This window comes from Rhodanobacteraceae bacterium (genome assembly GCA_016713135.1).
Classification (GTDB): Bacteria; Pseudomonadota; Gammaproteobacteria; order Xanthomonadales; family SZUA-5; genus JADKFD01.
Map to the genome: position 1 here is coordinate 57,672 of JADJPR010000012.1, position 57,101 is coordinate 114,772.

Below are 57,101 nucleotides of genomic sequence, written 5' to 3' on the forward strand. Positions count from 1 at the left end.
ACCACCGGGACATCGCAGGCGAGGCCCTCGATCAAGCCGACGCACTCGACGTGCTCGAAGCACACCACATCCGGCCGCGCCGCCGCAATCAGGCGCTTCAGCTCCGCCCGCAGGCGCGGGTGCGCGTGCGCATCCCAGCGCGCGAGCACCTCATCGCCGACGTCGGGCCGTCCGCCGACCGGGTGGATCGCGCGGAAACACGGGTCGTCGGCGGTCGCCGCCTGCGGCTGCGCGCTGGCCTCGTCGTGCAGCAGGATCCAGTCGATGGCATCGGCGCTGGCGCGCGCCAGTTCGACGATCCGCCGCGCACCGCCATGGCTGGGCGGCAGCACCGCGAACGGCGACACCAGCAGCACGCGCGGGCGCCCGGTGCGCCAGCGCTGCGGGTGCGGATGGCGCTGGTGGTGCAGGTGATCGAGGCAGGCGGCCGCCGCGCTGGCGCGCAGCCGCTGGCGCGCGGCCCGATGTTCGCGATCCAGCGCCCGCCAGAGCGCGCCGAGGCGATCGAGCTTGCCACCGTGCCAGCGCGGCGCGCCAAACAGATCGCCATAGCGCCAGCGCAGGTGCGCCAGGTTGCGCTGCACCACCCGCTCGACGGTGCGCGGCGCCACATAGCGGCCGATGGTCGCCCGATGCGCATGCAGCGCACGCGAGGCCGGGCAGTACAGCACGCTCAGGCCCTCGGCCCAGGCCTGCAAGCCCCAGTCGGCGTCCTCGAAATAGAACGGCGCATAGGCGCGGCTGCGCGCCAGGTAGCGCTTGAGCGGCGCGGCCTGGAACAGCGAGGAGCCGCCGCCGGCGTAAAGGTGTCCGCGCGCCTGCAGGTCGATCGGTTCGCGGTCGTGCAGTTCCAGCTGGCCGTCGGGCGCGCGCGCCGGCACGGTCCAGCCGGTTTCCTCACGCCGCCGGCTGCGGTCGACAAACTCGATCTGGCTGGCGATCGCGAACACGTCCGCGGCGCGCCAGGGCAGCAATTCGGCCAGCGCATCGGGTGCCAGGCGCATGTCGCTGTTGAGCAGGTACAGCCAGGGCTCGGCGCTGGCAGCAACCAGCCGTTCGATCGCGCCGTGGTAGCCGAGCGCGCGCGGATGGAACTGCCACTCCACGTCGGCGTGCCCGGCCTGCAGCTCGCAGTAGTCGGCGGCCGACGCGCCGTTGACCAGCACGCGCACGCGGTGCGGAGTGTCGATGCGCTCGCGCGCGGCGCGCAGCGCGGCCAGTGTGAGCGCCAGCTCGTCGGGCCGCCCGCGCTCCGGGATCAGCACCGCGAAGGGCGCGTCCGCGCTCACCACACCAGCTCCGCGGCGATCAGCGCGAAGCCGAGCTCGCGCACATCGCTGCCGGCGCCGAGTGCCTGCGGACTGCGCGCGCCGGGACAATCGATCTCGACCACGATCTGGTCGCCGCGGGCGGCCGGCAGGGGCAGGCGCAAATCGATGCTCTCCGGCCCGGCGACGGCCTGCTGGTGCAGCGTGTGCCCATCCACGCGAACTCTGAAAGTGGCCGAAGGCGGCGCGTGCGCGAGCAGTCCGCGCAGGCGCAGGTGGCGGCGGAAACGCGGTCGCGGCAGCACCAGCGCGGCGCCGCTGCCGCACCAGCGCGCGCCGCTGCCGTCGTCCGCATGCCAGCCGCGCAGCAGTTGTGCCGCCGGCGGGCGCGCGCCCTCGATGCGGGGCTGCGGGCGGATCGGGCGGTAGGCGGTCTTGTAGACGCAATCGCGGCAGGCCGCGGCCAGTCCGGCCAGGTGCGCCGCGCGAAAGTCGCGATAGGCCTTGCCATGCCAGATCTCGCGCAGGCTGGCGTGCTTCAGATCGCCCAGCGCGGTCTTCTCGGTGACCTCGCAGGCGACCACCCGGCCGTCGGCGAGGACGTGCACGCTGTCGAAGGGACTCTGGTCGCAATCGCCGATGCGCGCGCCGGGCGGCAATGGCCACGGCCAGGGTTGCGGGTGTGCCGCCAGCGACACGTCCGGCTGCAGTTCGAAGGAGGACAGCTGGATCGCCAGCTCCGGCGCCGCCGCGCGCGCGGCGGCGACCGCGCGCGCCAGGCGTGCGCTGAAGCCGGGATCGAGCTGGCCATCGGCGGTGTGCTCGCTGGCCGGTCCCAGCGGCAGAGGATCGCGCCCGATCAAGGGGTGCACCGCCAGCACCGGGATCGCGTGCGCCGCGGCGAAGGTGGCGACCGCGGGCAGCTCGTCGAGGTTGCGATCCATCGCGACGAAGGCCAGGTCCAGTGCGAACGGCCACGGCGCACGCTGGCGCCAGTCCAGTAGCTGGCGGATGCGTGCGTGCATCGCTTCCAGCGAGCCGAAGCGGTAGATCGCCTCGAAGCGCGCGGCGTCCAGGGTGTGCAGCGACACCGTCAGGCGCCCGAGGCCCGCCTCCAGAGCCGCCTGCAGCCGGTCGGGTTTGAGCGAGGCCAGCGCGCTCACCAGTTCAACCTCGGCGCCGGTGCCGGCGGCGAGCGCAACGGCCTCGGCCAGCCGCGGATAGTGGCCGGACTCGCCGGCGTAGTTCAGGCGCCGCATGCGCGGCAGGTCGAGCTCGCCGATCACGCGCCGGTACAGCTCGAAATCCAGATGCTCGCCGGCACCGCGCAGGCTCGCGCGGGTGCAGAACACGCAGTCGAAGGGACAGCGCGAGGTCAGTTCGATCCACAGCACGCGTGGCATCGCGAGCGTGCGCGCGGCGAGCAGGGCGTCGCTCATACCAGGTCCTCCGCGGCCAGCGCCTCGCCGCACCACAGGCTGAGCGCCTGCTCGGCAAACAACGCCGCCCAGGTCGGGCGGGCATCGGCAAAGGGCACGAAGGGCAGGCGGCCGCGCACGTCCACCCGCGCCGCCAGCTCGGCGGCCAGATTCACCCAGTCGGCTTTACGCGGGAAACCCAGCAGCAGCGCGGCACGCAGTGCCTGCGCCAGCACATCGCTGCGGCGGGCGCCGCCGTCCACCGATTCGCAAAGCCGCGCGACGCCGCCGTGCGCCCTGAGCAGGGCGTCCAGCGCCTGCCGCGCGGGCTCGCGCTGGCCGAGCAGCAGCAGGCCCTCGATGGCATAGAGCTGCGGGTGCGCCTCGCGATGCGGCTGCGCCAGGGTCTGCGCGGCCAGCTGCGGCACTGCCGCGGCGGCCGCTTGCGCCACCCCACCGGTCCCGTGGCGCAAGTGCGCACAGGCCTTGAGCAGGAAGGGCCCGAGTTGCCCGGACCAGCGCGGCGGCAGCGCGCCGCGGCCGGCGATCAGGCGACCGTCCTCGAGGTAGCGCCCGAGCGCCTCCCAGACGGAATCGGCGAGTGCCAGCGCGCGCTGCGATTGGCGCGCCAGGCCGAAGCGGCGCAGCCCCAGCCACAGCATCGCGTGATCGTAGAGGTAGTCGGCGCTGGCGTAGGCTGGATCGCTCGCCGCGGCGCCGACGCGGGTGGGCCAGGCGCCGCCGCCCAGGCGCGCGCCAGCGAGCCAGTCCAGCACCGAATCGGCGTGTCCGGCAGCGACGTCCGCCCGCGCGCTCGCCCACTGCAGCCAGTAGCCGGCGATCTCGGGATAGGCGTACAGGGCGCTGCCATCGGCCGCGTGCGCGCCGACCACACCGCGCGGCCAGGCCGCTCCGCCGCGCGCGCCCAGCTCCGCGCGCAGCCGAGCCAGCGCGTCCTCGACAGCGCTGCCGCGCGCCGCGACCGCGTTCACGCGCGTGCCCCCAGCCGTGCTTGCTGCTGCAGCGCAAGCCAGCGCGCGATGGCCTCGGCCGCGCGCAGGCCGGCGTGGCCATCGCCGTAGGGGCTGTCGGCGGCCAGCGGCCACGCCGGCGGCCAATGCGCGACGCCGAGCGCGCGCTCGATCTGCGCATCGAGCTCGCCTGCGGCGAGCGGTTCGATCTGGCGCGCATGGCCGCTCTCGAGCGCTTCCATGCGTTCGCTGCGACGGCGGTAGACCAGCAGCGGCACGCCCAGGTAAGGCAGTTCCTCGGCGGCGCCGCCGGAATCGCTGAGTACCCCGCGTGCATTGCGCGCCAGCGCCAGCCAGCGGCTGCGCTCCAGCGCGGGCAGGCGCGCGATGCCGCTGTCCTCGCCCAGAGCCAGCGACCAGCGCCGCTGCCACCACGCGTTGGGATGCGCCGCCATGCCGATGCGCCAGCCGCCGCGCGCCAGCGCCCGCAGGCCCAACGCCAGGCGGTCGAGCGCGCGGCCGGCGTTCTCGCGCCGGTGCACGTCGACCAGCAGGTCGCAGCGCGGCAGGGTGCTCGCCAGCGCCGGCTGGCGCAGGCCATCCACCGCAGTGCTGCCGATCTGTTCGATGGATTGGGCCGGGACGCCCTCGGCGAGCAGCTGCGCCGCCGCGCGCGCGCTCGGCGCCAGGTGCAGGTCGGCGATGCGCGCGATCGCCCGGCGGTAGGGTTCCTCCGGAAACGGCGAGCGCAGGTCGCCGCTGCGCAGCCCGGCCTCCAGGTGCACCAGCGGCAGGCCGGCCGCGCGCGCTGCCTGGGCGCCGGCGTGCGCGCTGGCGGTGTCGCCCTGGACCACCACAGCGCGGGGCCGGCAGCGATGCAGGAACACGGCCAGCGCCATCTGCAGCGCGCGGTCGAGTTCGCCTCGACGCAGCGGATGCGCCGGCGGCGGCAGCCGCTGCCACGGCCAGTGCGCGGCGTCGGCGGGCACCTCGGGCTGCTGTCCGGTCCAGCACCAGCGCAAGCTGCCGCGCCAGGCCTGCGCCAACGGCGCCAGCTTCAGTGCTTCCGGCCGGGTGCCGGCGATCAACAGCAAGTCGCAGGGCGGAGCGATCGACACGGCGGGCGACGCACAGGGAGGAGGAATCGTCGACACTGCGTGAAAGCCCGAGTTCCGGCCCGTGTCCAAGGTCACGGGGCAGAAGGGCCGTTCAGGCGGTCGGATCGGGCAGCGGAACCCGTTCGGCCGGCGGGAACTGCACGTGGTAGCCGATGCCGGCGATGTTCTCCAGCACCCGCCGCGCGTCTTCCCGCGCGAGCCTGCGCTCAGGCGTCAACTCGAAACGCAGCGCTTCGCTCAAGGGACCGAGCGCCTGCTGCAGCGGCGGCGGCAGCTTCGCCAGCGCCGCGGCATCCGCCACGTAGACATAGGTGTCCGGGCGGCGCGAGCTGCGGTAAACGATGCAGTGCATGGGGTCGGGGCCTGGCAGCGGATCCCCGATTATCGCCCGGCCCCGCTGCTCGCGGGACCGGGCTATGTGGGGCTCAGAAGCGTACGACGCCGGAGACGGAGTAGGTATCCACCAGGTCCGAGAGATCGGCCGCGAGGTCCAGCTGGAACTTCTGGAAGGACCAGCCCAGGCCCACGCTGTAGTGCATCTCGTCGTCACCCTCCGGATACAGCACCGCCGCAAGGCAGGCGTTGAAGGTGTCCGGATTGCAGTTCGCCGGTGCCTGGCCATCGAAGGCCAGGCGGTGGTCCGGGTCGCGCCAGATGCCGCCACGCAGGAACATCGGCGTGGCCATTTCCAGGAAGGCGTACTCCACACCGAGGTGGATCTCGGTGCCGTCGTCGATGCTGAGCGGGGTGTCCGGGTTGGCGAAGATCGACTCGATGCCATCCGACAAGCGGCTGTATTCGATGCGGTTCACGTCGAGCGTGAACAGCAGCGCATCGCTCGGGCGATAGGTCAGCCCCAGGCTGAACACGTTCGGCACTGAGAATTCAGGTTCCAGATCCAGCCGCAAGGTGGTCCCCGTCACCACGTTCGAGGCGTCGTACTCGAAGTCACCGCCGGTGCGGTAGGCCAGGCCCAGGTTCCATTGCGGATTGATGTTCCACAACGCGCCCAGGGTGTAGACGATGTCGTTGTCGCTGCCATCCTGGCGCTGTTGGTTGAATGGCGTGTTCTCGTCGCCGAAGAAGCGCGCGGTGTAGGAGGAAATCGAGAAATCCGAATAGGCCACGCTCAGGCCCAGCGAAAAGGTGTCGCTGACCTTGTAGCCCACCGAGGCGCCGAGGTTCTCCACGCTGTAATCCAGCTGGGTGGATTTGCGCAGCGCCTGGTCGGTGCCATTGCCGTTGGCATCCACGAATTCGATCGCAGCGCCGTCGAAATCCGTTTCCAGGTCGCCCACGCGGTGATAGTAGAGCGCGAAAGTGGCGCGTTCGGTCGGGATCACCCACGAGGCGAACACCGGGCGCGTCACCGTGTCGGATGCGCGTCCGGTGCCCACATTGCTGGTGTCGAAGGGGTTGTTGCTGACCGTTCCCCCGGACGGGAACGGCGTGTCGAACCCGGTATGGCGCACTTCCAGTCCGAATTCCTGGGTGCGCAGGATGGTCAACCCGGCGGGATTGGCGTAGGTCGCCGTGGCATCGTCGGCCAGGCCCGTGAAGGCGCCGCCCAGCGCCAGCGAGCGCGCGCCAGGATTCGAGAAGTTGAACTGCACACCGGTGTTCACTTCGTCATCGGTGATCGCGAATGCCAGCGCGGGCGCCAGGGTCAGCGCAGCCAGCAGTGCACGGGCAAGATGGGTATGGCGCATGGGATTCCCTCGTTTGGTCCGGACTTGCCGGTGTGATCGTCGCGGCAGTCTGCGAGCGCTTGCCGGTGGCGTCAATCGTCACATTCATTGGCATTGGCCTCGATGGCCGACCTGCGGGGCGTGTCCCGCCATCCGCCGGAAACTCGCCCCGGCTGTCATTGCCGGCGCGTAAACTGGTATCCGCAGCACACGGCAATCCTCCACGGGAGGTTTCATGCGCGGCATGCGGCAGGTGTGGACTTGGGTGTGCGGACTGGCGATGGCAGTCGCGGCGCAGGCAGGGGATCTCCGGGAGGCGGTGCCGCCCGGGCACGCCGATGCGGCGATGGAGGGCTCCCGGGTAGCCCAACGCGCGCTGCGCCCCGCGCGAACCAAGCTCTTCGGAGCGCCTCGTGGCTGCAATGGTTTCGTCTACGCGATGGTCACCGCGCCCTCGGGCCTGGTCTATCTCGGCGGCGATTTCTCGGCCTGCGAGGATGTCCTGGCGTCGAATGTCGCCGCCTACGATCCGCGCACGCGGCAGTTCCTTGCGCTCGGTTCCGGCACCGCCAACGGGGTCAGCGCCGGGGCTTTCGGCGGGGTGTATGCGCTGGCGCTGCAGGGCAGCGATCTGATCGTCGGCGGCTCGTTCACGGCGGCTGGCGGCGCGCCAGCGGACAGTATCGCGCGCTGGAACGGCAGCGCCTGGTCGACCCTGGGCAACGGTGAGGTGCAGGGCGTCGCCGGCCTGGTCTACGACCTGGCGGTCAACGGGGCCGATCTCTACGCTGGCGGCCTGTTCAGCAGCGCCGGCGGGGTACCGGCGGCGAGCATCGCACGCTGGGATGGCAGCGCCTGGACCGCGCTCGGCGGCGGGGTCGGCGGGCGCGATGACGCCTCGGTCTATGCCTTGCAGTGGACGGACGGCGCGCTCTTCGTCGGCGGCCTTTTCACCCAGGCGGGCGGGGCGCCGGCGAGCAACATCGCGCGCTGGAGCGGGAGCGCCTGGAGCGCGCTCGGTGCGGGCACGGACGGCCCGGTGAACACGCTCGCGGCCTTCGGCAACGAGATCTATGCCGGTGGCCAGTTCGCCAACGCTGGCGGGCAGGCCGCGAATGCGCTTGCGCGCTGGAATGGCACGGCCTGGCGGGTGGTGGGCACGGCCGCAGCGCACGGCGTCAGCGGCGGCGTGCTCCAGTTGCTGGTCTCCGGCAGCGAACTTTACGTCGCCGGCTTCTTCGTCCAGGCCGGGGACCAGCCCGCAAACAACACGGCGCGCTGGAACGGCAGCGTCTGGGCGTCGTTGGGCAGCGGCGATGCGAATGGCACCAGCCGCACGGTGTGGGCGCTGGCGCAGGGATCGGACGGGCTCTACGTCGGCGGCGAGTTCGACGCCGCCGGCGGCCAGCCGGCGAGCTTCATCGCCAGCTTCGACGGCAGCGGCTGGCGTGCGCCGGGCAGCGGGGTCGGCAATGGCGTGAACAATACGGTCGATGCCCTGGCGATCTCCGGCAACGATCTGTACGTCGGCGGCGCCTTTACCCAGGCGGCCGGCGCACCGGCCAACCATGTCGCGCGCTGGAATGGCAGCGTCTGGAATTCACTCGGCAGCGGCACGGCCAACGGCACCGACGCGCGCGTGCTGGCGCTCGCGGTGCAGGGCAGCGAGCTGTATGCCGGCGGCTATTTCGGCAACGCCGGTGGCGAGCCGGCGGCGTTGATCGCGCGCTGGAACGGGAGCGCATGGTCCACCCTCGGCAGTGGCGTCGCCGGGCGCTTTCCGAGCGTGCTGGCGATCGAACCGGTCGGCAGCGATCTGTACGTCGGCGGCGAGTTCACCGTCGCTGGCGGCCAGCCCGCCAACAAGATCGCGCGCTGGAACGGCAGCAGCTGGTCGGCGCTCGGCAGCGGCGCCGCCAACGGCGTCAGCGACACCGATTTCATCCCGATCACCGCGATCAAGGCGCTCGGCAGCGACCTGATCGTGGCCGGCGATTTCACTACCGCAGGCGGCCAGCCGGCCAATCGCGTCGCGCGCTGGAACGGCAGCGCCTGGTCCGCGCTCGGCAGCGGCATGAACAACATCGTCTATGCGCTGGCGGTGATCGGCTCGGATGTCTACGCCGGCGGCGGCTTCAGCGAGGCCGGCGGCCAGCCGATCCAGGGCGTGGCGCGCTGGAATGGCAGCGCCTGGCAACCGCTGGGCACGCTGGAGCTGAACGGCGTCAACGGCACCGTGCGCGCGCTGGCCGTCAGCGGCAGCGAGCTCTACGTCGGCGGCAGTTTCACCACTGCCGGCGGGCAACCGGCCAACGGCCTGGCACGCTGGGACGGCAGCGCATGGCACGGGCTGGCGGTGGACGCCCCGCCACAGGTGGTGCGCGCGATGGTGGTCGATCGCGGCTCGCTGTACGCGGGCGGCGCCGGCCTGAGCCAGACGCCGCTGCCGGACCTGCAGAGCCGATCCCTGGCGGGCAGCGCGGCCGACGGCGCCAGCAGCGAGCCCGTGACCTCGCGCAGCGGCGGCAGCCTGGCCTTCGCCTCGCTCGCGTCGAACCTGGTCGCGGGAGATGGCAACGGGCGCAGCGACATCTTCCTGCGTGATCCGGCGAGTGGCGCCACGCTGCGCGCCAGCGCGCTGGCCGAAGCGATCAACGGCGGAGCGGCCGAGTCCTTCTCCGAGCCGGCGCTGTCGGCCGACGGTGCGCGACTGGCCTATCGCGGTTCGTCCGGCCAGCTGTACGCGAACATCGGCGGCAGTGCGCGGGTGCTCAGCCGCAGCGCCGCGGGCGTGCCCGGCAATGGCGCCTCGGGCAGGCCAATGCTGCCGGGCAACGGCGCGCTGGCCTTCTTCGAGTCGCAGGCGAGCAATCTGCTGGCAACCGCCGATGGCAATGGCGCGGTCGCCGACATCTTCGTGACCGACCTGGCGACCGGCGCGGTCACCCTGGTCTCGCGCGGGCCCGCGGGCGAGCCAGCCGACGGCCCCAGCAGCGCGCCGTGGGCCTCACAGGACGGCCAGACCATCGCCTTCTCCACCCTGGCCAGCAACATCGTGCCGGGCAGCGCGGCGCAGCCGGGGCTCAAGGCGGGCACGGTGCAGCAGGCCACGATCATGCGCGGCGGTGGCTTCGGCCAGAGCCGCTTTTACGTCAGCCGCAACCTGGCCACTGGCGAACTGGGCAACGGGCACTCGACCAACGTGCGGGTCACGCCGGACGGCAAGTACGGCGTGTTCGAATCGCTGGCGAGCAACCTGGTGCCCGGCGACAGCAATAACGCCGCCGATGTCTTCCGCTTCGAGATTTCCGGCAACCAGCTGGTGCGCCTGGAGCGGGTGTCGACCTCGCGCTACGGCGAGCAGGCCAACGCCGCCAGCCGCAATCCGACGATCTGCGACGACGGCCAGTTCGTCGGCTTCGAGACCGACGCCAGCAACCTGGTCGAACTGGACCGCAATGGCACCAGCGACATCCTGGTCAAGTGGCTGGTCACCGGCGAGGTGGTGCGCCTGTCGCGCACCGCGGACGGCAACCAGCCCAACGGTGCCAGCGGCGGCGCATCGATCAGCGGCGACTGTTCCAGCATTGCATTCGCTTCCGCTGCCAGCAACCTGGCGCCCGGCGACGGCAACGGCGCGCCCGACGTGTTCAGCGTGGCCCTGCGCGAACGTGCCCCGACGCTGGTCAGCGGCCCGCAGGACGAGCCCGCGCTGACCGGCTTCGCGCTGCCGGCGCCGGATCCCGCCAACGCCAGTTGCCCGGCCGGCTTCTTCATCGCCGCGGTGGACGACGGTCCGGGCCAGGGATTGACCCCGGGCATCTTCGGCGTGGAACTGTTGCTGGACGCTCCGGGCACCCGCGTGCTGGCCGGTGGTCTCAATTTCGGCGGCCTGATCGATGCCGGCCAGGTCGGTTTCGCCGGGTTCAACTTTCCCAACGCGGCGACCGAGCCGCAGCGCTTGAACCTGCGGGTTACCGGCAGCCCGGCGGATGACAGCGCGGGCAGCCTGCAGGTGCTCATCCGCATCGCGCGGCGCACGGCCAGCTCCAGCGAAACGGTACTCGAGCAGACCGCCCAGATCTCACTGGCGAGCGCATTCCAGCGCGAGATCGACCTGCCGCCAGGCTTTTACGAGGCGACCGTAGGCGCGACCAGCGGCAGCCCCGGCGGCGCACCAGAGGGGCAATTCTTCTTCGCGCTCAGCACCAGCTTCGTTGACCGTCCGGGCGGCGGCTTTCAGGGTGGCGCGGTGGTCGGCGGTTACCACGCAACGCATCCCTTCGGCGGGGTCAGCGGATTCGCCGCGTTCTGCATCGCCACCCCGCACGCGACCAGCATCCGCGTGCTGTCTCGCCCGAGCTACGGTCCGGCCGGCGCGCAGGACCTGCGTCTCAAGCTGCGCGACGCGCAACAACGCGAACTGGTGGTGGTGCCTGCCGGTTGATCCAGGCATGTGATCCCGGTCGCGAATCCGCCGTGTGCAGGCGGCGTGAAGGCCCCGCAAGGCCCCGAAACAGCGTTTGTGCAAATCAAACGCCGCTGGGTGCATGCTTGCGCCACAGGGGATCGTGGGGCTGCCCGCTGGGTGCGCGGCAGTGGTCACCAAGCTGGGTCGCGCCGGCCCGACGCGAAGCACCGAGGGAGAAGCAAGCCATGAACACTATCGCCACCACCGCCTTGTGTGCCTTGATGGCACTCGCGGCAGGCAGCGCCATTGCCGGCAACCACCCGGATCCGGCGCAACTCGCGGACAGGCCCAAGGCCACCAGCGTGTTCCTGACGAATGTCACCAGCGTCGAGGACAGTTGCGGCGGCGTGCGTTACAGCGCCATCCTGAACATGTTCGGCACCAACAACGATGGCGGCGGCAACGATCTCATCTGGTTCACGATCTTCGACGACAACCAGGAGAAGTTCGCACAGTCCTTCTCCGCGCCGGTGGGCCAGTCGCGCCAGTTCCAGGTAGTCGCCGAATACCCCGGTCGAGTCGGCCAGGTCGCGCCCGGCATCGGCATCTACGTCGGTGAGACCCGTGGCGACGGCGGCCTGATCCTGATCGACCCCTTCTTCCCGACGCTCACCTCCGGCTGCACCATCGGCGGCACGCCGCCGGCGCTGGGATTCAGCCCGAGCACCGGGTCAACCATCAGCTACAACGCTGCAGGCGCTGCCAGCGCGATCGGTGTCAGCAACGCCGGCGGCGGCAGCGGCGGCGGTCCAGCCGGCACCACCACGCTGACCACCTGCACCATCACCGGCGGCGCGGCTTTCCCGACGACATCGTTCAACCCGGCGATCAGCGCCGTGGGCAGCGGAGCGCCGTCGCCGGCGAGCATCACCCTGCCCGCCTGCGTGCCGCAGGCTGCTACCGCCACCGCAAGCCTGCGCTGCCTGGAGACCCGCGGTTCCGGCGGCACGCCGGCGCAGCGCACCTGGACCCTGAGCTGCCCGGCCAGCGTCGCAGCGACGCCGCCGCGCCTGAACGCGCCCCTGGTGGAAGCGTTCGCAATCGGTGGCGGCCTGCCCAATGGCAACAGCCAGGCGCCGGTGCTGTCGCGCAACGGCGCCAGGATCGCCTACACCTCGGACGCCAGCAACATCGTCTCCGGCGATCCGAACACGCGTCCCGACATCTTCCTGCGCGATCGCGTGTTCAACACCACCACGCGGGTCAGCCAGCTCGCCGAAGCGCTCAACCCCGGCATGCAGGAGGGCTACGACGATCCGGCGATCTCCGCCGATGGCAACACGGTGGCCTTCACCGGCACTTCCGGACAGGTCTATGCGACCGCGGGCAGCAGCGCGCGCAAGATCAGCGCCAACGCAAGCGGCAGCCTGGGCAACGCCCCCTCCGCGAATGCCTTCCCCATCAGCGATGGTTCGCTGGTGTTCTTCGACTCGCGTGCCACCAACCTGCTGAGCGGCAATGATGGCAATGGCGGCATGGACGACATCTTCGTCAAGAACCTCGGCAACGATTCGGTCACGCTGATTTCGCGCGATCCCAACGGCGGCCCGGCCGACGGCCCGAGCGCGGCCCCATCGGCCTCTGCGGATGGGCAGACCATCGTGTTCCACACGCTGGCCACCAACATCGTCCCCGGCGGCACCACACCAACCGGTTTCAGCCAGAACTTCGATGGCGTGACGGCACCCTCGCTGCCGGCAGGATGGACTGCGCTAAACGCCACCACCGGCAACAACTTCCGCTGGCAGACCACCACCGCCTCCGCCCCACCCGCGCCGAGCGCGCCCAACTCGGTTTACGTGGATGAGGAAGGCGTGGTCTCCGACAAGATGCTCGACAGCGCCCTGCTGACCGTCGTCGGCCAGCCTGCGACCCTGTCCTTCCAGCGCCTGCACAACCTGGAATCCAACTTCGATGGCCTGGTGCTGGAGATCTCGGTCAACGGCGGTGGCTACAGCGACGCCGTCACCGCGGGTGGCAGCTTCACCGCCGGCGGCTACAACGGCGTGATCAGCAACAGCTTCCTGAGTCCGATCGGCGGGCGCAATGCCTGGACTGGGAACACCGGTTCCTATGTGACCACCACTTACCGCCTGCCGGGCAACATCGCGAGCGGTGCCAGCGTGCGTTTCCGTTGGCGTGCCGCCACCGACACCTCGGTCGGCGGCGGTGAAGTGCATGTGGACAACATCACCTCGACCAATCTGTCGCTGCCGGGCTCGGTGGCGACCAAGCTGCCTTCCGGCGTCAAGGCCGGCACGATCCAGCAAGCGACGATGATGCGCGGCGGCGGCTTCGGCCAGAGTCGCTTCTACCTCAGCCGCAACCTCGCCAGCGGCGAGCTTGGCAACGGCGACAGCACCAACGTCAAGGTCACGCCGGACGGCCGCTGGGCCGTGTTCCAGTCGCTCGCCAGCAACCTGGTCACGGGCGATACCAACAATGTCAGCGACATCTACCGCGTCGAGATCTCGAACAACCAGGTGGTGCGGATGGACCGCGTCACCCTGACCAAGACCGGCGAGCAGCCCAACGGCAACAGCTTCCTGCCGCAGATCAGCGACGATGGCCAACTGGTGACCTTCCAGACCGAGGCCACCAACCTGGCGCCTCCGGATACCAACGGCCAGCCTGACGTGATGGTGAAGTCGATGGTCAGCGGTGACGTGCTGCGCATGTCGCAGACGACCGATGGCCAGGAGCCGAATGGGCTGACCGTGCTGCCGACGATCTCCGGCGACGGCAGCACGCTCGGGTTCTGCACGCTCGCGACCAACGTCGCCGGCGGCGACAACAACGGCGCCGCGGATGTGTTCACCTCCGGCATCCAGAGCAGCCTGCCGCGCGACGAGCCCGGCCTGGTGCGCTTCACGCTGCCCACGCCGAACCCGCCGAATGCAAGCTGCCCGGCAGGGTTCTTCTCCGCGGTGGTGGACGACGGTCCGGGCGCAGGCGTCACGCCGGGCACCTTCGGCGTGGAACTGCTGCTGGACGATCCGGGAACCCGGGTCCTCGCGGGCGGCCTGAACTTCGGTGGCCTGATCGATGTGGGCCAGGTGGGCTTCGCCGCATTCAACTTCGCCAATGCGGCGAACGAACCGCAGCGCCTGAACCTGTCGCTGACCGGCAGTCCATCGAGCAATGCGGCGGCGAGCTACCCGGTGCGCGTGCGCATCGCCCGGCGCACGGCGACCACCACCGACGTGGTCTTCGACAGCACCCAGACGATCTCGCTGAGCGCGCCGTTCAACACCAGCATCGACCTGCCGCCGGGCTTCTACGAGGCCACCGTGGCGCCGACCAGCGGTGCCGCGGGTGGCGCGCCGGAGGGCCAGTTCTTCTTCGGTCTGACGACCAGCTTCATCGGCCGTCCCGGCGGTGGGTTCCAGGGCGGCGCGGTGGTTGGCGGCTACCACGCCACCCACCCCTTCGGCGGCGTCAGCGGATTTGCCGCCTTCTGCCTCGCGACGCCGCACAGCACCAGCGTTCGCGTGCTCTCGCAACCTACCTACGGTGCTGCCGGTGCTCAGGACCTGCGGCTGCGCATGCAGGATGCGCAGCAGCGCGACCTGATCGCGGTGCCGAGCAGCAACTGAAGCAGTGCAACCCGATCGGGAGCGGCAGACGCCGCTCCCGATCGACACGGCTCAGCCCGCCGCGTCCGCGCTCCACTTGCCGAGCGCCGCGAGGCCGTTCTCGCGGGCGCGCTGGGCGACGGTCTTCTGCGCCGCGGCGAAATTGCCCTGCATGTCCTTGGCCCACAGCTTCAGCGCTGCAGTCTGCATCGCGCGGCCGTAGGAGAAGGACAGCGGCCACGGGTGCGGGCCCATCTGGTTCATCGCGTTCAGATGCGCGGTGGCGGCATCATCGCTTTGGCCACCGGAGAGGAACACGATGCCCGGCACCGAGGCCGGCACCGCCGCGCGCAGGCACATCAGGGTGGCTTCGGCCACTTCCTCGGTGTCCGCCTGCTCGTCGCAGTCCTTGCCGGCGATGACCATGCTCGCCTTGAGGATGGTGCCCTCGAGCATCACGTTGTGCTCGTACAGCGCGTTGTACAGCGAGCGCAGCGTCGCCTCGGTCACGTCGAAGCAGGTTTCGATGTCGTGGTCGCCGTCCATCAGCACTTCCGGCTCCACCATCGGCACGATGCCCGCTTCCTGGCACAGCGCGGCGTAGCGCGCCAGCGCGTGGCAGTTGGCGTCGATGCAGGCGGCCGACGGCTTGTCATCGGCGATGGTGATCACCGCGCGCCACTTGGCGAACTTGGCGCCCAGCGCCACGTATTCCTTCAGGCGCTCGCGCAGGCCATCCAGGCCCTCGGTGATCAGCTCGCCCGGGAAACCGGCCAGGCCGACCGTGCCCAGGTCCACCTTGATCCCCGGCAGCACGCCCGCAGCGCGCATCACGTCGACGAAGCGGCGGCCGTCCTTGGTCGACTGGCGCAAGGTCTCGTCGTACAGGATCGCACCCGAGATGTGATCGCCCAGGCCCGGCGTGGTCAGCAACATCTCGCGATAAGCGCGACGGGTCTCTTCGGTGCACTCGATGCCGACACCGTCGAAGCGCTTCTTGATCGTCTTGGAAGACTCGTCGATGGCGATGATGCCCTTGCCGGGCGCAACCATCTGGCGGGCGATGTCGGCGAGATCGGAAATGTCCATGGGTGTGGCCTTGGGCTGCGGAGATGGGCGCGGAGTATAGGGGTGGGGCGCTGGCTGGGGGCTGGTTGTCGGTTGTTGGTTGTTGGTTGTTGGTTGTTGGCAGCGAAGCGCGCGCGCCGAGGCTCCTGTGGGAGCCGACTCTGTCGGCGATCTTCTCCCGCGGCCCTGAGGAAAAGCTCGCGGCTGAAGCCGCTCCCACCAACTTACGGACCGCCGGCTCTTGCTGCCCACAACCCAGAACCCACAACCCACAATCCTCGTCCCGGGCACCATCGTTGACCAGCCCCTCGCGCCAGCCGGGCTATGCTCGCGGGCTCGCAAATCTGCTGGAGCTCGAATGATCCGTTCCTTCCTGCCCCTCGCGGTGGCCGCGGTGCTGCTCGGCGCCTGTGGCGAGGCGCCGCCGCCGGCTGCGCCCGCCACGCCGCCCGCTGCGCCCGCGGCCGACCCCGCACCGGCCGCCGAGGCCGCGGTCAAGCTGCCGGACGCACCGGCCACCGATGCCGCGATTCGCGCCGAAGACCTCGCCGCGCAGATCCAGATCATCGCCTCCGACGAGTTCGCCGGGCGCCAGCCGGGTGGTCCGGGTGAGCGAAAGACGGTCGCCTACCTGTCGCGCGAGTTCGCGCGCCTGGGCCTGAAGCCGGGCAACGGCGACAGCTACACCCAGCAGGTGCCGATGGTCGAGATCGTCTCCGAGGCCACCGGCCCGGTGCAGATCAGCTATGCCGACGGCAGCACGGACAGCCTGGCCATCGGCGACGAGGCCGTGGTGCAGACGCTGCGCGAAGACCCGGCGTCGGCGGTCAAGGACAGCGAGCTGGTGTTCGTCGGCTTCGGCGTCAACGCGCCGGAACTCGGCTGGAACGACTACGCCGGCGTCGACGTCAAGGGCAAGACGGTGCTGGTGCTGGTCAACGATCCCGGATTCGAAACCGGCGATCCGGAACTGTTCCGCGGCAAGGCGATGACCTACTACGGCCGCTGGACCTACAAGTACGAGGAAGCCCTGCGCCAGGGCGCGGCCGCCGCGCTGGTGCTGCACGACGACGCCGGCGCCGCCTACGGCTGGGAAGTGGTGCGCAACAGTTTCGCCGGCGCCGAATTCGATCTGCCGCACGTGGATGGTGATCCGGCGCCGCTGGCGATCCGCGGCTGGCTGACCAGCGCCGCGGCCCAGCGCGTTTTCGCGAAGCTCGGCCACGACTACGCCGCGCTGCGCAAGGCCGCCAACCAGCCCGGTTTCAAGGCGGTGCCGCTGGACGCGAAGATCAGCATGGGCGTGACCAGCCGGGTGCGCCACGCCGAGTCGGCCAACGTCGTCGGCGTGCTGCCGGGCAGCGAGCGTCCCGAGGAAGTGGTGATCTTCACCGCGCACTGGGACCACCTCGGGCGCAGCTTCCAGAGCAAGGAAGACGGCATCTTCAACGGCGCGGTCGACAACGCCACCGGCGTGGCCGCGCTGCTGGAACTGGCCGAGGCTTTCGCCAAGTCCCCCACGCCGCCCAAGCGCAGCCTGATGTTCCTGTCGGTGACCCTGGAGGAATCCGGCCTGCTCGGCTCCAAACACTATGTGCAGCAGCCGCTGATGCCGCTCAAGGACACCGTGGCGACGGTCAACATGGACGCGATCCAGGTGATCGGCAAGACCCGCGACGTGGTGGTCATCGGCCACGGCAACTCGGAACTGGAAGACATCCTCAAGCGCCACGCCGAGGAACAGGGCCGCATCATCGTGCCCGAGCCGACCCCCGAGAACGGCTTCTACTACCGCTCCGACCACTTCAACTTCGCCCGCGCGGGCGTGCCCTCGCTGTACGCGAAGAACGGCATCGACCACGTCGAGATGGGCGAGTCCTACGGCCGCCAGGTCGCCGCCGACTACGTCGCGCAGCGCTACCACAAGCCGTCGGACCAGTTCGACCCGAGCTGGGATTTGTCCGGCAATGTGCAGGACACGGAGCTGTTGTACGCGGTGTCGCGCGAGATCGCCGACGGCAACGCCTGGCCGAACTGGTACGAGGGGACCGAGTTCAGGGCGGCGCGGGAAGCGATGCGCCGGCAGTGAAAAGTGAAAAGGAAAAAGTGAAAGGGAGAGCGGGCGAGGCGTCGTCGCTCGCTCTTTTTCACTTTTCACCTTTCACTTTTGGCTGACCCCCCATGCCCCTCCACGCCCCCTCCGGCCGCTGGCGCCTCGGCCTCGCGCTGGCCATCGCCACCGCGCTGTTCTGGGCCACCCTGCCAGTGGCGCTGAAGGTGTCGCTGGAGGTGGTCGACGCCTTTACGCTGACCTGGTTCCGCTTCCTGTTCGCCACCCTCGCGCTCGGCGCCTTCATCGCCTGGCGCGGGCAGTTCCGCCAGTTCCGCGGGCTGCCGCGGCGGGCCTGGTGGATGCTCGCCATCGCCGCGCTCGGGCTGATCGGCAACTACCTCGGCTACCTGCTCGGGCTGAACTACACCTCGCCGGCGAACGCCCAGCTGCTGATCCAGCTGGCGCCGCTGCTGATGGCCGCCGGCGGCGTGGTGGTGTTCAAGGAGCGACTCAACCGCGCGCAGTGGTTCGGCTACGCGGCGGTCGCGGGCGGGCTGGCGCTGTTCTTTGTCGAGCAGCACGGCCGCGCCGCGGCGCCGTCCACCTATGCCTTCGGCGGCTGGCTGATCGTCGGCGCCGCCGCCACCTGGGCGGCCTACGCGCTGGTGCAGAAGCAGCTGCTGCGGCGGCTCGACTCGCAAGTCATCCTGTGGGTGATCTACGCCGCCGCGGCGGTGCTGCTGCTGCCGCTCGCCAGCCCGTCGAAACTGCTCGCGGTCGACGGCGCGCACTGGGTGGCGGTGATCTATTGCGCGCTCAACACCATCGGCGCGTACGGCGCCTTCGCCGAGGCCCTGGCGCACTGGGAAGCCTCGCGCGTCAGCGCCATCCTCGCGATGACCCCGCTGCTCACGGTCGCCACCGTCAGCGCCTTCGCCGCCTTCATGCCCGGCCTCGTCGCCCCCGAACGCATCGGCGCCATCGGCTGGATCGGCGCGCTCGCGGTGGTCGGCGGCTCGGCGGCGGTCAGCTTGCTGGGGTCGCGTCGCTGAGGTTTTCGCTTCGGGCGGATCGGTTCAACGCGGAGACGCAGAGGACGCCGAGAAAGGCAGAGAAGCGCTGCGAACCTGGGCCTTTGCCTTGCTCTGCGTCCTCTGCGTCTCCGCGTTTGACCGGTCCCGGGCTGGCGCCCGACCGAGCTTGACACCCTGCGTGTCTCGCCTGACCATTCCTTACGCTTCGTGCGAACGTAAGGAGAATGCGATGAGCGAAGCCACCCTGACCTCCAAGGGCCAGACCACCATTCCGCGCGAATTGCGCGAGCAACTGGGCCTGGTCGCCGGTACGCGCCTGGTATTCACCGTGCTGGACGACGGCAGCATGCTGGTGCGCGCGAAGCAACGTCCGGTCAGCAGCCTCCGCGGCTTGCTCAAGACCGACAAGCGCCAGCCACTCGGCGCCTTGCGGCGCTGAGCGTGCTCGCGCTCGACACAAATGTCCTGGTCCGCCTGCTGGTTGCGGACGATGCCGCGCAAGCCCGGCGCGCCGAGCAGTTGATCTCTACCGAACAGGCCACCGGCCGCCCAGTGCTGCTGTCGCTGTTGGTGATGCTGGAAACCGAGTGGGTGCTGCGCAGCCGCTACGAGTTGCCGAAGGAGCGCATCGCCGACGCCTTCACCGCGCTGCTGGAAACCGAGGCCCTGCTGATCGAGGACGAAGATGCTTTGGCGCGCGCGTTGTATCGCTGGCGCCGCCAGAACTGCGGCCTCGCCGATTGCCTCATAGCCGAGCGTCACCGGTCACTCGGTGCCAGCGCCACCGTCACTTTCGATCGCCTGCCAGCCAAGCGATCGGGCATGCAGCTCCTGCCACCTTGATCGCCGCCAGCCCGCACCCAGATAGACCAGTCCCCCGGTGCGGCCAGACGACATGACCCCAGCCACCCCCAACCGCGCCACCGCCCGCCGGGTGTTCGCCGAACTCTGGCCGTATGCGGTGCAGCACCGCTGGCGCATCGCGCTGGTGCTGGGCCTGCTTGGGCTGGCCAAGGTGGCCAATCTCGGCGTGCCGATCGGCTTCAAGGCGATCGTCGATGCGCTCAGTCCCGCGGAGCAGGCGCTGGCGGTGCCGGTGGCGCTGCTGTTCGGTTACGGCCTGCTCAGGCTCTCCGCGGCGGTGGCGGGCGAGATGCGCACCATCCTGTTCGCGCGGGTGCACATCGGCGCGCGGCGGCAGGCTGCGCTGCAGACCTTCCGCCATGTGCACAACCTCGGGCTGCGCTTCCACCTGGAGCGACGCACCGGGGGGCTGAGCCGGATCATCGAGCGCGGCACCGGGGCGATCGAGGACTTCCTCTACTACTGCGTGATCACGATCGCGCCGACCCTGTTCGAGGTGGCCATCGCCACCGCCTTCCTGCTGTACGCCTACCCCAACATCTTCGCGGTGGCCACACTGGTCACGCTGGCGATCTACGTGGTGGTCACCATCGTCATCACCGAGTGGCGCACGCGCTACTACCGGCGCATGCACGAGGCCGACAACGAAGCGGCCGCGCGCGCGGTCGACAGCCTGCTGAACTACGAGACGGTCAAGTACTTCGCCAACGAGGAGTACGAGGCCAAGCGCTACGACGAGCAGCTCGGGCGCTGGCAGGCGGCGGCGGAGAAGAGCTGGTTCACGCTCGGCGTGCTGAATGCCTCGCAGGCGATCGTGATCGCCACCGGGCTGACCGTGCTGATGATCCTGGCCGCGCGCGAGGTTGCCGCCGGGCGCATGACCATCGGCGACCTGGTGCTGGTCAACACCCTGCTGATCCAGCTCTTCGTGCCGCTGAACATCCTCGGCATGATGTACCGCGACATCAAGCAGGCGCTGACCGACATGCAGCGCATGTTCGAGCTGATCGGCGAGACCCGCGAGATCGTCGATGTGGCCGACGCGCCGGCGCTGGCGGTGCGGGGCGGCTCGATCCGCTTCGAGGACGTCGGCTTCGCCTACGATCCGCGCCGCAGCATCCTGCACGGGGTCAGCTTCGAAGTGCCGGCCGGCCACACCATCGCCGTGGTCGGCGCCAGCGGCGCGGGAAAAAGTACCCTGGCGCGTCTGCTGTACCGCTTCTACGACGTCGGCAGCGGCGCCATCCGCATCGACGGCCAGGATTTGCGCGCGGTCAGCCAGCACTCGCTGCGGCACGCCATCGGCATCGTCCCGCAGGACACCGTGCTGTTCAACGACACCCTGTATTCGAACATCGCCTACGGCCGCCCCGAGGCCAGCCGCGAGGAGATCATCGCGGCGGCGAAGGCGGCCCAGATCCATGAGTTCATCGAGCGCCTGCCGGACGGCTACGACACCGTGGTCGGCGAGCGCGGCCTCAAGCTCTCCGGCGGCGAGAAACAGCGCGTGGCGATCGCCCGCACCATCCTGAAGAACCCGCCGATCCTGCTGTTCGACGAAGCCACCAGCGCGCTCGACACCGCCACCGAGCGCGAGATCCAGGCGCAGCTGGACGCGATCGCGAAGAACCGCACCACGCTGGTCATCGCGCACCGGCTGTCGACGGTCGTCGGCGCCGACCAGATCCTGGTGATGGACGCCGGCCGCGTGGTCGAGCGCGGCACCCACGACGAGCTGCTCGCGCACGACGGCGCCTACGCCAAGCTCTGGGCCCTGCAGCAAGCCGAGGCCGAGGCGGCCTGAGGCTTTCCGGGGCTGGTTAAACGCGGAGACGCGGAGGACGCGGAGAAAAGCCAGGTGCATGTCGGCCTGTCGCGGGCTGATCCGGCGGCACGCCCATGCCATCGCGCCGTTCAGGCTTTGCTCTTCTTCGCGTCCTCCGCGCCTCCGCGTTTAACCGGCCCGGTCGGAGCCATCTTACAATCCGCGTCATCGCCCAGACCGTCCCGCCCCATGTCCGCCAAAGGCCCCAACCACGCCAAGCTCGACCAGATCGTCGCCGCCAGCCGCAAGGCCGCCGAAGAGCGCGGGCACGGCTACCGCGAGCAGGCGCTCAAGATGTACCCGTGGATCTGCGGCCGCTGCGGCCGCGAGTTCACCCGCATCAACCTCACCGAGCTGACCGTCCACCACCGCAACCACGACCACGACTGCAACCCGCCCGACGGCAGTAACTGGGAACTCTTGTGCCTGTACTGCCATGACAACGAGCACCAGCGCCAGATCGAGCACGCGCTCGGTGGCGGCGGCCTGCTCGACGGCGCCGCCAAGCCGGCCGCGGCCACCCACAACCCGTTCGCGGCGTTGGCGGGGTTGATCAAGAAGTAGCTCGGAGCTTGCTCCGCTGCAATACCGTAGAGCGGAGCTTGCTGCGATGCGCCAGCCGAGCAGGCTCGGCTCCTTCATTTCTGCGGCGGCTAGTCGGTCGAATTGCCTTCGCCGCGGACCTTCCCGGCCGCCATCGGCACGCCGGTCAATTCAGTAGTCAAGGCGATCAGCTTTGCGCGCGCGGCGGCGTCGTTGGCTTGGGGATGCGGTGTGGCCAGGGTGGCGCCGTTGTAGAACGCGCCGGCCACGAGATCGGGTGCCGTGATCAGGCGCATGACCGCATCGCGGCCCTCGTCCACGGTGGTGCGCGGCTGCGCGCCGGCGCCCCGGACCATGGCGGTGTCCATCATCGTGGCCGGGTGCAGGGAGATCATGGTGATGCCGTCGGCGGCGAAAGCGGGAGCCAGTTCGACGGTCATCGACACCTGCGCCAGCTTGCTCTGTCCGTAGCCGCGCGCATGCGCGCCGGGCTTTTCCAGCATCACGTCGTCGAAGTCGATCGGCGCGGCGCTCCGCGAGGCGACATTGACCACGCGCGACGGCGCCGCGGCGACAAGCGCCGGGCGCAATCGATGCACCAGCACCCACCCGGCGAGGTAGTTGACCGCAAACTGCAGCTCATGGCCGTCGGCGCTGGTCTGGCGCGGCTGCGCGCCGGTGATCAGGACGCCGGCGTTGTTCACCAGCAGATCGAGCTTCTGATAGTCCTTCGCGATGGTGTCGGCGAACGCGCGCACGCCTTCCAGCGAGGCGAAATCGGCGCCGACGAAGCGTGCCGATCCAACCCCTGCCTCGGTGATTTCGGCAACCAATGCCTGGCCGCGTTCGGCGTTGCGTCCGTGCACGATGACATGGGCACCTTGCGCCGCCAGCGCACGCGCCAGCTCCCGCCCAAGGCCATCGGTGGAGCCGGTGACCAGCACCGTCTTGCCTTTGTACGACAATGGCGCCGCGGTGTCCTGCGCGAGCACTGGAGCCGCCAGCGCGATCAGGGCCGCGAGGGTAAGGACGAGCAAACGCGCAATCCGCATGGCTGGGGCTCCGCCTGGTGTCGGGACGAGCATAGTCCCATTCCGCGGAGGTCCGATGGCAGACGCTGGCGTGTATCTCGACGACCTCATGCCCTTGCGCCGGGCGCTCCTCCACCCACTGGCGGCGACGCTCATGATCCGCGCCACTCGGCGGATCCCGCCCCTGCAGGACTCGGCGGATGCACCGAGCGAGGGCTGGCGGAGGCCGATGCGGCCAAACTGATCCCGGTCGAGGAACTGCTGAAGGAATACGGGTTGACGGCAGGAGGGGTGTACTGGACACCCGGAGCCCGTCGGCGTCTCAAGGAGATCGAGACCTACATCGCCGAACGCGGTTCGCCAGAGATCGCGCGCAGCGAGGCCGCACGGCTGATCCGGCGCACAATGACCCTGCAGCAGCCACCGCTGACCGGCAAACGGCTGCGGCGATACGTGAACGCCGATGTGCGGCAATTGCTCGAACGACCGTATCGGCTGATCTACCGCGTGACCGCCGAGCGCATCGAGATCATCACGGTGCTCGATTACCGTCAGCTGATGCCATCGGACCTGGAAGGACTGGGCCAGGCGCGCTGCAGCTGAACCGCGTTGCCGCCGACTTCAGACGCGGGTAGATCGGCCCCAGCTGGCGCGTGGTGGCGCCGTCCGGCCCAAGACCTTGGCGACGCGGGAATCGCTGACGCCGGTGTCAGAATACGGAGGATCTGCGGGTGTCCTCGTTTTCCCCATCAGGGTGAACGCGCCGGCACCCGCTCCAGCCGCCCCTTGCGCTTGACGATGTTCTTGTAGTCCCACTGGATCACGCGCGCCTTCTCCAGCCAACGCCGCAAGTCCGCGTCGAGCACCTCCGCGGCAGCGTTGTAGAACACCGAGGCGTCCTTGAACTTCTTGCCCAGCACATTCAGCCCTGCCTCCCCGAAGTCCGCGCCACTCCAGAACATCAGGCGGATACCGGGCTTCTCCCGGCTGTACCCGGCCACCGGATTGCCATCCAGGAACCACACCGGATGCCCATGCCAGACCTTGTTCGCGGCCTCGGGCAGGTATCGGTCGATCGCTTCCCCAAGCAGGACGCAAACCTCACGATGCGGCGGGTCTTGGCGCTGGTTGTAGAGGTGGGTGTCTGGATGCATGAGGTGCCTCATGGTGGCCGGGTGGCCGCCCGGGAGCGCAACGGTGTCCTTAGATCTGCCGGCTGCCAGTGTGCTCGATTTTCTTCCGGACGGAGCGGCAAAGCGAGGACACGGACGGAGCGGCAAAGCCGGCAAAGCGAGGACACGCACGAATGGACGCGCGCGTCAGCGGTTTCCGACAGCCCACGCCAATCCGGCCGCGCCATGCTCCTCACATGACGCAGACTTCCACGCGCTGCCACCCCAGCAGCCCGCTAACCTGCCGCGTTGACCTGCGCAACGATGTCCTCGACCGCAGCATCCAGTGATTTCCAGATTGCCTGCTGAACGCTCTGGCTCTCCAATGCGTAGGTGGTGACATAGCCAACGTGGCAGTTCAGCGCCCTTCTGCTCCGGTATCGCACGCCGTCGATCTCGATTTCCAGGTCCACCGACGCCAGGTCAACGCCACGCTTGGCGCTGCCGTCGGCGACTACGGCGGCGGCGTAGGACACCCCTGCCAACCCGGCCGGATTGAACCCGTTTTCCTCAATGCAGGCCTGGAACCGATGCACCAGGATGGCATTGCCCGATACCCGCGTGGGCATCGCATGCTCCAGGCGCGTCTGCAGCGCCACGATCCGCGATGGGCTGAATGCCGCCTCGCCGATCTCACGCCCCGGCACGGCCAGGCAGCGGGAGTTGAACTTCAGCTCATTGCCGGGTCGTTCGTCACTTATGTTCAACGACCCGGACGGGTTTCCTGCGGCGTCGACCAGCAGCGCCGACGGACCGGCGCAACCGACCAAACCCACGAGGACGACAGCAAGCGCGACAGGTGCGTGCACATTCATTCGAAAATCAAGGGGTAGGAATTCCAAAGCCACTTTTCGCGCAGTGTACGCAGCGAACTCGTGCCGTCAAGGATCCGGCAAGCGGGCCGTAAGCAAAGCGAGGAAGCAAAGCGAGGACACGCACAAGCGAGCGCAAAGCGAGCACAAAGCGAGGACACGCACCACAAAGCGAGGACACGCACAAATCGGAGCTTTCGGACGCGCGCGTCAGCAATTTCCGACAGCCCACGCCAATCCGGCCGCGCATGCTCCGCACATGACGCAAGCCCGCTCTCTCTTGGTCCCTGCCAACGCTCACGGCGTCTATCACTGCGTGTCGCGCTGTGTACGCCGCGCTTGGCTCTGCGGGCAGGATCCGTTGACCGGCGCCGATCACGAGCATCGCCGGCAATGGGTCGAAGACCGCCTGGCGCAGTTGGCCGATCTCTACGCCGTCTCGATCTGGGCCTATGCCGTGATGAGCAATCACCTGCATGTGGTGATCGAGATGCACGTCGACATCGCCCGGTCCTGGAGTCCGAACGATGTCGCTACTCGCTGGCTGGGGCTGTATCCACCAGAGGAAGGCCAATTCGAAGCGACGAAGGCGCAGATCGTCGCGAACGATGCCCGGCTGGCGGTGCTGCGCGCGCGGCTCTGCAGCCTCTCGTGGTTCATGAAGTCACTCAGTGAGCCCATCGCCAGGCGCGCGAATGTGGACCCACAGCGTGCGCGCGGTCAAGTCTGAGCACGGCATCTGTCGCGTGATCGGCAGTGAGAGTGCGCTCCTCGACAAAGCCGCCGAGATCGGTCAGCGCTGGCTGCGCGGCCTGGGCGTGGCTCGTTCGCTCTCGAACTGAGCGCGACAGGCCATCCTTTTCGGCGCCGCGGGCGCCTGGGGGCGTTGGCTTGCGCCGGCCCAACCCATTGAAACCAAGAAGTACTCAGCAGCGTATGGCGCGTGCCTCCGCGTTCGTTGGTTGTGGAATCGATGGATGTCCCAGCTTTTCGACCCGGTTCACCTACTGGTCGGCGTCGATGCCCAGTTGACCCAGCACCGACGGCGGTCTTCCGGTGATTCGCCCTCGCTTGGTGGGATGCCACCGGCGGCCGGTGGCATCCACCAGTTCGATGTACTCCCGCGTGGAAACGCAGGTCACCAGCCGGCCACAGGTGCTGAGGGTCGGCAGCAGGGCGGCAGTTTGACCGGCCGTCTGCGCGTGGCGAAGGTCTTCCTGGCCGGGACATGCCAGAAGTAGGTCGGTTGTTGGGCTCCTCGTCCTAAGTTATCATGCAGTTAGCGGACATTCCGAACAACCTACGTTAACAGGTAGCAAAGTCGATGCGAGGGCGCGGAACTGCAACCAAGATCGTTGTTCTAATGCTCTCGTGGGAGTAGCCTGAGCGGATCGGCACGTGGCGAAGTGACGTCGCGCAACAAGACAACGGAGACCAGCATGAGCATTCCTAACAAGAGCACTGCATTCCGCAATGAACCTGTTTTCAGTTCAATCCGGGCAGCGGCAACACAAGTTGCGAAGGCCAAAGCAAATGCGCTCGCCCGGTCGCAGTCCGGCGCGATAAAACAAGTCAACCAAGCGCAGCACTCCGTCAAGAAGGCGTCGTAGCACCGAATGCCTGCCGTGCGCCCCGTCTTCTATCAAGCAGCGGACTATGAAAGGCCGCATGTTGACGATCATTCGGGGCGTAGCGGTGAGTCCAACGGATACCGCGATCCGTTTAAGAAGGACGTAGGGCGCCTGGTTCACAGTGGTTGTTTCAGAAGATTGCAGGGAAAGATACAGCTCTATCCAGGCCTAGACAGCGACTTCTTTCGCAATCGACTAACCCACTCAATCGAAGTCGCCCAGATTGCGCGGTGCATTGTCCTGCGGATCAATGCTGGGCTTGCTAAGAAGCAGAAGGACGGCGAGCCCGGCTTGATCAGCGAGTCGCTCTTGGAGTTCGCTGGACTGGCGCCTGATCTGGGGCATCCCCCGTTTGGGCATACTGGTGAGAAAGCCTTGGCCGAATGCATGGCGAAACTCACCGGCATGAAGGCCAGTTTCGAAGGCAATGCGCAAACCATTAGGATCCTGACCTTTCTGGAGCGCAAGGTCTCAAGTCAAGGGAGATTCTCGTGGGGTCTCAACAATACGAACCGTGCGATAGCTTCTGTCCTGAAGTATGACAAGGAAATAAGTTCAAGTGTGGTTGGCATCCGCGATGAGGATATCGCGGCGCATAGAGAGAAAGACTATGTCATCAAGGGATTTTATAGTGACGATGCGGCGGCGATTCGAAATGCCAAGATCGCAGCCGCAGGTTCTGAAGATGATTGGACTAAGCTTGGGGGAAAGGTCGTTGAATGCGCGATAATGGATATTGCGGATGACATCGCTTATTCAACCTATGACCTGGAAGATTCTTTCCAAAGCGGCCTCCTGAACCCTAACGATATACTCAGAGACGCGTTCGAACTCGCAGAAGTGCTTTGCGGAGATGCGAACAAAGCGCTAAGGAAGGATTCTGAGTATCTGAAGAAGAGCTTTGAACCGTTCACGCCGGAAGAGGTTTTTGAGGGGTTGATTGATATCTACCACATGCTGAATGGCGATCCAGCAGCCATGGAGCAGGAAGTCGAGCAAATAGTAGCGGCTCGGAGTTGGCCACAACATTCTCAAAACACGCACAGTGACCGAAAGGCGGCAGTTCGAGCATCGCTCCAAGCGCTCGCGGGAAACGCGCTGCATGAAGATTCGGTGTATCGGACTTTCGTAACGTCTTCGTTTGTCGGGTTCTTCGTTAACAAGGTGAAATTCTCGTTGAACCGCCCAAATCCGGCCTTCAGCAAGGTTTGGTTAGATCGGTCTAGTCGTCTGGTACTGGAGATTCTAAAGAATCTGACCTATCGCCTAGTTATCGGCTCACACCGATTGCGGATCTATGAACGGCGCGGACTTGATATCGTCAAGCATGTCTTCGACGTGATCGCGAAACAACCGGCACTAATGCCGGACTATTTTTTTGAGTGGTATAAGGCAACCACTGAATCCCACCTTCCGCCAACTAACCTCGAAGGCGAGGCAAGATTGCGCGGGGCCCGTGCCATTTCTGATTTTATCGCCAGCCTAACCGACGGGCGAATGGTTGAACTGTATGCGAGGTTCACTTCTGAGGATCACCATACCATTTTCAAGCCGCCGGTTGATTCCCCGTTTTGAGCGAAATCAAGCGTTGTCGATCAGTCGAGGTCCGTAATTCTGGTAATCCGAGACACGGCAAGGGCGCCATTGTAGAAGAAGAGGGAGGACACCAGAGTCTTCGATCGGTATTTTTGGATTGGGATGAGACCATGGCCAAGGTGACCTCCCAAACTGCGCTGTTCGAAGACGACTACCTGCTCCGGGAATTGGGGCAGGTAGCCCATGTTCCGCAGGTGGCGTTGACGGAGCTTGTCGCCAACGCGTGGGATGCGGGCGCGTCGAAAGTGAACTTGACCCTACCCGCCGACATCGGCGGAACATTGACGATTGCTGATGATGGCCATGGGATGACGCCTGCGCAGTTTAAGAAGCGCTGGATGACCTTGCGCTACAACCGGGAAAGGCATCAAGGTCTGAGCGTCGAGTTTCCTTCGGGTCGGTCGGGACGTCCACGAAGGGCCTACGGACGCAATGGCGTGGGCCGGCACGGATTACTTTGTTTTGCGGATCAGTATCAGGTGGAAACGTGGCGGGAGGGCGTCCTCGCGACTTTCATCGTGGGCACAGAATCCGGCCCCAGCCCCTTTGTGTTGCGCAATGAAGTTGTCACTGGTCGAGACGGCTCCGGCACGCGACTCTCGGTGCAGGTCGAGCGCAATTTGCCAGACCTCGAAGAGATCTTGACCGTTCTTGCAGCGAGATTCATCCACGACCCGGAGTTCGAGATTCGAGTCAATGGCAGGCAACGTTCGTTCGCAGAGATTGACGGCAAGGTGAGCGAGAAGTCGATTGACCTCGGCAACGGCCGGAGCGCGAATGTCATCGTCATTGACTCGACTCGACTCAACCATTCCTCGGTCCACCAGGGCGTTGCCTTCTGGGTACAACGACGGCTTGTGGGAACACCGTCTTGGTCCATTGGACACGTTGCATCATTCGACGGGCGAACACGATTTGCACGGCGATACAAAGTGATTGTCGATACGCAAGGCTACGACGCAGACGTCGAACAGGATTGGACTGCATTCCGCCCGACCGACTCGGTGCGTGATCTTTTTCGCGCGACCGCAGAACACATAGGCAAGGTAGCGCAGGAACTGGCGGCTGAGGTCGTTGAGGCGACGTCCGAAGACGCACTGACTCAGAACCGCGGCGAGCTGTCCACGCTTGGGCAAGGCGCCCGCATAGAGGTTGCCGAGTTCACCAAGCTCGTCGCCCAAGCGCATCCAACAATATCCCCGGACTTCTTGGCCACGGCCGTCAAGGCCGTCATCCACCTTGAGAAATCAAAGAGCGGAGCGGCATTGTTACAGAAACTGTCGATGTTACCCGCCTATGACATTGAGGGGCTGGACAGGCTGCTAGCTGAATGGTCGATCAAGGATGCGCTGCGTGTGCTTGATGAGATCGACAGCCGCATCGGCGTGATAGAGACCGTCCAGAGATTGGCGGATGACCCGGCCACGGACGAGCTCCATACGCTTCATCCCTTGATCTTGCGTTCCCGGTGGCTGTTCGGTCCCGAATTCGAATCACCGGAGTACTGCTCCAATGCCACGCTCAAGACCGTGGCCAGCGAGTTGTTCAAGAACACCGACGCACAGTTCATCAATGATCGAAATCGCCCGGACATTGTCGTCTTGTCGGAGAACACCAGTTGGCAAATGACGGGTATCGAGTCTTTCGATCCCGCGGACGCCACGATTACCCGGATGCAACAGGTTCTGGTGATTGAACTAAAGAATGGTGGCTTCGAACTCACGCGCAAAGAAGTCAATCAGGCCGATGGCTACGTTCAGGACATTGCCAAGTCTGGAGCGATGTCCGGCACCCCCTTTGTCTGCGCGTGGGTCGTTGGTCAGAAGATTGCGGCAGGGGTGGAACGGGACAAAAAATTGGGCTCACCTGAGTATGGACGGGTTCGGGCAACAACTTTCGGTTCGTTGGTGGATACGGCAAACGCCCGCCTCCTGAAACTCCGCACTGTTCTTGCTAATCGTTACGAAGGCGTCGCCACCGACCAGTTATTGGACCGCGTTTTGGGTCAGCCTGTTCAAGCAGCAGTTGCGTTTCCCAGCATCGGGAATGCGACTTAGGGAAGGCGAGGACACACGCTCCCCCGTCAAGTCGATATTGGTACGGCAGGGACCCTCACCCATACCTCCCCAACGCCCCCACCAACATCTCCCGCATTTGCTCCCGCAGTTCCGGGGGCGCGATGACTTCGGCGTCGGCGCCGTGGCGCTGGACGTCCATCAGGAGTTCGCGGGGGTTGGTGTAGGGGACGCTGAGTTCGAGGGTGCCGTCGGGGAGGAGGCGTTGGCGTTGTTTCGGGTGCCAGATCTCGTCGGCGATCCAGCGGGCGGCGTGGGGGGTGAAGTGGAGGATGGCGGTGGCGACGGTGGGGCCGGCGAAGATGCCGTAGCCGGCTTCCTGGTGGGCTTGCAGTTGCTCGATGGGGAGTGTAAGCGTCCGACAGCGCCCATTGGTGCTCTGCCGGCGAGGATCTGTTACCCCGATCTCGGTGCCCAGTTCATCGGCAGCAGCCCGTCGATGTCCCGGTTGAGCGTCGTCGGCAGGCGCTCCAGGACATCAGTCAGATAGGCCAGTGGGTCGTGGCCATGCGCCTTTGCGGTCTCGATCAGGCTGGTGGCTATCGCACACGCCTCGCCGCCGCGTTCGCTTCCTGCGAACAGCCAGTTCTTGCGCCCAACCGCGATTTCTCTGAGCGCGCGCTCGGCGGCGTTGTTGTCGATGGCGATCGCCCCGTCGTCGAGATAACGCGTCAGCGCAACCCAGTGCTTGAGCGTGTAGCCGATGGCCAATGCCGTCTGCGATTTCGGCAATAGCTCACGCAAGCTGTCCTCGCACCAGACCGGAACGCGTCGAGGATCGGTCGTGCATCGCGTTGTCGCCGTTTGCCGCGCTCCGGCGGGCTTTCTCCGGCCTCGCTCGCGGCCCGCTCGATGGCGAACAACTCGCCGATGCGCTCGACCGCCTCGTGCGCCAGCACGCGCTGGCCGCTCTTGTCGGCCAATGCGGCGATCTCAAAGAACTTGCGCCGGGCGTGAGCCCAACATCCCACCTCACGGATCTCGGGTCGCTGGCGGTACAGCTCGTCGTAGTTGCTCGCCGCGTCCGCCTGCAGCCAACCACCCTTCCACGAGCGCATGAAGTCGCGCACATGCTGGCCGGCCTTGTCGGCCGTGAAGTCGTACACCACGATGGCCGGATCGCGGCCCACATAGGCCCAGGCCCGTGCGCTGATCGTGCGGCCCACCGACTGTAGCGGCAGCACGGTCTCGTCGACGTGGATCACCGACTGCTGCATCAGCGCCGCCTGCAGGCGCAGCACCAGGGCTTGAGCCACCCCGACAACGCGATCACCCAGTCCGACAGGGTGCTGCGCGGGATCGCCACGCCGCCCCGTTGATAGATCTCCTCGATGCGGAACAGTGGCAGGTGATCGGCGTACTTGGACACCAGGAGGTGCGCGCCGAGGCTCGCGTCCAGGTGCGAGCCGTCGATCAGTTGCGCCGGCAGCCTGGCGCAGCGCACGCCCGCTTCCGGCTGCCGCGGATCGGCGTACTTGGGGCGCACGATCAGCTTCTTGAAGAAGGCCGCCGGCGAAGCACAGCTTGACCGTCACTTCCTCGCCGATCTTCTTGAGCGGCGTGCCGTCAGAGGCCACCTTCTCGGACGCGGGCAGATCGACTTCGACCCGCTCTTCCGGCAAGCCCTTGGGCAGCACCAGACGCTGGCGTTCCACGACAGTCTTCTTCGGCGCCACCGGTTGCTCGGACTGGATCTCCTGCTCGATCAGCTCGATGTCGGCATTACCAAACATCGTCAGCTGATCGGCGTTCCCCGAGGACGCCCCGAAACGCTGCCGCCTGAGCGCGGCGAGTTGCTGTTCGAGGGCGGCGAGCGCGCTTCGGCGCTCTCGGCGCGAGCCAGCGCCGCCTCGTAATCGGCGCGTGGGACGACGTCGGTGCTTGCCAGGACCATTCCGGCAGGCTACCCAGCGAGCACCGGAAAGCAATGCAGTAACTGATATGCCGTCAAAAAAGACAGATCGATCAAGCCACCCGCATCGCGGTTACCGGGCGTAGCCTGCGCACCGACAGATCGATCCCTTCCAGCACCAGCCGCAGGTCGCTCTCCGACAGCGCCCCCGCCGTCACCGACGAGAATTGTCCACGCTCCAGACGCTTGTACATCAGCCACCAGCCATGACGGTCGTACCAGAGGATCTTGACCTTGTCGCGGCCGCGGTTGAAAAACACGTGTGCACTCGACAACGCCCGCTGCGGTCCCAGGCTCGCCTGCACCCGCAGCGCCAGGCCGTCGATCCCGAGGCGAAAATCCACGGCATCGGCACATACCCAGACCGGAAGGCCGCCAACCATCAGCGCCGACGCTCGAAGCGCAGTGGCTCGCCAACCAGCTCACGCAGCAACCGCCGACGCCAGGCCATGAAGGTTGCATACGACCAACCCTGCGCCCGGCAATACACCCGAGCGCTCAGGCGACTGCGCGAAGCGGCGCAGATGCGCATGAACCAGACCAACGAACCGAGGGAACGGGCCACGGCAGGACCCCGATGCCGATGAAGCCGTCAGCCTCGCAGCCATCCGAGATGGACGGAAGAATGGGCGCGGTCGGACGGATACCTTGCAGTTGCTCGATGGGGAGTTCCAGGGCGGGCTCGGGGATCAGTTCGGGCTTGCGGATGCGGTCCACGGCGAAGCGACGCAGGCTGGCGGCGGTGGGATCAAAGGCGTCCAGGTACCAGTTGTCGCGGTGGTGGGTCAGGGCTTGCGGTGAAACCTGGCGCTCGCGGTCTTCGCCGGTGGAGCGGGACTGGTAGTGGAAGCGCAGCTGGCGGCCGTCGAGGACGGCTTCGGTGACCAGGCGGAAGGTGGTGGGGTTGCCGCGCCGGGCCTGGGTGCGCAGCACGCGCAGGCGGTCCAGGCGGCGGGCCTTGTCGCCCAGGAATTTGTGGATGCGCGGCTGCAGGGGGCCGAGGGCTTCCTTGAGCATGCCGCTGTCGCCGCGCTGCAGCAGTTGCTGGGCCAGCAGCAGGGCATACAGCTCTTCGGCGCTGAGCCAGACGCCGGGTAGCTGGAAGGCGCTCGCGTCGCGCTGGACGTAGCGCCAGAGGCGCGCGGGATCGCCTTCGAGTTCCAGCGGCGCGCCCAGGGTGTCGCGCATGAAATGGAGGTCGCGGTAGAGGGTGGAGCGCGAGCACTGCGCTTCCTCCATCAGGCGCTCGTTGCTCAGGCCGTAGCGGTGGCGGCTCAGCAGGCCGTGCAGCAGGGCGATGCGTTCGGTGCGTTCCATGGGCGCGTGCGTCGCTGGCTTGGACTGCAGAGATGCTGCGTGCACGCCGCCGGGTGGGCAACGGCGCGTGTGCGCGTCGACGAGCACCCGGCGATGGGTCTGCGGCATCCGCGGCCGAGTACGGCGCTGCGGCTGCGCAGATCGCCGGCGCGCGGTCGCGGCTGGTCCGACACCGGCGCGCGGGTGGGTTGGCTTGCGTGATCGGGTGCGGCGGAACGGGTGAGCGGGTCACCCGCACGCGCGGTTGGGTTCCGCGGTACGCGAGCATGGGTTGGCGGGTCTGCGTCGCCGGGTTGCCTGTCACCCGCCGGCGCATGGCGGCGATGCGCGATCTGGTCTTGCGCTACCGGCGCGCCGGTCCGCGGGTACGCGCAGCCGGGTGTGCCGGCACCGGTCGATGGGTACGGCGCCACCCGGCTGCGAGGTGCGCCAAGCCCGATGGCGATGCGCAACCATCCGCGCGCCGGTGCCGGTCGACGGCTGGGCGCAGTCACGGGAGCCCGACGGTGCATGCGCGGCGATGGGTCGACGGGTTCGCGGTCATCGCACGTGAATCCGTCGCAATCATGCGTTCAGTTGAATTTAACCTCGGATTCATCGGGTGAATGTGCGCGGGGGTTTCATGGCCTCACCCCGGACGCACCGTCCGGACCGCGATCCGAAGCCACGAAGGCCAGGACGCTCCCTCGCAGTAACCAAGAAGGAATGAGCCATGACCATGCGTAACCTCGTCAACCTGACCCTGAGCGAAGCCCAGGCCCAGAACATCGAAACCGCCCTCGTCACGCTGGAAACCGAGCTGGCCGGGCTGATCTCGCTCAGCCAGACGGACAAGCGCCGGATGCACAAGATGGGGGTGAAGAACGAGAGCTTCAGCCGCCAGGCCCTCCAGGTGGTCAGCCAGAACCCGCAGATGGTGCCGGCCAACATCCCGGTGGGCGATGCCCTGGCGGACATCAAGCTGCTCGACCAGCTGCGTCCCTGGCTGACCCGGCTGACCCGTCTGTGCGACCGTGGCAACGACACCGATGCCGCCCTCGGCAACGACATCATGGCGGTGGCCCTGCAGGCCTACGGGCTGCTGAAGCTGACCGGTCGTGGTGAAGGCATGGAGACGCTGCGGCGTGAACTGTCCGGCGTGTTCTCCGGCGGCCGGCGCTCGCCGAAGGGCGAATCCGGCGAAGCGGGGCCGGAGCGCAAGGCGGCGTAGCCGCTCACGCTGCAAAGAGGTCAAGGAGAGAGCCGCGCGAGCGGCTTTTTCTTTGGTGGGGGTGCGACGAGGTCACCCGCAGAACGCGAACTATGGCGTGCCTTGCGGACAGCTGGCGGGCAGCAGATCGAGGCGTTTCTCGATCAGGCGCTGATCCCGGTCCTCCGGCGGCGCGGCGAACTTGAGATCGTCGTTTCGAAACAGCACGCGCCACTCGCCATCGTCGTCCCGGGTCCAGACCGAGGTGTATTCGGCGCTGTTCCACTTCCAGCGCGCTTCGGTCTCCGGGCGGGTGTCTTCCTCCCAGGTGAAGCCGTGCACGATCGCCGTGCGACCATCGCCGCCGACGGCGGCCACGGCCGGTCTCCAGCGCAGGCGGAAGGTCTTCCCGGCCAGCGTGCCTTGCCAGTCGCGCAGGATGTTCTCTCGCCCGCTGGTGCCGGCGAAGTGCATCCCGCTGCCGAAGACGCGCCCGCGTGCACCAACGCTGCGAACGCGGCCTCGTCATGCCGCTCGACCGCCAGCGCCAACTGCCGATCCAACTCCCAGACCTCGCAGGCGAGCGGACTCATGAGCACCGGCGGCGGAGGGGCGGCGCCAACAGTTGCAATGGCTCGGTCGCCAGCGCCGGGAAGCTGGCCGCCGAGAGCAGGCTCGTCAGCGCCAACCTGAGGAAGCGTCGAGTCATCGGTTGGAATCCGTCCTGGGCAGGCTGTTGTCGACCACGATGGAAGTGCAATGGTTCACTGCGGGCACCGGCGGCCGGTGTCTTCGACCAACTCGATGTACGCGGTTGCGGAGAGCGCAGTCACCGTCCGGGGGCGCGTTTGACGCACAAGGAGGAGCGTTAGAATGGATATCGAGTCCAGATCCAAGGCCATATCGATGAACGTCGAAGAGCTCAAGCGTGAGGCGCATGCGCTGATCGATCGACTGCCGGATGACGATCTGTCCTGGCATCGCCTGGCCTACCACTTCGGTGTGCGTGGCCTGCTGGAGCAACGATTGTCGCAGGGCGAGACAAACGGAATCGATACAGCGACGCTTCGCCAGCGGCTTGGGCTCTCGAACGCCGCATGAAGCTGCGCTGGAACCCTGCGGCCGAGTACGACCTTTACGATATCCATGGCTACATCGCCAAGGATCAGCCGACCAACGCGGATCGGTTCGTGGCACGCTGATTGAGCGGGCAGAACAGGCGACACGGTATCCAGACAAGCATAGAAAGGTCCCGGAATTGGACCGCGACGACGTTCGCGAGGTGTTCGAAGGTCAGTACCGGATCATTTTCCAGGTGCATGCGCACGAGGTTGAAGTGATCGCGGTACTGCATGGCTCGCGGTTACTGCGAGACCTCACCCTGTAGCGGTTCCGCGGGCTGCAAGCTGAGGTTGACTCGAATCGTCGCGTGCCCATTGCCGACGCCTGCGGCCGAGCAAGCTCAGCTCGCCGTTGGGTCCCCTGAGCCGAGCAAGCTCGGCTCTACGCCAACACCCACAACCCACACCAACACCCGCTCGCACCCCGTCACGGGCTCGCGGCTGTAGCTGCCCACAACCCAGAACCCACAACCCACAACCCGCCTCTCAATCCCCCACGCCCAGCCTTTTCCGCTCCAGCCGGCGCAGGAACTCGCCCATCACGCGGCGGTAGAGGTCCTCGCCGAGGTAGGCGTCTTCGACGCCCCAGTCGATGTTGGGGTTGTCGTTGACTTCGATGATGACCACGCGGTCGCCGACTTGCTTCAGGTCCACGCCGTAGAGGCCGTCGCCGATCTGCGCGGTGGCGCGCTGGGCGAGCTTGACCACTTCGGACGGGACTTCGCGGATCGGCAGGGTCTTGAAGTCGCCGCTGCGCGCTTCGCCCTTGGCGGCGTGGTTGTAGATCTGCCAGTGGCCGCGCGACATGAAGTACTGGCAGGCGAAGATCGGTTCGCGGTTGAGGATGCCGATGCGCCAGTCGAATTCGGTGGGCATGTATTCCTGCGCCAGCACCAGCGCGGTCTGCTGGAACAGCTCGTCGGCCGAGCGCTTGAGCGATTCGGCGTCGGCGACCTTGACCACGCCGCGGGAGAAGGAGCCATCCGGCACCTTCAGCACCAGCGGGAAGCCCAGCGTGTCGCCCAGCTCGGCGAGTTTCTTCGGCTCGTCCTTGTACAGGATCTCGGTGCGCGGGGTGGGCAGCTTGCGGCTCTTGAGCAGGTCCGACAGGTAGATCTTGTTGGTGCAGCGCAGGATCGAGGTGGGATCGTCGATCACCACCATGTCTTCCTTCTCCGCCTTGTTGGCGAAGCGGTAGCTGTGGTGGTCCAGCGCGGTGGTCTCGCGGATGAACAGCGCGTCGTACTCGGCCAGGCGCGCGTAGTCGTTGCGCGTGATCGGGTCGACTTCTATGCCGAGGTCCTTGCCGGCGTTGATGAAGGCCTTGAGCGCCTTCTTGTTGGACGGCGGCCACTGCTCGGCCGGGTCCTGCAGCATGGCGATGTCGTAGCGGAACTTCTTCGGCGTGCGCTTGCTGCGCCAGAGCTTCTTGCTGAAGCGGTCCAGCGCGGCGGCGAAGCCGTCTTCCTGGGCGTCGGTCAGGGTGTGCAGACCGGCCGGCTTGATCGCCTCGATCTCCCACTTGCGGTCGCGCTCGAACTCGATGCGCAGGATCGGGCAGGGGAAGGCTTCGAACACCTGGCGCGCCAGGTCCTTCAGCGGCTCGTAGCTGGTCTCGCCGAAGTAGACCAGGATGCCGAAGTCGGTGGTGTCGCGGTCCTGCGCCAGGTGCTTGGTGAGCTTCTGGTTGAGGTCCTCGATGTCCAGGCCGTACAGCGAGCGGCGGCGCAGGTCGTTGATCGCGCGCACCGAAGGGATCACCTTGTGCCCGCGCGCCTCCGCCAGCAGCGAGACGTAGTAGCCCGCGCCGAGGTATTTGTAGCTGCGGCAGAGGTTGATCACCTGCGTGCGTTCCTCGTCGGAGCGGATCGGCTCCTTCAAGTAATCCATCGCGGTGACCACGTTATCGGACGGGTAATAGCTGCCCCAGTCCGACGCTTTTTCGACGACGATGACGAGACGACTCATGCTGTCCTGCTGCACGCCTGCGCGCCGCAGGGCGGGCCTGCGCGTCGTCGGGCGGAATCGAGGGGGCAGCGGCAACCGGCCGCTGCAGCGGCGTAGCCCGGCTTGGCATTCCGGGCGGCGCAGGGCGCATAGTCTGGCACAGCGTCGCAGATGGGTTACACGGGATGGCGGAGCGTCGATTCAGCCGGCGTGGGGCGAATCGCGGGCGATTGCCTGCCGCCGCCGCGCGCCCCGCGCCACGCACCGGATTGGTGCGCCTGCGACGCGCCGCCGCGCGCGACCTGGCGGCGCTGGCGGCGCTGGAGCAAACGGTGTTCAGCGGCGCCCGGATGGCGCCACGCCAGTTCCGCCATCACCTCTCCGCAACGAGCAGCGACCTGGTGGTCGCCCGCAGCGGGACCGATCTGCTGGGCTACGCGCTGCTGTTCCGCCGCGCCGGCAGCCGGGTCGGCCGGGTGTATTCGATCGCCGTGGCCGATGCGGCGCGCGGACAGGGCCTGGGCGCACGCCTGCTGCAGCGCCTGGAGTCCGCCGCGCGCGCGCACGGACTGACGGAAATGCGCCTGGAAGTGCGCAAGGACAATGCCGGCGCGCTGGCGCTGTACCAGCGGCGCGGCTACCAGATCTTCGGCGAGCGCGCCGGCTACTACGAAGACGGCTGCGATGCCTGGCGCCTCGCCAAATCCCTGCTGCCGCCGCGGCGGCGCGCCCGCGTCGGGCATGCGCCGCGCACGCCGGATCCACGCAAGACGCGATAGCCTCTACACACTCCCGGAGAACCTGACCCATGCGTAGCGACAACCTCTGGCTGGTCATCGGTGGTGTCGGCTTCCTCGCCTTCGGAGCGTGGATGCTCGTCGCGCCGCAGTCGGCGATGGCGATGGTCGGGATCGCCCTGCCCGATGGCGCGCCCGCGACCGAGATCCGCGCCTTCTATGGCGGCCTGGAACTGGGCCTGGGCGCGCTGTTGCTGGCCGCCGTGCACAAGGTGCAGTACCGCCGCGCCGGCCTGGTACTGGGCTGTGTCAGCTACGGCGCCGTCGGCCTCGCCCGCGCACTCGGGATGCTGATCGACGGCGGTGCCACCACCTTCCTGTGGGTCGCGCTGGCGATCGAATTGACCCTGGCCGCGGGGTTCTGGTGGCGGTTGAAGCGGTGAGGCGGGTGTTGGTGTGGGTTTTTGGTGTTGGTAGTGGCGATGCGGCGCGGCATGCCAGCGCGCTGTTGCGGGCGTAGGCCGGTGTAGCGCGCAGCGCTTCACCGGCAGAGCGCCGGAGAACCGCTGCGCGGTACTCCGGCCTACGCTCACCGAGTCACGACGTCATGCGCACGAAAACGATTGCCAGGATCAGCAGCAGCGCGAGCGCGACGGCGGCGGGCATCAGCAGGCCCCAGCGCTCCGCCGGCAGGTTCTTCGGCAGGAAGCTCGGGCGTAGTTGCGGGCGGTTGTTCGGGTCGGGCTGCATGGCGGGTGGAGTCGGTCGCGATGTCGGCAATTATGGGCTGATCCAGCCTGGCAGCGGAGCAAGCTCGGGTGACCTGCGCGTTCAGGCGCCAGGTGCGCGGGCGCGGCGGCGGAGGCGCCAGGCGTAGAGGCCGAGCAGCAGCAGCGGGATCGGGCCGAGGTAGAGTGCCCAGCGGCCGATGCTGCGGATCCAGCCGTCGCGGATCTCGCGCTCGACTTTGGCGAAGTCCGGCGCGGGGCACTCCCGGCCGAATTCCGCGCCCCAGGGGACGAACGGGCCTTCGCGCAGGTAGCGCTTGTAGATGCCCTGGGCCTCGTCGGGCTGGCGGTCGATCAGCCAGCGGGTGGCTTCGCAGAGCACGGCGGCGAAGGCCTGCGAGCGCGGCGGCAGCACGTCGGCGGCCTTGCCGGCGTGCGCGGCGGCGACCATGCGGTAGTGGAAGCGCTCCAGCGGCTGCGCGCGGCTGGCGGCGACCCGCTCGCGTTCGCCGTCGCTGGTCCACGGGCCTTCGATCTTGAGATCGCTGCGCGGGTTTTCGATCGCGTTGTAGTTCTCGTCCCAGGTGATCGGGCTGTTGAGGTCGAAGCTGCCGCCCCAGATGTAGTAGTCCGGATCGCCCTCGTAGCCCATGATTTCCATGCCGTGCCAGCGCGCCACCTCGGCCGCCTCGAACCACGCGCGCGCCTTGGCCACGCGGGTCCACGCGCTGGTGGCTTTGCGCGCGGCGATGTAGCGCTCGGCCTGTTCGCGCACCGCGGCGTCATCGAAGTAGGTTGGCGCGGCGTCGAAGCGCTGCTCGCGCATCAGGCGGCGCGCGAGCAGGGCGCGTAGCTGGTTGGCCGGTGGCACATCGTGCCAGACGCCGCCTTCGTCATCCTCGGCACTGGCATCGCGCGCTTCGGTGGCGACTGCCTTGGGCGCCACCCGGTCGACGAAGGCCTTCAGCTCGTCGACGCTGACCACGCGCTCGGCGACGTAGGCGGCATCGGTCCAGTAGGTCTCGGCCGCAAACAGCAGCTCCAGCGCCTGCAGGTAATCGCCGCGCGAAAGCGCCAGCGTGCCGGCCTCGCCCTGCACGCGGCAGCGCGGGCGGAGGTCGTCGCTACCCCATTCGGCGCCTTCCAGGCGGATCAGGCCCCAGTGCTCGCCAGTGGGAAAGCCCTTTGCGGCCTCGGCATAGGCCTGCGCGGCGGCGTCCAGTTGCCCCGCGCGCAGCGCCAGCTTGGCGCGCACCCAGGCGGCCAGCGGGGTCTGCGCCTGCGCGGCCAGGCGGCCGGCCTGCTCGAAGCGGCCGGCGCGATAGGCCACGGCGGCCAGGCGATCGGGATCCGGCACGCCGGGCGCCTGGCTGATGCGGTCGAGCAGGGCCAGCGCGCGCGGGCCGTCGGCGGGCGCGTCGAAGCTCGGGTACTCGTTCTCCGGGTCGGGCTCGATCAGCTCGTTGTAGCGGGTGTAGAGATAGGCGAGCAGCAGCCGCGTGCCGGTGGCATCCGCCAGCAGGGCATCGACCTGCGCCGGGTCCTGCACCACCGCGCGCGCGACGAACAGCAGCGAGTTGCGCCCGGAGGTCGATCCATGGGCGGCCTGCTCGGCATACAGGCGCACCGCGCCGGCCACGTCGCCCGCCTCGCGCAGCATGCGCGCCTGCTCGCCGTAGCTGGCCACCGCCAGGCCGAGCGGATCGGCCGCGCCCTCGCGCGCCAGGGTGCGCGTGCGCTCGAAGGCCTCGACGCCGCCGACCAGGTCGCCGCCGAGCGCGAGCACGCGGCCCTCCATGTAGCTGGCCCACAGGCCGCGGTGGCTGCGCTCGGCCGCGGGCAGCGCCGAGACCTCGCGGAAATACTCGAGTGCGGTCTGGTGGTCGCCCTGCCCGAAGGCCAGCGCGCCGGCGGTGTACAGGGCGACATCGCGCGGCAGCGCGCCGGCGAGTCCCATCGCCTCGTCGACGTTGCCCGCCGCGCGCATCGCCGCGATCGCCTCGGCGGCGCCGGCCGGCAATCCGGCGGTCTCCGCCTCGGTGCGCGTCTCCGAGCCCTCGTCCCAGTAGCCCCGTTCCACCGGCACCAGCGCATCGGCGGGCCGGGGCACCAGGCGCTCGGCTTCGAAGTCGAACACCCCCTCCGGCAGCAGGCCCATCACCGCATCGCGGCGCTCGAGCAGGGTGGTCGGGAAGTCCGGGCCGCAGGCCCAGGCCGGCGCGGCCAGCAGGGCGGCGAGCGCCAGTCCGAGCACTGACCGCAGGGCCCTGGGGGTGCGCTTGCCGCGGGCGTGCGTCATTGGATGCTCCATCGTGGTTCCAGGGGTTGCGCGCAGCGGGTCCAGCCCACCACCAGGCGGCCGCCAGCGGGCAGCCAGGCGTCATCGGCCGGGACCAGCCTCAGGCCCGCAGCGGCATCGTCCATACGATAGCGCCCCAGTGCATCGCCCAGGCGGCAGTGTGCGGGCAGGTCGATCGCCGGCAGCGGGTTGTCGAGATTGCCGTCGTTGCGCAGCACCAGGTCGCTGGCGCCGTTGGCCGCGAGCGTGACCTGCACCGAGAACTCCGCCTGCAGCGGTTCGCCAGCGATCGCCGCCGCGAGTGTCTGCGCGCTCCAGCCACGCGCGTCCCCGGCCACCGGCAGGCGGAACCAGACCCAGCCGCGCATCCCCGCGGGCGTCTCCTCCGCGATGGTCTCGATCAGCGCGGCCACTTCCCGCGGGTCGGCGCGCAACTCGCTGCCGCCGGGGCCGACGCGTTCGATGCCCTCCGCATCCACCACGCGCACCTTGCCGCCGCCATCCACGCCCACCCGCACACCGTAGGCCGGCAGCGCCACCCGGAAGGGCTGCGGCGAGCGCTGCGCCCAGTCGAAGATCCAGTACCAGGCGCCGGTCTTGTCGAACAGGCCGGTCTGCGGCCGGTCCACCGCGTGCACCTGGAGCACGCTCTCATCGACCGCCTCGCGCAGCGCCTCAAGGTCCGGGCTTTCCATCCAGGCCGGCAGCGCGGTGATCGACCACAGGCCGGTGTCCGGCAGCGCCGCGCGCAGATCGCGCAGCCATTGCGCATACTCGCCCAGCGCCGCGCTGGCGCAGTCGTGGTCGATCTCGATCCCGTCGATGCGCAGCCCCGCCGCCAGCCAGCGCTGGCGCAGTTCGCCGATCCGTGTCGCCAGCGCACCCGCCGCCGGCCGCAGCCGCGCGCCCTCGATCCGCACCACCATGCGCAGCGGCAGGCGCGTCGCCTTCAGCGCGACCAGATCCGGCGCCACCTCGATGATCCGCTCGCCCACCACCTGCAGCGCCAGCACCCGCCAGCCACTGAACTGTCCCGCCTGCGCCTGCACCGCGCCGACCACCGCCGGCGTCCACTGGCGCTGCCAGATGTAGGCCTCGTGCGGGAGCGGCGTGGGCGCAGGGGTGCAGGCGGCGAGAAACAGGGCCAGCAGGGTTGCAGAGAACCGGCGCCGGTTGTGGGTTCTGGGTTGTGGGTTGTGGGCAGCAGGATCAAGAGCGGGCTGTCGCGGATTGCGGGCTCTTGCCGCCCACAACCCACAACTTACAACCCACAACCAGTTCATCAGTCTTCCCGGGTCACCTTCAACACCTCCTCCACCGAGGTGATCCCGGCCAGGCACTTGCGCCAGCCGTCCTCGAGGATGCCGGGGCTGCTGCGGCGGGCGATCTTTTCCAGCTCCATCTCGCCGGCCTTGTCGTGGATCGCCTGGCGCATGGCTTCGTCGATCGCGACCAGTTCGTAGACGCCGGTGCGGCCCTTGTAGCCGGTGCTCTTGTGGAACATGTCCATTCCCGGCCGCCACAACAGGGTGCCGCGCTCCTTCGCATGGCCGAGGGCGGCGAGTTCGGCCGGGGTGGCCGGATACTGTTCGCGCACGATGGGATCGAGCATGCGCACCAGGCGCTGGGCGAGCACGCCGATCAGGCTGGAGGACAGCAGGAAGGGTTCGATGCCCATGTCGCGCAAGCGCGTCACCGCGCCGACCGCGGTGTTGGTGTGCAGGGTGGACAGCACCAGGTGGCCGGTCAGCGAGGACTGCACCGCGATCTCGGCGGTTTCCAGGTCGCGGATTTCGCCGACCATCACCACGTCCGGGTCCTGGCGCAGGATCGCTCGCAGGCCGCGGGCGAAGGTCATGTCGACCTTTGTATTCACTTGCGTCTGCCCGATGCCGTCGATGTAGTACTCGATCGGGTCCTCGACCGTCATGATGTTGCGGCTGCGGTCGTTCAACTGCATCAGCGCCGCATACAGCGTGGTGGTCTTGCCCGAGCCGGTGGGGCCGGTGACCAGCAGGATCCCGTGCGGGCGGTGGATCAACTCATCCAGGCGCCCGCGGGTGGCCTCGTCCATGCCGAGCTCGGTCAGGTTGAGTCGGCCGGCCTGCTTGTCGAGCAATCGCAGCACCACGCGCTCGCCGAAGCTCGCCGGAATGGTCGACACGCGCACGTCCACCGGGCGCCCGGCGATGCGCAGGCCGATGCGGCCGTCCTGCGGCAGGCGCTTCTCGGCGATGTCGAGCTTGGCCATCACCTTGATGCGGCTGACCACCGGCGAGGCGATCGATTTCTGCGGGGAGAGCACCTCGCGCAGCACGCCGTCGACGCGGAAGCGCACCACCAGGCGGTTCTCGTAGGGCTCGATGTGGATGTCCGAGGCGTTCTCGCGCACGGCTTCGGCGAGCAAGGCGTTGATCAAACGGATGATCGGCGCGTCGTCCTCGCTCTCCATCAGGTCCGTGGGCTCGGGCAGCTCGTCGGCCAGCTGTTTCAGGTCCAGCTTCTGGTCGATGTCCGCCGCCATCGAGCGCGAATCCTCGCCGCCGCCCTCGTACAGCTCCTGCAGCAGCGCCTCGAAGCGCTCGCCCGCCACCTTCTCCGGCGCCAGCGGCGTGCCGAGGAAGCGCCGCAGCTCCAGCAGCGCCTCCGGCTTGACGTCCGGCCGGCAGGCGATGCGCGCCTTGCCATTGGCCAGGCCCAGCACGGCCACGCCATGCTTGCGCGCAAAACCAAAGGGCAGTCGGGGCAGTGAGGTCATCGGCAGCGGATTCGTCGGTCAGCCGACGATTCTCCACGAATGCGGCCGGGCAAAGTAGGGCGCGCGGTTTACCGGCAGGCTCGGCAATCGACGTGATCCTCCAGCAAGCAGGCAAGTTGGTCATGGTGCGTTCCGAACCTGTACGGTAAAGTTCCGTACTGAAGTTTGGTCCCGTGCCAACCCCTTGGAGAATCACATGCCCACGACCGCCTCGCGCCTGGACCTGAGGCTGAACGCGCGCGACAAGGAGCGGATCGCCCGCGCCGCCGCGTTGCGCGGTTTGCCGGTGTCTGCCTTCGTGCGCGACGCCGTTTTGCGAGAGGCAGACGCTGCGATGGCGGCCGAGCTCAACGTCACGCTGTCTCCCGAGGAATCCCGTCGGTTCCTCGCCGCATTGGACCAGCCGTTCAAGCCCAACCCACGGTTGGCCCAGGCGATGAAGCGCGGGCTCACTCGGCGCTGAGCCGTGCTGCACGTCGTCCGCCTGGATGGCCGCCGGCACGATCGCTCCGGTTTCGAGTGCGGTGTGCCGGCGCTGAACCTCTATCTGCGCGAACAGGCCGCGCAGCACCACCGCAGCGGAATCGCCACGACCCACGTGCTGTGTGCGGATGCCGAGCCAGCGCGGATTCTCGGCTATTACTCGCTCGCCGCTGCGCAGGTGCAACTGGCCGATCTCGCAGCGGTCGATCGGCAACGGCTGCCGCGCTACCCGATCCCTGCGGCGCGCCTGGCACGCCTGGCGGTGGCGCTGGGTGAACGCGGTCGCGGACTGGGCGCTGCGCTGCTGCAGGACGCCGTGAAACGCTGCCTGGACCTTCGCGCGGAACTCGGCATCCGGGTGCTGGTGGTGGATGCCAAGGATGCGGCGGCCGCAGGCTTCTACACCGCATTCGGGTTCCGGCCGACTGCAGAAGCGGTCCTGACGCTGTATCTGCCGCTGGGTGGTTGAACCGGCGGGTTGCTACCACGCGCCCGGAGCGCACGGGATATCGGCGCCCGATGGCATGGAGGCGACCACCACGGGGCGTAGGCCGGGGTGCCACGCTCCGGCTCCCCGGTGCGTTTGCGCCCTGTTTGCCGGTGAGGCGCTGCTCGCTACACCGGCCTGCGCGTCGCGCATCAGCACCGTAACGCTCACTCCTTCCAGGCGCGCGCCCCGAGGAAGATCAGGCGCAGCTGGCGCACGAAGTTTTCGGTGACCTCGCGCTCCTGCTGCGGCTGCCCGGCGGGCACATCGAGGAAGTCGGTGGCGGCGTTCATCATCGTGGTCACCACCAGTCCGCAGGTCATCTGCAGGGTGGCCAGCGACAGGCCCGGCATCAGGCCCAGCTGGCGCAGGTCCTGGCTCATCTCGTCGACGAAGTGGCGCTCCTCGCGGCGCACCGCGGCGCGGATCAGCGCCGAGCCTCCGCTGCGCTCGCCGGCGACGAACATGAAGTGCAGCCGGTGCGCGTGGATGTAGTCGCGGAAGATCTGTACCGAGCGGCGCAGGATGTCCCTGGGCGGCAGGCCGGTGCGGCGCGCCTCGCGCAGCAGGCGGCGCAGGGTCACGCCGGACTCCTCCACCAGCGCCAGGCCCAGCTCGTCGAGATCGCGGAAATGGCGGTAGAACGCGGCCGGCACCACCCCGGCCACGCGCGTGATTTCGCGCAGGCTGAGCGCGCCGAAGGGACGGCCTTCGCCCATCAGCTGCAGCGCCGCCGCGAGCAGGTGCGCGCGCGTGCGCAGCTTGCGGTCGCCGCGGGTGATCGATGAGTCCGCCTCGGCGCGGTATGCGCCCTGGGGACCGGTGGGGGCGGAGCTTGTGGACATCGCGGGAGTATAGGTGCGGCACCGCCTCCGGGCCGGGCGTCTGTGGGTGGGTTGACAGCCCTCTGATATTCGGTGAACGTGTGTTCACCGTATCGGAGATTCCAGATGCAGATCCAGGGCCAGACACAACCGAAACCACTCGCCCGATGGCTGCGCAGCCGCTGGCTGCATCCGCTGAACGATGCTGTCGCCTGGGAGCAGATGCTCTGCGCGATCAACCCGATGTGGTCGCGCCGCGACTACCCGGCGCGCGTGCTGGCGGTGATCGACGAGACCGCGGACACCCGCAGCCTCTGGCTGCAGCCGGTCGCCCGCTGGCCGGGGCATCGCGCCGGGCAGCACGTGGTGGTCGAGGTGGAGATCGACGGCCGGCGCCTGCACCGCAGCTTCAGCCTGTCCTCGGCGCCGACCGCCGACGGCCGCGTGCGGATCACGCTCAAGCGTCAGCCCGGCGCCCGCGTCAGCGCCTGGATCCAGCAGCTGCGCGCGGGCGATGTCCTGCGCCTGAGCGCGCCGCAGGGCGATTTCCTCGCGCCGGCGGACGATGCGCCGCTGCTGCTGATCGGCGCCGGCAGCGGGATCACCCCGCTGATGGCGATGGTCGAGGAGCTGCGCGCCGGCGGCCGGCACGCGCCGCTGGTGCTGGTGCACATCTGCCGCAACGAGGAGGACTTCATCTTCGGCGCGCGCCTGCGCGAGCTGGCGAGCCGCTGGCCGGCATTCGACCTGCGGGTGCACTTCAGCGCCGTCGCCGGCCGCCCGGATGCGGTCGCACTCACCCGGCTGCTCGCAGGAACGGGTCATTGCGAGGCGCGCGTGTGCGGCCCGCGCGCGCTCGTGGCGGCGGTCGAGTCACTGTACCGTGCCGCCGGCGTGGCCGGCCGGGTGCGCAGCGAGAGCTATCGCGGGCGCGTGCTGCCGGCCGCGGATGGCGCCGCCAGCGCCCATGCCGTGCATTGCACAAACACTGAACGAGTGTTCACTGCCGGCGCCGACACCAGCCTGCTGCAGGCGGCCGAGGCCGCCGGGCTCCAGCCGGCGCATGGCTGCCGCATCGGCATCTGCATGAGCTGCCAGTGCCGCAAGCGCAGTGGCAGCGTGCTCAACCTGCGCACCGGCGAGCGCTCCAGCGAGCCCGATGAACTGATCCAGCTGTGCGTCAGCGTGGCGCAATCGCCACTCGAACTGGCGCTCTGATCCGCGCAGCCCGGTGCACGCGCGCCGCGCGTTCACCGGGTGCTGGCCGCAAGTACCCGGTGAGCGGCTGGCGCCGCACACCGGGCTACGCTCGATCCACGTTCCACGCGTGAACCCGCACATTCCGGGGGCCGCACCGAGATCACAAGGAGAACCCCGATGTCCAAGGCCCATTTGTCTCCCGCGCAACTCGACGCCTTCCAGCGCGAACTCGACGCCCTGCGCGCGGAGGTGGCCGGCGATATCGGCCAGCGCGACGCCGAGCACATCCGCGGCGTGGTCGCGAGCGCCCGCGCGCACGCTGTCGCTGGCCGCTCGCTGCTGATGTTCGGCTTCGACCCGCTGAGCTTCGCCGCCGGCGTGCTCGCGCTGGCCAAGGCCAAGATCCTGGAGAACATGGAGATCGGCCACAACGTGCTGCACGGCCAGTACGACTGGATGGGCGATCCCACGCTCAACTCGCAGACCTACGAATGGGACATCGTCTGCGCCAGCCGCGACTGGCGCAAGACGCACAATGTCGAGCACCACAACCACACCAACATCCTCGGCAAGGACGACGACTACGGCTACGGCCTGCTGCGCATGACCGGCGAGCAGCGCTGGACCTGGCGCACGCCGCTGCAGCCGCTGTCGTATCTGCTGCTCGCGCTGCTGTTCCAGTGGGGCGTGGCGATCCAGGACCTCAAGCTCGGCCGCTGGTTCAAGGGCCGCATGCAACCCGGCGAACTGCGCCAGCGCGCCGCGCCCTTCCTGCGCAAGGCGCGCGGCCAGTTGTTCAAGGATTACCTGCTGTTCCCGCTGCTCGCCTTCTGGAACTGGCCGCGGGTGCTCGCGGGCAATGCGCTGGCCAACCTGATCCGCAACCTGTGGACCAACGCGATCATCTTCTGCGGCCACTTCACCCTGGACGCGCAGGTCTACAGCAAGGCGGAGGTGGCCGACGAATCGCGCGGTGCCTGGTACCTGCGCCAGATCCAGGGCTCCGGCAACCTCGAGGGCGGGCGCTGGTTGCACCTGCTCAGTGGCCACCTGAGCCACCAGATCGAGCACCATCTGTTCCCGGACATCCCGGCGCCGCGCTACACCGAGATGGCGCCGCGGGTGCGCGAGATCTGCGCTCGCTACGGGGTGCGCTACAACTCGGCCGGCTTCTGGCGCCAGTACCTCGGCGTGCTCTGGCGCATCCTCAGGCATGCGCTGCCGCTGGACCGCAGGCCGGCCGGGCTTGCGCCCGCAACCCATGCCGAGGCCTGAGGAGTCCGCGCTGGTGCGAGCGGGCGCGGGGGATCCAACCGGCCGCCGGGCAAGCACCCGCTCTTTGCTTATTCCCTCGCGTCATTTCCGCGCCGCAGCATGACGTCCTACCGTGGCCTTCCGTGCACGAACAGACGTCCAGACGGCCGTGAGCAGTGTTCCCGAAGCGCTTCATGCACCCGCGAACCCGTTGTCGCCGGAGCAGTTGCAGACGCTGCAACAGCTGACCGCCGGCATCAGCGATGCCGCGTTGTGGTGGATTGCCGGCTACACCGCAGGCCAGGCGGCCGCGCGCGGCGGGGCGCCGCAGCTCAAGCCTGTCGCTGCCGCCACCGCGCGGCTGACGGTGGTCTACGGCAGCCAGACCGGCAATGCGAAGGCCGCCGCGGCGGCGCTGGCGCAGCAGGCGGAGGCGCAGGGCGTGGCGGTTCGGCTGGTGAACATCGCCGACTACTCGCTGGCCGAGCTCGGCCGCGAGCGCTACCTCGCAGTGGCGATCAGCACCCAGGGCGATGGCGATCCGCCGGATGACGCACGGCTGTTCCTGAAGCAGCTGGCTGGCGCGCGCGCGCCGAAGCTGGCGGAGCTGCGCTACACCATCCTGGCGCTGGGCGATTCCAGCTACCCGAAGTTTTGCGAAATCGGCCGGCGGCTGGATGCGCGCCTGGCCGAGCTCGGCGCGCAGCGGCTGGCCGCCAGCGCGGATGCAGACCTCGACATCGAGGCCGCCGCCGCACCCTGGCGCCGGCAGACCCTGAGCGCCGCGGCCGAGGCGATCGGGCGCGCCGCGCCTGCCAATGTCACCGTGCTGCGTCCGGTCGCCGCGCCGCTGCACCGCGCGGTGCGCGCCACCCTGCTCGCCAACCAGCGACTGACCGCGCGCGACAGCGAGGTCGACGTGCGCCACATCGAGCTGGCCGTCGACGGCCTGCGCTACGAGCCAGGCGATGCGCTCGATGTGCGCGTGAGCAATCCGCCGGCGCTGGTCGACGAGTTCCTGACGCGCACCGGCCTTTCCGGCGACGCAAACGTCGAGCACGCGGGCGAACGCCTCAGCCTGCGCGACTGGCTGACTCGTCGGCGCGAGCTGACGCGGCTGACCGCGCCGCTGGTCGATGCGCTGTTCGCCACGCACCCGGGACATCCCTTGAGCGAGATCGGCCACGCGCTGCTGGACAGCCACCAGGTGGTCGATGTGCTGGCGGCCGGGCGCATCGAGTGGGATGCCGCGCGCTGGGTCGCGGCGCTGGCACCGCTGAAGCCGCGCGCCTATTCGATCGCCTCGGCGCAGGCCGGCGTCGGCGACGAGGTGCACCTGACCGTGGCGCTGAAGCGCAGCCGCGGCGCCGGCATCGAGCGCACCGGGCTGGCTTCCGGCCAACTGGCAGCGCTCGCCGAGGGCGCCGAGATCGAGGTGGAGCTGGCGCCGAACCCGCGCTTCCGCCTGCCGCGCGACGGCAGCCGCGACCTGATCATGATCGGCCCCGGCACCGGCGTGGCGCCCTTCCGCGCCTTCCTGCAGCAGCGCGTGGCCGACGGGGCCGCGGGCCGCCACTGGCTGTTCTTCGGCCACCGCCATTTGCAGCGCGAGTTCCTGTACCAGACCGAGTGGCTGGCGGCGCTCAAGCGCGGCCAGCTGCACAAGCTCAGCGTCGCCTGGTCGCGCGATGGCGCGCAGCGCCGCTACGTGCAGCACCTGATCGCCGAACAGGCGCGCGAACTGGTCGACTGGATCGACGCCGGCGCGCACCTCTACGTCTGCGGCGACGCCAAACGCATGGCGCGCGACGTCGAACAGGCCCTCACCGAGGCCATCGCCCGCGTGCGCGGCATCGATGCGGAAGCCGCGGGCGAGGAGCTGGATGCGCTGGCCGCGAGCGGGCGCTGGCAGCGGGATGTGTATTGAGGGGATGCGAATGACGACGATGCTGAATTGGAGGGCACGAGGGCACGAGGGCACGAGGCCACGCGAGAGCAGCCCCGAGCGAGCTCTGGCTCTGCCGTGCCCTCGTGCCCTCGTGCCCTCGTGCCCTCCCGCGAATGGGGCGTCGCAATGAGCGCGCTCTCCGTCGAGCAGATCAAATCCGCCAGCCGCAACCTGCGCGGCAGCCTGGTCGAAAGCCTGGCCGATGCGCATACGGGCGGGCTGCGCGAGCCGGACCTGGTGCTGATCAAATTCCATGGCAGCTACCAGCAGGACGACCGCGATCTGCGCGAGGAGCGCGCGGAGCAGAAGCTGGAGCCGAAGCACAGCTTCATGATCCGCACGCGCACGCCGGGCGGCGTGGTCACGCCGGCGCAGTGGCTGGCCTTCGACCGGATCGCGCAGACCTATGCGAACGGCACGCTGCGCCTGACCACGCGCCAGGCGATCCAGCTGCACGGGGTGGTCAAGCACGATCTGAAAGCCACGATGCAGGCGATCAACCAGTCGCTGATCGACACCATCGCCGCCTGCGGCGACGTCAACCGCAATGTGCTGGTCAGCGCCAACCCGGTCGAGAGCGCGGCGCATGCGGTGGTCTACGGCGATGCGGTGGAGCTGTCCGAGGCACTGCTGCCGAAGACCCGCGCCTACCACGAGATCTGGCTCGACGAGGAACCGCTGGTGGGCGAGCCGGAGCCCGAGCCGCTGTACGGCGCCACTTACCTGCCGCGCAAGTTCAAGACCGTGTTCGTGGTGCCGCCGCAGAACGATGTGGACCTGTACGCGCACGATCTCGGCTACGCGGCCATCATCGAGGGCGGCGAGGTGGTCGGCTACAACGTCTATGTCGGCGGGGGCCTCGGCACCACGCACGGTGACGGACGCACATATGCGCGCGCCGCCAGCGTGCTTGGCCACGTGCCGCGCGGGCAGCAGATCGCCGTGGCCAAGGCGGTGCTGACCACCCAGCGCGACTGGGGCAACCGCGAGGACCGCCGGCTGTCGCGGCTGAAGTACACCATCGACCGGGTCGGCATCGACGCCTTCCGCGCCGAGGTCGAGGCACGCAGCGGGCTCAAGTTCGCGCCCGCGCGCCCGCTGCGCTTCAGCGCGCGCGGCGACCGCTTCGGCTGGACGCGGGGCTTCGATGGTCGCTGGCACCTCAACCTGCGGATCGTCGCCGGGCGCATCGCCGACCGCGGCGATGCGCGCCTGCTCGCCGGCCTGCGCGCGATCGCCCAGCTGCACACCGGCGATTTCCGCATCACGCCGAACCAGAACCTGATCGTCGCCGGGATCGATGCCGACGCGCGCCCGGAGATCGAGCGCCTGGCGCTGGAACACGGGCTGCTCACGGCGCTCGACACCAGCGCCAGCGAGCGCGATGCACTGGCCTGCGTGGCGCTGCCGACCTGCCCGCTGGCGATGGCCGAGGCCGAGCGCTACGTGGCCGCGTTCAGCGCGAAGGTGCAGCAGCTGCTGGCGCGCCACGGCGTGCCGGAGGATCCGCTGTCGATCCGCATCTCCGGCTGCCCGAACGGCTGCTCGCGGCCCTATCTCGCCGAGGTCGCGCTGGTCGGCAAGGCGCCCGGCCGCTACAACCTGCACCTCGGTGGCGACCGCTTCGGCGTGCGCCTGAACCGGCTTTACCGCGAGAACATCGACGAGGCCGAGATCCTGGCCACGCTGGACCGCGGCTTCGCGCGTTGGCGGCTGGAACGCGCCGGCGCCGAGACCTTCGGCGACTATGCCGACCGCGTGCTGCTGGCGGAGCTGGCGGCATGAACGCGGTGCTCGCCGAACTGCCGCTGGATGAAGCCCGCTTCGCCGCGCTGGATGCCGGCGCCCGCGTGGACCTGGCGCTGCGCGCGCTGCCCGGCGCGCACGTGCTGTCGTCCAGTTTCGGCGCGCAGGCCGCGGTGATGCTGCACCTGGTCAACGAGCGCGCGCCAGGCATCCCGGTGGTGCTCATCGACACCGGATACCTGTTTCCGGAGACCTACCAGTTCGTCGACCAGCTGAGCGACAGGCTCAAGCTCAACCTCAAGGTCTACCGTGCCGTCGCAAGTCCCGGTTGGCAGGAGGCGCGCTACGGCAAGCTGTGGGAGCAGGGCGTTGCCGGCCTGGAGCGCTACAACCAGATCAACAAGGTGGAGCCGATGCAGCGCGCGCTGGACGAGCTGAACGTCGGCACCTGGTTCGCCGGCCTGCGCCGCGGCCAGTCCAGCACCCGCGCCGACACCCCGTTCCTCGGCTGGCGCAAGGGCCGCGCCAAGGTGCACCCGATCGCCGACTGGAGCGACCGCGACGTGCACGCCTACCTCCGCCGCCATCGCCTGCCCTACCATCCGCTCTGGCTGCGCGGCTATGTGTCGATCGGTGACGTCCACTCCACCGTCCCCCTCGGCAGCGGCATGCGCGCCGAGGACACCCGGTTTGGCGGGGTGAAGCGGGAATGTGGGCTGCACACCGAGCTGTAAGGCGGGTGCTGGTGTTGCTTGGTTCTGGTGGCAAGAGCCGGTGAGCGGCTTCACGCCGCGGCTCGCGATGCTTGTGCAGTGCCCCACCAGTTTGGCCTACTCGTCGATCCACGATGGGATCCGCCGGATGAATCTGCACACCCTCGCCCACCGTCTCGCCCGCGGCGAAGTCACCAGCCGCCAATTGGTCGAGCACTGTCTTGCAGCGATCGACGATCCGCAGGGCGAAGGTGGGCGGACCTTCCTCGCGGTCCATCGGGAGCCCGCGCGCACGCAGGCCGATCGCATCGACGCGCTGCGACAGGCAGGAGCAGACGTCCCGCCGCTTGCCGGCATCCCGATCTCGATCAAGGACCTGTTCGACGAGGCCGGCGTGGTCACGCTGGGCGGCTCGAAAGTGCGCGTGGGCGCGCCGCCGGCGGAGCGGGACTCCGCGGTGGTCGCGCGGTTGCGCGCGGCGGGGCTGGTGATCCTCGGGCGCAGCAACCTGACCGAGTTTGCCTATTCGGGGCTGGGGATCAACCCGCACTACGGCACGCCGCGGAACGTTTTCGACCGCGCCGCCGCGCGGATTCCCGGTGGCTCCTCCTCGGGTGCGGCGATCTCGGTGACCGACGGCATGGCGGCCGCGGCCATCGGCACCGACACCGGCGGCTCGGTGCGCATCCCGGCGGCGCTGAACGGGTTGTGTGGCTTCAAGCCGACGGCGCGCCGGGTGCCGCTGACCGGGACCATGCCCCTGTCGCTGTCGGCCGACTCGGCGGGCCCGATCGCGCGCACCGTGGCCGATTGCGCGCTGCTCGACGCGGTGCTCGCCGGAGAGCCGTTGAGGGTGCCCGCCGCGCTGCCGCTGCGCGGCCTGCGCCTCGCAATACCGACCACGGTGGTGCAGGACGACCTCGCGCCCGCCGTGGCGTCAGCCTTCGCCGCCGCGTTGACGCGGCTGTCCGCGGCCGGCGCAACGCTGGTCGACACGCGCTTCCCGGAGTTCGCGCGGGTGCCCGAGGTCAACCCGCGCGGCGGGATCAGCAGCGCCGAAGCCTTCTGGTTCCACCGCCAGATGATTGCGGCGCAGGCCGATGGCTACGATCCGCGGGTGCTCGCGCGCATCCGTCCGGGCGAATCGATCAGCGCTGCCGACTACATCGAGATGCTGCAGCGGCGGCGTGGCTTCATCGCCGCGGTGGAAGCCGCGGCCGCCGGTTTCGACGCCCTGCTGATGCCGGTCACGCCCGACACGGCGCCGACCATCGCCGAAGTCAGTGCCAGCGACGAGGCCTACTTCCGCTGGAACTCGCGGATGCTGCGCAACCCCTCGCTGGTCAACCTGTACGATGGCTGCGCGCTGGCGCTGCCCTGTCATGCACCGGGCGAGGCCCCGGTGGGCTTGATGATCGCGGGTACCGCAGGCGCCGATCAGCGGATACTCGGGATCGGGCTTGCGATCGAAGCCCTGCAGCGCGCGGAGCTGGGCGCTGGGCCGGATGACGCGGGTCGCTGACCAGATCCCGCCATCGCATTCGAGTCCATTCCCGCCCCACTCCTTCGAGCCCGCCGCCATGCCGCAACCGCCTGCCGCCACCCTGCTGCGTTCCCTGCTGGCCTCCAGCGCACGCCTCTGGCGCGGCACCCAGATCCTGCGCGCAGCACCGGCGCCGAAGCAGTTGCTGATCGTCTACGACCGCGAGAACGACCCGCGCTGCCGGCTGCTGCGCGAGTTGCTGACCGAGCTGCGACTGGACGTGTTGATCCGGCCCTGCCCGATCGACGGCCAGCGCTTCGCGCGCAAGCTGCCAGCGGGCGCCGAGCTGCCGTACCTCATCGACCGCGACCACGGCGTCCAGGCAGACGGCCTCAACGCCTGTCTCGACCACGTGCTGCGCCAGTACGCCGGCCTCCAGCGCGGCGCGCGCCTGCTCGGCAGTTGGCCGATGCGCATGAGTTCGCGCCTGGCGAGCGCGCTGCGCGGCAGCGCGGGCCTGCACGCACAACCGGCGCGCGCGCCGCGCAAGCCGCTCGAACTGTATGGCTTCGAGTCCAGCCCGTACACCCGCCTGGTACGCGAGCGCCTGTGCGAGCTGGAGCTGGCCTGGGTGCTGCGCAGCTTCGGCAAGGAGCAGATCGCCGACTGGGGCCCGCCCCAGCTGCGGCTCAGCCTGAAGCCCTGGAAACCGCGCCCCGGCGGCCTGCGCGAGCGCATGCTGGCGGAGACCGGCAAGGCCCAGGTGCCGTATCTGATCGATCCGAACGCTGGCGTCGAACTGTTCGAGAGCGTGCGCATCCTGGAGCACCTCGACCGCGCATATGCGCGCTGAAGCTCAACGATGTCCAGAGCCTGCGCCAGGGCGCGTGCAGCGAGTCCGGCCGAGCGCTCGCGGTCAACCGGGCGCGGTTGTAGACGGCACCGGCAAGGCGTCTTCGTGTGTTCCGGCGTCAGGCTTGTCGGTGGCCACTGACCCGCGCAGTATGGAGGGCGTCCAGCGACCCGCCAAAGGCCATCGAAGGCGATGATCCGGTGTTCGGCGCCGATGGCAGCTGGACGCAGGAAGCGACACTGGATTTCCGTCCGTTTGGGGGATGCGATGACTCACGTCGTGACCGACAATTGCGTCGGCTGCAGGTTCACGGATTGTGTACTGCCGTGCCCGGTTGACTGTATTTATGCCTTGGACAACCAGGTCGTCATCGATCCGGAAGAATGTATTGATTGCTCAGCCTGCGTCGCGGAATGCCCGGTCGAGGCAATCTATGCCGAAGCTGATGTGCCGGAGAGATTTGCATCCGCCACAGCATTCAATGCCGAGCGTGCATTGCAGGCGAAAGACAATGGCGAGCCCCCGATTACCGACAACGGCGGCCAGCTGCCAGGCGCCGAAGCCAGGAAAGCGGAGCTTGGGTTTTAGGGGTCGCTCGCAATCGATCTTGCCAAGGGGCTGGGCCGTTCTGGCCCCGGCCGGTCGTCTTGCAGGGAGCTGAGTGGGTGGGTGGCTGATACGCGCGACGTCGGGTCTTGCACAGGCTCTCCGCAGCGCTCTCAGGCCGCAGTGTTATTCTGCTTCTGGCGCATCCGTCGGAAAGGAGTCTTGCTTGAATCGACGCGAATTCTTGATGGCGACCGCCGCTGTCGCCCTGCCGATGGCCGGCTCGACGGCCGCGAATGCTTCCGCGTTGCGGCATTACCACCAACGGGCGATGGCCGCTTGCAAGAAAAAGATCCAGCGCCTGGGCGAGCAGTACGTCGCCAGCGGCCGGAGCGACAGGGCGCTGCGCGAGCGCCGGATCCTGGAAGCCCGGACCTTCGCCGCACATCACCGCGCGCTGTCCAGCCTCGCCTGATGCCACAGATCCGGTCGGCCGGCTGCCCGGGCGATTGACCTCGACGCGACGGTGATGTCCCTTGTGCCGGTGCGCGAACGCGGGTGTCGAACGGTTCGCGAGCGTGCGCATCCTGGAGCATCCGGACCGGCCGCACGCGCGCTGATCTGACGCAGCTGCACGCGCGCCGCTGGATGACGCTTGGGCGTACTCGGCACGTTGAACAGGCGGCGCAGACCCGCTTGTGGCTACGCAGGTTCCCACGCCTCCGGAGGACAGTCCATGCAGCGCGCGCATCTCCCGGCCCTGACCCTGTTTCTCGCTGCTGCCGTGTGCGCCGCGGCGCCCTCGCAGGCGCAGACCGAGACCACCGTCCGCACTGGCCCGCTGGTGCTGGAACGCACCGTGCCCTCGACCGTGGCCTACAGCGACACGCTCGACTTCACCGTGGTCAACCAGTCCCGGCCGGGCACCGCGATGGCGGCGGTCACCGCGGTGGATCTCAGCTTGGGCGCGGGCAATACCTCGACCAGCGCTTGTGAGGCTGCCGACTTCGCCGGATTCCCGGCCGGCAACATCGCGCTGATCCAGCGCGGGACCTGCACCTTCCTGATCAAGCTGAACAATGCGGTGGCCGCCGGCGCCAGCGGCGTGATCCTGTTCAATCAGGGCGACACATCGGCGCGTACCGGGCTGGGAAACTTCGCGGTTGGCGATGCATTCGCTGCGAGCATTCCGGTGGTCTTCGCAACCTATGCCCGCGGTGTCGAATGGTCGCAGACCGCGGGCCTGGCAGTGCGTATGGACCTGGCGCTGTTCCGTGGTCCGTCCGCAGAGTCTTTCCTGCGCTATTGCCTGTCCTGGCCCGCGCACTGCGCGATTTCGGTCG

The 57,101-nt window shown here is 68.4% G+C and carries 54 protein-coding genes and 2 pseudogenes (2 of these 56 cut by a window edge); 31 read left to right on the forward strand and 25 right to left on the reverse strand.

Translation table 11 applies throughout. The features are described 5' to 3' along the window. From IPK27_11290 to IPK27_11315, 6 genes are all read right to left on the reverse strand, one after another. Positions 1–1,289: the 5' portion of a glycosyltransferase gene (locus IPK27_11290; GenBank protein MBK8068176.1), read on the reverse strand. It extends 727 nt beyond the left edge of the window; 1,289 of the gene's 2,016 nt are visible here — the first part of the coding sequence; its start codon is at positions 1,287–1,289; the stop codon falls past the left edge of the window. Continuing rightward, positions 1,286–2,707, reverse strand: coding sequence for an SPASM domain-containing protein (locus IPK27_11295; protein ID MBK8068177.1), 1,422 nt, complete (start codon positions 2,705–2,707; stop codon positions 1,286–1,288). Before IPK27_11295 ends, IPK27_11290 begins: the two co-directional genes overlap by 4 nt. Further along, the gene (locus tag IPK27_11300) at positions 2,704–3,678 is read right to left on the reverse strand and encodes a hypothetical protein (GenBank protein ID MBK8068178.1); all 975 of its coding nucleotides are present in this window, start codon (positions 3,676–3,678) and stop codon (positions 2,704–2,706) included. Before IPK27_11300 ends, IPK27_11295 begins: the two co-directional genes overlap by 4 nt. Continuing rightward, positions 3,675–4,775 carry a UDP-N-acetylglucosamine 2-epimerase gene (locus IPK27_11305; protein ID MBK8068179.1) on the reverse strand — a complete coding sequence of 367 codons (1,101 nt, stop codon included), beginning with the start codon at positions 4,773–4,775 and terminating at the stop codon, positions 3,675–3,677. The genes IPK27_11300 and IPK27_11305 overlap by 4 nt, the downstream gene beginning before the upstream one ends. 91 nt (positions 4,776–4,866) lie before the next feature. Continuing rightward, complete coding sequence (locus IPK27_11310) at positions 4,867–5,127, reverse strand: YcgL domain-containing protein (protein ID MBK8068180.1); 261 nt, start codon at positions 5,125–5,127, stop codon at positions 4,867–4,869. 73 nt (positions 5,128–5,200) lie between these two features. Then, on the reverse strand, positions 5,201–6,484 hold the full coding sequence (locus IPK27_11315; protein MBK8068181.1) for an outer membrane protein transport protein: 1,284 nt from the start codon (positions 6,482–6,484) through the stop codon (positions 5,201–5,203). 214 nt (positions 6,485–6,698) lie between these two features. Here IPK27_11315 and IPK27_11320 point away from each other — a divergent pair, with 214 nt between their 5' ends. Further along, positions 6,699–10,910 carry a hypothetical protein gene (locus tag IPK27_11320; protein ID MBK8068182.1) on the forward strand — a complete coding sequence of 1,404 codons (4,212 nt, stop codon included), beginning with the start codon at positions 6,699–6,701 and terminating at the stop codon, positions 10,908–10,910. Between the two features lie 209 nt (positions 10,911–11,119). Then, a complete protein-coding gene (locus IPK27_11325; protein ID MBK8068183.1) occupies positions 11,120–14,530 on the forward strand; it encodes a hypothetical protein in 3,411 nt (1,136 codons plus the stop codon). A 51-nt stretch (positions 14,531–14,581) separates the two neighbouring features. On the opposite strand, the gene IPK27_11330 is transcribed toward IPK27_11325, so the two are convergent. After that, positions 14,582–15,598, reverse strand: a complete 1,017-nt coding sequence (locus IPK27_11330) for a fructose-bisphosphate aldolase class I (GenBank protein MBK8068184.1) — start codon at positions 15,596–15,598, stop codon at positions 14,582–14,584. 337 nt (positions 15,599–15,935) lie between these two features. Between IPK27_11330 and IPK27_11335 the strand changes: the two genes are divergently transcribed. From IPK27_11335 to IPK27_11360, 6 genes are all read left to right on the forward strand, one after another. Next, positions 15,936–17,666, forward strand: a complete 1,731-nt coding sequence (locus IPK27_11335) for a M28 family peptidase (GenBank protein MBK8068185.1) — start codon at positions 15,936–15,938, stop codon at positions 17,664–17,666. Positions 17,667–17,758: 92 nt separating this feature from the next. Beyond that, a complete protein-coding gene (locus IPK27_11340; protein MBK8068186.1) occupies positions 17,759–18,682 on the forward strand; it encodes a DMT family transporter in 924 nt (307 codons plus the stop codon). A gap of 211 nt (positions 18,683–18,893) precedes the next feature. Continuing rightward, positions 18,894–19,103 carry an AbrB/MazE/SpoVT family DNA-binding domain-containing protein gene (locus IPK27_11345; GenBank protein ID MBK8068187.1) on the forward strand — a complete coding sequence of 70 codons (210 nt, stop codon included), beginning with the start codon at positions 18,894–18,896 and terminating at the stop codon, positions 19,101–19,103. 2 nt (positions 19,104–19,105) lie between these two features. Continuing rightward, positions 19,106–19,507, forward strand: coding sequence for a type II toxin-antitoxin system VapC family toxin (locus tag IPK27_11350; protein ID MBK8068188.1), 402 nt, complete (start codon positions 19,106–19,108; stop codon positions 19,505–19,507). Positions 19,508–19,559: 52 nt separating this feature from the next. Further along, a complete protein-coding gene (locus IPK27_11355) occupies positions 19,560–21,332 on the forward strand; it encodes an ABC transporter ATP-binding protein/permease (protein MBK8068189.1) in 1,773 nt (590 codons plus the stop codon). 210 nt (positions 21,333–21,542) lie between these two features. Beyond that, positions 21,543–21,917, forward strand: a complete 375-nt coding sequence (locus tag IPK27_11360) for an HNH nuclease family protein (protein ID MBK8068190.1) — start codon at positions 21,543–21,545, stop codon at positions 21,915–21,917. Between the two features lie 89 nt (positions 21,918–22,006). Here IPK27_11360 and IPK27_11365 read toward each other — a convergent pair whose 3' ends face one another. Then, a complete protein-coding gene (locus tag IPK27_11365; GenBank protein MBK8068191.1) occupies positions 22,007–22,861 on the reverse strand; it encodes an SDR family NAD(P)-dependent oxidoreductase in 855 nt (284 codons plus the stop codon). A 357-nt stretch (positions 22,862–23,218) separates the two neighbouring features. On the opposite strand from IPK27_11365, the gene IPK27_11370 reads away from it, so the two are divergent. Beyond that, positions 23,219–23,530 carry a type II toxin-antitoxin system RelE/ParE family toxin gene (locus IPK27_11370; protein ID MBK8068192.1) on the forward strand — a complete coding sequence of 104 codons (312 nt, stop codon included), beginning with the start codon at positions 23,219–23,221 and terminating at the stop codon, positions 23,528–23,530. 146 nt (positions 23,531–23,676) lie between these two features. Here IPK27_11370 and IPK27_11375 read toward each other — a convergent pair whose 3' ends face one another. Next, positions 23,677–24,081, reverse strand: a complete 405-nt coding sequence (locus tag IPK27_11375) for a DUF1801 domain-containing protein (protein ID MBK8068193.1) — start codon at positions 24,079–24,081, stop codon at positions 23,677–23,679. A 254-nt stretch (positions 24,082–24,335) separates the two neighbouring features. Then, positions 24,336–24,914 (reverse strand): hypothetical protein, encoded by a 579-nt coding sequence (locus IPK27_11380; GenBank protein ID MBK8068194.1) that lies wholly within the window; start codon positions 24,912–24,914, stop codon positions 24,336–24,338. Between the two features lie 277 nt (positions 24,915–25,191). Between IPK27_11380 and IPK27_11385 the strand changes: the two genes are divergently transcribed. Beyond that, positions 25,192–25,641, forward strand: a complete 450-nt coding sequence (locus tag IPK27_11385) for a hypothetical protein (protein ID MBK8068195.1) — start codon at positions 25,192–25,194, stop codon at positions 25,639–25,641. Between the two features lie 274 nt (positions 25,642–25,915). Here IPK27_11385 and IPK27_11390 read toward each other — a convergent pair whose 3' ends face one another. After that, positions 25,916–26,053 (reverse strand): hypothetical protein, encoded by a 138-nt coding sequence (locus tag IPK27_11390; protein MBK8068196.1) that lies wholly within the window; start codon positions 26,051–26,053, stop codon positions 25,916–25,918. Between the two features lie 297 nt (positions 26,054–26,350). On the opposite strand from IPK27_11390, the gene IPK27_11395 reads away from it, so the two are divergent. The 3 genes from IPK27_11395 to IPK27_11405 all read left to right on the forward strand — a co-directional run bounded on the left by IPK27_11395 (position 26,351) and on the right by IPK27_11405 (position 30,195). Further along, the gene (locus IPK27_11395; protein ID MBK8068197.1) at positions 26,351–26,521 is read left to right on the forward strand and encodes a hypothetical protein; all 171 of its coding nucleotides are present in this window, start codon (positions 26,351–26,353) and stop codon (positions 26,519–26,521) included. 15 nt (positions 26,522–26,536) lie between these two features. Further along, positions 26,537–28,117, forward strand: a complete 1,581-nt coding sequence (gene dgt, locus IPK27_11400) for a dNTP triphosphohydrolase (GenBank protein MBK8068198.1) — start codon at positions 26,537–26,539, stop codon at positions 28,115–28,117. Positions 28,118–28,248: 131 nt separating this feature from the next. Continuing rightward, positions 28,249–30,195, forward strand: coding sequence for an ATP-binding protein (locus tag IPK27_11405; protein ID MBK8068199.1), 1,947 nt, complete (start codon positions 28,249–28,251; stop codon positions 30,193–30,195). 55 nt (positions 30,196–30,250) lie between these two features. Here the strand turns inward: IPK27_11405 and IPK27_11410 are convergent, their stop codons facing one another. From IPK27_11410 to IPK27_11440, 7 genes and pseudogenes are all read right to left on the reverse strand, one after another. Beyond that, entirely contained in the window at positions 30,251–30,631 is a 381-nt protein-coding gene (locus tag IPK27_11410; protein ID MBK8068200.1) for a WYL domain-containing protein, read from the reverse strand. Then, positions 30,610–30,957 (reverse strand): transposase, encoded by a 348-nt coding sequence (locus tag IPK27_11415; GenBank protein ID MBK8068201.1) that lies wholly within the window; start codon positions 30,955–30,957, stop codon positions 30,610–30,612. The genes IPK27_11410 and IPK27_11415 overlap by 22 nt, the downstream gene beginning before the upstream one ends. A 71-nt stretch (positions 30,958–31,028) precedes the next feature. After that, positions 31,029–31,490: pseudogene (locus IPK27_11420) on the reverse strand (transposase). Beyond that, complete coding sequence (locus tag IPK27_11425) at positions 31,430–31,699, reverse strand: transposase (protein MBK8068202.1); 270 nt, start codon at positions 31,697–31,699, stop codon at positions 31,430–31,432. Before IPK27_11425 ends, IPK27_11420 begins: the two are co-directional and overlap by 61 nt. Before the next feature lie 118 nt (positions 31,700–31,817). Beyond that, positions 31,818–32,156 (reverse strand): annotated as a pseudogene (locus IPK27_11430) (transposase). Between the two features lie 22 nt (positions 32,157–32,178). Next, complete coding sequence (gene tnpB / locus IPK27_11435) at positions 32,179–32,469, reverse strand: IS66 family insertion sequence element accessory protein TnpB (protein ID MBK8068203.1); 291 nt, start codon at positions 32,467–32,469, stop codon at positions 32,179–32,181. Between the two features lie 154 nt (positions 32,470–32,623). Continuing rightward, positions 32,624–33,442 carry a WYL domain-containing protein gene (locus IPK27_11440; protein MBK8068204.1) on the reverse strand — a complete coding sequence of 273 codons (819 nt, stop codon included), beginning with the start codon at positions 33,440–33,442 and terminating at the stop codon, positions 32,624–32,626. Between the two features lie 6 nt (positions 33,443–33,448). On the opposite strand from IPK27_11440, the gene IPK27_11445 reads away from it, so the two are divergent. Beyond that, positions 33,449–33,643 (forward strand): hypothetical protein, encoded by a 195-nt coding sequence (locus tag IPK27_11445; protein MBK8068205.1) that lies wholly within the window; start codon positions 33,449–33,451, stop codon positions 33,641–33,643. Between the two features lie 511 nt (positions 33,644–34,154). Then, positions 34,155–34,652: a hypothetical protein gene (locus tag IPK27_11450; GenBank protein MBK8068206.1), complete on the forward strand. Its 498-nt coding sequence runs from the start codon at positions 34,155–34,157 to the stop codon at positions 34,650–34,652. 90 nt (positions 34,653–34,742) lie between these two features. Here the strand turns inward: IPK27_11450 and IPK27_11455 are convergent, their stop codons facing one another. Further along, on the reverse strand, positions 34,743–35,105 hold the full coding sequence (locus tag IPK27_11455; protein ID MBK8068207.1) for a hypothetical protein: 363 nt from the start codon (positions 35,103–35,105) through the stop codon (positions 34,743–34,745). Between the two features lie 399 nt (positions 35,106–35,504). Between IPK27_11455 and IPK27_11460 the strand changes: the two genes are divergently transcribed. Beyond that, on the forward strand, positions 35,505–35,732 hold the full coding sequence (locus tag IPK27_11460; protein MBK8068208.1) for a hypothetical protein: 228 nt from the start codon (positions 35,505–35,507) through the stop codon (positions 35,730–35,732). Continuing rightward, positions 35,710–36,018, forward strand: coding sequence for a type II toxin-antitoxin system RelE/ParE family toxin (locus IPK27_11465; protein ID MBK8068209.1), 309 nt, complete (start codon positions 35,710–35,712; stop codon positions 36,016–36,018). Before IPK27_11460 ends, IPK27_11465 begins: the two co-directional genes overlap by 23 nt. A gap of 220 nt (positions 36,019–36,238) precedes the next feature. On the opposite strand, the gene IPK27_11470 is transcribed toward IPK27_11465, so the two are convergent. After that, a complete protein-coding gene (locus IPK27_11470; protein MBK8068210.1) occupies positions 36,239–37,720 on the reverse strand; it encodes a RimK family protein in 1,482 nt (493 codons plus the stop codon). Positions 37,721–37,884: 164 nt separating this feature from the next. Between IPK27_11470 and rimI the strand changes: the two genes are divergently transcribed. Both rimI and IPK27_11480 read left to right on the forward strand, forming a co-directional pair. Then, positions 37,885–38,478, forward strand: a complete 594-nt coding sequence (gene rimI / locus IPK27_11475; GenBank protein MBK8068211.1) for a ribosomal protein S18-alanine N-acetyltransferase — start codon at positions 37,885–37,887, stop codon at positions 38,476–38,478. Between the two features lie 29 nt (positions 38,479–38,507). After that, positions 38,508–38,879 (forward strand): DUF4345 family protein, encoded by a 372-nt coding sequence (locus IPK27_11480; GenBank protein MBK8068212.1) that lies wholly within the window; start codon positions 38,508–38,510, stop codon positions 38,877–38,879. Positions 38,880–39,033: 154 nt separating this feature from the next. Here the strand turns inward: IPK27_11480 and IPK27_11485 are convergent, their stop codons facing one another. From IPK27_11485 to gspE, 4 genes are all read right to left on the reverse strand, one after another. Next, complete coding sequence (locus tag IPK27_11485; protein ID MBK8068213.1) at positions 39,034–39,186, reverse strand: hypothetical protein; 153 nt, start codon at positions 39,184–39,186, stop codon at positions 39,034–39,036. Positions 39,187–39,267: 81 nt separating this feature from the next. Then, positions 39,268–41,463: a hypothetical protein gene (locus tag IPK27_11490; GenBank protein MBK8068214.1), complete on the reverse strand. Its 2,196-nt coding sequence runs from the start codon at positions 41,461–41,463 to the stop codon at positions 39,268–39,270. Then, entirely contained in the window at positions 41,460–42,746 is a 1,287-nt protein-coding gene (locus tag IPK27_11495; GenBank protein ID MBK8068215.1) for a DUF3142 domain-containing protein, read from the reverse strand. The genes IPK27_11490 and IPK27_11495 overlap by 4 nt, the downstream gene beginning before the upstream one ends. After that, positions 42,746–44,221, reverse strand: coding sequence for a type II secretion system ATPase GspE (gene gspE, locus IPK27_11500; protein ID MBK8068216.1), 1,476 nt, complete (start codon positions 44,219–44,221; stop codon positions 42,746–42,748). The genes IPK27_11495 and gspE overlap by 1 nt, the downstream gene beginning before the upstream one ends. Before the next feature lie 196 nt (positions 44,222–44,417). Here gspE and IPK27_11505 point away from each other — a divergent pair, with 196 nt between their 5' ends. Together IPK27_11505 and IPK27_11510 are read left to right on the forward strand one after the other, a co-directional pair. Further along, the gene (locus IPK27_11505) at positions 44,418–44,684 is read left to right on the forward strand and encodes a DUF1778 domain-containing protein (GenBank protein MBK8068217.1); all 267 of its coding nucleotides are present in this window, start codon (positions 44,418–44,420) and stop codon (positions 44,682–44,684) included. A gap of 3 nt (positions 44,685–44,687) precedes the next feature. Then, entirely contained in the window at positions 44,688–45,173 is a 486-nt protein-coding gene (locus IPK27_11510; protein ID MBK8068218.1) for a GNAT family N-acetyltransferase, read from the forward strand. A gap of 185 nt (positions 45,174–45,358) precedes the next feature. Here IPK27_11510 and fabR read toward each other — a convergent pair whose 3' ends face one another. Then, entirely contained in the window at positions 45,359–46,036 is a 678-nt protein-coding gene (gene fabR / locus IPK27_11515) for an HTH-type transcriptional repressor FabR (GenBank protein ID MBK8068219.1), read from the reverse strand. Between the two features lie 105 nt (positions 46,037–46,141). Between fabR and IPK27_11520 the strand changes: the two genes are divergently transcribed. The 10 genes from IPK27_11520 to IPK27_11565 all read left to right on the forward strand — a co-directional run. Further along, positions 46,142–47,233, forward strand: a complete 1,092-nt coding sequence (locus tag IPK27_11520) for an iron-sulfur cluster-binding domain-containing protein (protein ID MBK8068220.1) — start codon at positions 46,142–46,144, stop codon at positions 47,231–47,233. 159 nt (positions 47,234–47,392) lie between these two features. Continuing rightward, on the forward strand, positions 47,393–48,490 hold the full coding sequence (locus tag IPK27_11525) for an acyl-CoA desaturase (protein ID MBK8068221.1): 1,098 nt from the start codon (positions 47,393–47,395) through the stop codon (positions 48,488–48,490). A gap of 148 nt (positions 48,491–48,638) precedes the next feature. Further along, positions 48,639–50,396, forward strand: a complete 1,758-nt coding sequence (locus tag IPK27_11530) for a flavodoxin domain-containing protein (GenBank protein ID MBK8068222.1) — start codon at positions 48,639–48,641, stop codon at positions 50,394–50,396. Between the two features lie 147 nt (positions 50,397–50,543). Next, entirely contained in the window at positions 50,544–52,202 is a 1,659-nt protein-coding gene (cysI, locus tag IPK27_11535) for an assimilatory sulfite reductase (NADPH) hemoprotein subunit (GenBank protein ID MBK8068223.1), read from the forward strand. Next, a complete protein-coding gene (locus IPK27_11540; protein ID MBK8068224.1) occupies positions 52,199–52,897 on the forward strand; it encodes a phosphoadenylyl-sulfate reductase in 699 nt (232 codons plus the stop codon). The genes cysI and IPK27_11540 overlap by 4 nt, the downstream gene beginning before the upstream one ends. A gap of 127 nt (positions 52,898–53,024) precedes the next feature. Beyond that, entirely contained in the window at positions 53,025–54,398 is a 1,374-nt protein-coding gene (locus IPK27_11545; protein MBK8068225.1) for an amidase, read from the forward strand. Between the two features lie 58 nt (positions 54,399–54,456). Continuing rightward, entirely contained in the window at positions 54,457–55,212 is a 756-nt protein-coding gene (locus tag IPK27_11550; protein MBK8068226.1) for a glutathione S-transferase N-terminal domain-containing protein, read from the forward strand. A 267-nt stretch (positions 55,213–55,479) separates the two neighbouring features. Beyond that, a complete protein-coding gene (locus IPK27_11555) occupies positions 55,480–55,800 on the forward strand; it encodes a 4Fe-4S binding protein (protein MBK8068227.1) in 321 nt (106 codons plus the stop codon). 184 nt (positions 55,801–55,984) lie between these two features. Further along, positions 55,985–56,233 carry a hypothetical protein gene (locus tag IPK27_11560; GenBank protein ID MBK8068228.1) on the forward strand — a complete coding sequence of 83 codons (249 nt, stop codon included), beginning with the start codon at positions 55,985–55,987 and terminating at the stop codon, positions 56,231–56,233. Positions 56,234–56,494: 261 nt separating this feature from the next. Further along, positions 56,495–57,101, forward strand: the 5' portion of a protein-coding gene (locus IPK27_11565; GenBank protein ID MBK8068229.1) for a serine hydrolase. It continues 1,028 nt past the right edge of the window; only the first 607 of its 1,635 coding nucleotides appear in the window; it begins with the start codon at positions 56,495–56,497; the stop codon falls past the right edge of the window.

Bases quoted from the DNA above. Each gene is read 5' to 3' on its own strand.
- IPK27_11480 (MBK8068212.1), top strand. From the start codon at position 38,508: ATGCGTAGCGACAACCTCTGGCTGGTCATCGGTGGTGTCGGCTTCCTC.
- IPK27_11485 (MBK8068213.1), bottom strand. From the start codon at position 39,186: ATGCAGCCCGACCCGAACAACCGCCCGCAACTACGCCCGAGCTTCCTG.
- IPK27_11330 (MBK8068184.1), bottom strand. From the start codon at position 15,598: ATGGACATTTCCGATCTCGCCGACATCGCCCGCCAGATGGTTGCGCCC.
- IPK27_11315 (MBK8068181.1), bottom strand. From the start codon at position 6,484: ATGCGCCATACCCATCTTGCCCGTGCACTGCTGGCTGCGCTGACCCTG.
- rimI (MBK8068211.1), top strand. From the start codon at position 37,885: ATGGCGGAGCGTCGATTCAGCCGGCGTGGGGCGAATCGCGGGCGATTG.
- IPK27_11460 (MBK8068208.1), top strand. From the start codon at position 35,505: ATGGATATCGAGTCCAGATCCAAGGCCATATCGATGAACGTCGAAGAG.
- IPK27_11325 (MBK8068183.1), top strand. From the start codon at position 11,120: ATGAACACTATCGCCACCACCGCCTTGTGTGCCTTGATGGCACTCGCG.
- IPK27_11520 (MBK8068220.1), top strand. From the start codon at position 46,142: ATGCAGATCCAGGGCCAGACACAACCGAAACCACTCGCCCGATGGCTG.
- IPK27_11540 (MBK8068224.1), top strand. From the start codon at position 52,199: ATGAACGCGGTGCTCGCCGAACTGCCGCTGGATGAAGCCCGCTTCGCC.
- IPK27_11550 (MBK8068226.1), top strand. From the start codon at position 54,457: ATGCCGCAACCGCCTGCCGCCACCCTGCTGCGTTCCCTGCTGGCCTCC.
- IPK27_11395 (MBK8068197.1), top strand. From the start codon at position 26,351: ATGAGCATTCCTAACAAGAGCACTGCATTCCGCAATGAACCTGTTTTC.
- gspE (MBK8068216.1), bottom strand. From the start codon at position 44,221: ATGACCTCACTGCCCCGACTGCCCTTTGGTTTTGCGCGCAAGCATGGC.
- IPK27_11450 (MBK8068206.1), top strand. From the start codon at position 34,155: ATGACCATGCGTAACCTCGTCAACCTGACCCTGAGCGAAGCCCAGGCC.
- IPK27_11375 (MBK8068193.1), bottom strand. From the start codon at position 24,081: ATGCATCCAGACACCCACCTCTACAACCAGCGCCAAGACCCGCCGCAT.
- IPK27_11340 (MBK8068186.1), top strand. From the start codon at position 17,759: ATGCCCCTCCACGCCCCCTCCGGCCGCTGGCGCCTCGGCCTCGCGCTG.
- IPK27_11310 (MBK8068180.1), bottom strand. From the start codon at position 5,127: ATGCACTGCATCGTTTACCGCAGCTCGCGCCGCCCGGACACCTATGTC.
- IPK27_11295 (MBK8068177.1), bottom strand. From the start codon at position 2,707: ATGAGCGACGCCCTGCTCGCCGCGCGCACGCTCGCGATGCCACGCGTG.
- IPK27_11355 (MBK8068189.1), top strand. From the start codon at position 19,560: ATGACCCCAGCCACCCCCAACCGCGCCACCGCCCGCCGGGTGTTCGCC.
- IPK27_11360 (MBK8068190.1), top strand. From the start codon at position 21,543: ATGTCCGCCAAAGGCCCCAACCACGCCAAGCTCGACCAGATCGTCGCC.
- IPK27_11490 (MBK8068214.1), bottom strand. From the start codon at position 41,463: ATGACGCACGCCCGCGGCAAGCGCACCCCCAGGGCCCTGCGGTCAGTG.
- IPK27_11335 (MBK8068185.1), top strand. From the start codon at position 15,936: ATGATCCGTTCCTTCCTGCCCCTCGCGGTGGCCGCGGTGCTGCTCGGC.
- IPK27_11545 (MBK8068225.1), top strand. From the start codon at position 53,025: ATGAATCTGCACACCCTCGCCCACCGTCTCGCCCGCGGCGAAGTCACC.
- IPK27_11555 (MBK8068227.1), top strand. From the start codon at position 55,480: ATGACTCACGTCGTGACCGACAATTGCGTCGGCTGCAGGTTCACGGAT.
- IPK27_11525 (MBK8068221.1), top strand. From the start codon at position 47,393: ATGTCCAAGGCCCATTTGTCTCCCGCGCAACTCGACGCCTTCCAGCGC.
- IPK27_11470 (MBK8068210.1), bottom strand. From the start codon at position 37,720: ATGAGTCGTCTCGTCATCGTCGTCGAAAAAGCGTCGGACTGGGGCAGC.
- IPK27_11505 (MBK8068217.1), top strand. From the start codon at position 44,418: ATGCCCACGACCGCCTCGCGCCTGGACCTGAGGCTGAACGCGCGCGAC.
- IPK27_11380 (MBK8068194.1), bottom strand. From the start codon at position 24,914: ATGAATGTGCACGCACCTGTCGCGCTTGCTGTCGTCCTCGTGGGTTTG.
- IPK27_11320 (MBK8068182.1), top strand. From the start codon at position 6,699: ATGCGCGGCATGCGGCAGGTGTGGACTTGGGTGTGCGGACTGGCGATG.
- fabR (MBK8068219.1), bottom strand. From the start codon at position 46,036: ATGTCCACAAGCTCCGCCCCCACCGGTCCCCAGGGCGCATACCGCGCC.
- IPK27_11405 (MBK8068199.1), top strand. From the start codon at position 28,249: ATGGCCAAGGTGACCTCCCAAACTGCGCTGTTCGAAGACGACTACCTG.
- IPK27_11495 (MBK8068215.1), bottom strand. From the start codon at position 42,746: ATGAACTGGTTGTGGGTTGTAAGTTGTGGGTTGTGGGCGGCAAGAGCC.
- cysI (MBK8068223.1), top strand. From the start codon at position 50,544: ATGAGCGCGCTCTCCGTCGAGCAGATCAAATCCGCCAGCCGCAACCTG.
- IPK27_11455 (MBK8068207.1), bottom strand. From the start codon at position 35,105: ATGCACTTCGCCGGCACCAGCGGGCGAGAGAACATCCTGCGCGACTGG.
- IPK27_11440 (MBK8068204.1), bottom strand. From the start codon at position 33,442: ATGGAACGCACCGAACGCATCGCCCTGCTGCACGGCCTGCTGAGCCGC.
- IPK27_11345 (MBK8068187.1), top strand. From the start codon at position 18,894: ATGAGCGAAGCCACCCTGACCTCCAAGGGCCAGACCACCATTCCGCGC.